Annotated in this window: 65 protein-coding genes and 3 tRNA genes (1 of these 68 only partly in view); 36 read left to right on the top strand and 32 right to left on the bottom strand. The window is 72.8% G+C overall.

Translation table 11 applies throughout. The features are described 5' to 3' along the window. The 3 genes from ABZ881_RS14780 to ABZ881_RS14770 all read left to right on the top strand — a co-directional run. On the top strand, positions 1 to 218 hold the 3' portion of the coding sequence (locus ABZ881_RS14780; protein WP_358484879.1) for a sterol carrier protein. The gene continues 193 nt to the left of window position 1, outside the view; the window shows 218 of its 411 coding nt (coding positions 194-411); the start codon falls outside the window, past its left edge; its stop codon occupies positions 216 to 218. 134 nt (positions 219 to 352) lie between these two features. Continuing rightward, positions 353 to 643: a hypothetical protein gene (locus ABZ881_RS14775; protein ID WP_344028010.1), complete on the top strand. Its 291-nt coding sequence runs from the start codon at positions 353 to 355 to the stop codon at positions 641 to 643. 53 nt (positions 644 to 696) lie between these two features. After that, positions 697 to 1,797 carry a CaiB/BaiF CoA-transferase family protein gene (locus ABZ881_RS14770; protein ID WP_358484877.1) on the top strand — a complete coding sequence of 367 codons (1,101 nt, stop codon included), beginning with the start codon at positions 697 to 699 and terminating at the stop codon, positions 1,795 to 1,797. A gap of 71 nt (positions 1,798 to 1,868) precedes the next feature. Here the strand turns inward: ABZ881_RS14770 and rplA are convergent, their stop codons facing one another. The 14 genes from rplA to rpmG (ABZ881_RS14700) form a co-directional block, all read right to left on the bottom strand. Continuing rightward, positions 1,869 to 2,594, bottom strand: a complete 726-nt coding sequence (gene rplA, locus ABZ881_RS14765; RefSeq protein ID WP_358484875.1) for a 50S ribosomal protein L1 — start codon at positions 2,592 to 2,594, stop codon at positions 1,869 to 1,871. A 120-nt stretch (positions 2,595 to 2,714) separates the two neighbouring features. Further along, positions 2,715 to 3,149 (bottom strand): 50S ribosomal protein L11, encoded by a 435-nt coding sequence (rplK, locus tag ABZ881_RS14760; protein ID WP_344028001.1) that lies wholly within the window; start codon positions 3,147 to 3,149, stop codon positions 2,715 to 2,717. A 71-nt stretch (positions 3,150 to 3,220) separates the two neighbouring features. After that, positions 3,221 to 4,153, bottom strand: coding sequence for a transcription termination/antitermination protein NusG (nusG, locus tag ABZ881_RS14755; protein ID WP_358484872.1), 933 nt, complete (start codon positions 4,151 to 4,153; stop codon positions 3,221 to 3,223). Positions 4,154 to 4,213: 60 nt separating this feature from the next. Beyond that, positions 4,214 to 4,585 carry a preprotein translocase subunit SecE gene (secE, locus tag ABZ881_RS14750; RefSeq protein WP_344027997.1) on the bottom strand — a complete coding sequence of 124 codons (372 nt, stop codon included), beginning with the start codon at positions 4,583 to 4,585 and terminating at the stop codon, positions 4,214 to 4,216. A 201-nt stretch (positions 4,586 to 4,786) separates the two neighbouring features. Then, positions 4,787 to 4,862, bottom strand: a tRNA-Trp gene (locus ABZ881_RS14745). A gap of 109 nt (positions 4,863 to 4,971) precedes the next feature. Then, positions 4,972 to 5,421, bottom strand: coding sequence for a MaoC/PaaZ C-terminal domain-containing protein (locus ABZ881_RS14740; protein ID WP_358484869.1), 450 nt, complete (start codon positions 5,419 to 5,421; stop codon positions 4,972 to 4,974). Beyond that, a complete protein-coding gene (locus tag ABZ881_RS14735) occupies positions 5,418 to 5,867 on the bottom strand; it encodes a MaoC family dehydratase N-terminal domain-containing protein (RefSeq protein ID WP_358484868.1) in 450 nt (149 codons plus the stop codon). Before ABZ881_RS14735 ends, ABZ881_RS14740 begins: the two co-directional genes overlap by 4 nt. A 5-nt stretch (positions 5,868 to 5,872) precedes the next feature. Beyond that, a complete protein-coding gene (gene rpmG / locus ABZ881_RS14730; protein ID WP_020623293.1) occupies positions 5,873 to 6,040 on the bottom strand; it encodes a 50S ribosomal protein L33 in 168 nt (55 codons plus the stop codon). Between the two features lie 69 nt (positions 6,041 to 6,109). Then, a tRNA-Met gene (locus ABZ881_RS14725) sits at positions 6,110 to 6,182 on the bottom strand. Between the two features lie 41 nt (positions 6,183 to 6,223). Continuing rightward, positions 6,224 to 6,296: transfer RNA gene (locus ABZ881_RS14720), tRNA-Thr, on the bottom strand. 124 nt (positions 6,297 to 6,420) lie between these two features. Further along, the gene (gene rpsN, locus ABZ881_RS14715; RefSeq protein ID WP_358484865.1) at positions 6,421 to 6,726 is read right to left on the bottom strand and encodes a 30S ribosomal protein S14; all 306 of its coding nucleotides are present in this window, start codon (positions 6,724 to 6,726) and stop codon (positions 6,421 to 6,423) included. Beyond that, a complete protein-coding gene (rpmB, locus tag ABZ881_RS14710) occupies positions 6,726 to 6,962 on the bottom strand; it encodes a 50S ribosomal protein L28 (protein WP_358484863.1) in 237 nt (78 codons plus the stop codon). Before rpmB ends, rpsN begins: the two co-directional genes overlap by 1 nt. Before the next feature lie 4 nt (positions 6,963 to 6,966). Continuing rightward, on the bottom strand, positions 6,967 to 7,188 hold the full coding sequence (gene rpsR, locus ABZ881_RS14705; RefSeq protein ID WP_344028071.1) for a 30S ribosomal protein S18: 222 nt from the start codon (positions 7,186 to 7,188) through the stop codon (positions 6,967 to 6,969). A gap of 51 nt (positions 7,189 to 7,239) precedes the next feature. Then, positions 7,240 to 7,407: a 50S ribosomal protein L33 gene (rpmG, locus tag ABZ881_RS14700; RefSeq protein WP_344027981.1), complete on the bottom strand. Its 168-nt coding sequence runs from the start codon at positions 7,405 to 7,407 to the stop codon at positions 7,240 to 7,242. 81 nt (positions 7,408 to 7,488) lie between these two features. Between rpmG (ABZ881_RS14700) and ABZ881_RS14695 the strand changes: the two genes are divergently transcribed. From ABZ881_RS14695 to ABZ881_RS14675, 5 genes are all read left to right on the top strand, one after another. Beyond that, positions 7,489 to 8,727 (top strand): GTP-binding protein, encoded by a 1,239-nt coding sequence (locus ABZ881_RS14695; protein ID WP_358484861.1) that lies wholly within the window; start codon positions 7,489 to 7,491, stop codon positions 8,725 to 8,727. Then, positions 8,727 to 8,897 carry a 50S ribosomal protein L32 gene (rpmF, locus tag ABZ881_RS14690; protein ID WP_344027975.1) on the top strand — a complete coding sequence of 57 codons (171 nt, stop codon included), beginning with the start codon at positions 8,727 to 8,729 and terminating at the stop codon, positions 8,895 to 8,897. Before ABZ881_RS14695 ends, rpmF begins: the two co-directional genes overlap by 1 nt. Positions 8,898 to 8,991: 94 nt before the next feature. Further along, positions 8,992 to 9,225, top strand: a complete 234-nt coding sequence (locus ABZ881_RS14685) for a hypothetical protein (RefSeq protein WP_358484859.1) — start codon at positions 8,992 to 8,994, stop codon at positions 9,223 to 9,225. A 4-nt stretch (positions 9,226 to 9,229) separates the two neighbouring features. After that, positions 9,230 to 12,319 carry an AAA family ATPase gene (locus ABZ881_RS14680; RefSeq protein WP_358484856.1) on the top strand — a complete coding sequence of 1,030 codons (3,090 nt, stop codon included), beginning with the start codon at positions 9,230 to 9,232 and terminating at the stop codon, positions 12,317 to 12,319. A 210-nt stretch (positions 12,320 to 12,529) separates the two neighbouring features. Beyond that, the gene (locus tag ABZ881_RS14675; protein ID WP_358484855.1) at positions 12,530 to 13,156 is read left to right on the top strand and encodes a hypothetical protein; all 627 of its coding nucleotides are present in this window, start codon (positions 12,530 to 12,532) and stop codon (positions 13,154 to 13,156) included. A 24-nt stretch (positions 13,157 to 13,180) separates the two neighbouring features. Here the strand turns inward: ABZ881_RS14675 and ABZ881_RS14670 are convergent, their stop codons facing one another. Further along, positions 13,181 to 13,402, bottom strand: a complete 222-nt coding sequence (locus tag ABZ881_RS14670) for a hypothetical protein (RefSeq protein WP_232021269.1) — start codon at positions 13,400 to 13,402, stop codon at positions 13,181 to 13,183. Positions 13,403 to 13,651: 249 nt separating this feature from the next. Between ABZ881_RS14670 and tenA the strand changes: the two genes are divergently transcribed. Further along, a complete protein-coding gene (gene tenA, locus ABZ881_RS14665; protein ID WP_358484854.1) occupies positions 13,652 to 14,320 on the top strand; it encodes a thiaminase II in 669 nt (222 codons plus the stop codon). 39 nt (positions 14,321 to 14,359) lie between these two features. On the opposite strand, the gene ABZ881_RS14660 is transcribed toward tenA, so the two are convergent. The 3 genes from ABZ881_RS14660 to ABZ881_RS14650 form a co-directional block, all read right to left on the bottom strand. Next, positions 14,360 to 14,764: a phage holin family protein gene (locus ABZ881_RS14660; RefSeq protein WP_358484853.1), complete on the bottom strand. Its 405-nt coding sequence runs from the start codon at positions 14,762 to 14,764 to the stop codon at positions 14,360 to 14,362. Further along, positions 14,764 to 16,002 (bottom strand): serine hydrolase domain-containing protein, encoded by a 1,239-nt coding sequence (locus ABZ881_RS14655; protein ID WP_358484851.1) that lies wholly within the window; start codon positions 16,000 to 16,002, stop codon positions 14,764 to 14,766. Before ABZ881_RS14655 ends, ABZ881_RS14660 begins: the two co-directional genes overlap by 1 nt. A 201-nt stretch (positions 16,003 to 16,203) precedes the next feature. Then, positions 16,204 to 17,007 carry a class I SAM-dependent methyltransferase gene (locus ABZ881_RS14650; protein ID WP_358484849.1) on the bottom strand — a complete coding sequence of 268 codons (804 nt, stop codon included), beginning with the start codon at positions 17,005 to 17,007 and terminating at the stop codon, positions 16,204 to 16,206. 152 nt (positions 17,008 to 17,159) lie between these two features. Here ABZ881_RS14650 and ABZ881_RS14645 point away from each other — a divergent pair, with 152 nt between their 5' ends. Beyond that, on the top strand, positions 17,160 to 18,134 hold the full coding sequence (locus ABZ881_RS14645; RefSeq protein WP_358484846.1) for a patatin-like phospholipase family protein: 975 nt from the start codon (positions 17,160 to 17,162) through the stop codon (positions 18,132 to 18,134). Between the two features lie 75 nt (positions 18,135 to 18,209). Beyond that, positions 18,210 to 18,467: a hypothetical protein gene (locus ABZ881_RS14640; protein WP_344027945.1), complete on the top strand. Its 258-nt coding sequence runs from the start codon at positions 18,210 to 18,212 to the stop codon at positions 18,465 to 18,467. A gap of 26 nt (positions 18,468 to 18,493) precedes the next feature. Here the strand turns inward: ABZ881_RS14640 and ABZ881_RS14635 are convergent, their stop codons facing one another. Both ABZ881_RS14635 and ABZ881_RS14630 read right to left on the bottom strand, forming a co-directional pair. Further along, the gene (locus tag ABZ881_RS14635; protein ID WP_358484844.1) at positions 18,494 to 18,712 is read right to left on the bottom strand and encodes a hypothetical protein; all 219 of its coding nucleotides are present in this window, start codon (positions 18,710 to 18,712) and stop codon (positions 18,494 to 18,496) included. 56 nt (positions 18,713 to 18,768) lie between these two features. Next, a complete protein-coding gene (locus ABZ881_RS14630; RefSeq protein WP_358484843.1) occupies positions 18,769 to 19,923 on the bottom strand; it encodes a GNAT family N-acetyltransferase in 1,155 nt (384 codons plus the stop codon). 98 nt (positions 19,924 to 20,021) lie between these two features. On the opposite strand from ABZ881_RS14630, the gene ABZ881_RS14625 reads away from it, so the two are divergent. Next, entirely contained in the window at positions 20,022 to 21,677 is a 1,656-nt protein-coding gene (locus ABZ881_RS14625) for a CocE/NonD family hydrolase (RefSeq protein WP_358484841.1), read from the top strand. Between the two features lie 18 nt (positions 21,678 to 21,695). Continuing rightward, positions 21,696 to 22,367: a response regulator transcription factor gene (locus ABZ881_RS14620; protein ID WP_358484838.1), complete on the top strand. Its 672-nt coding sequence runs from the start codon at positions 21,696 to 21,698 to the stop codon at positions 22,365 to 22,367. On the opposite strand, the gene ABZ881_RS14615 is transcribed toward ABZ881_RS14620, so the two are convergent. Next, positions 22,343 to 24,388, bottom strand: coding sequence for an ATP-binding protein (locus ABZ881_RS14615; RefSeq protein WP_358484836.1), 2,046 nt, complete (start codon positions 24,386 to 24,388; stop codon positions 22,343 to 22,345). The two genes, ABZ881_RS14620 and ABZ881_RS14615, sit on opposite strands and share 25 nt — an antisense overlap. Before the next feature lie 170 nt (positions 24,389 to 24,558). Here ABZ881_RS14615 and ABZ881_RS14610 point away from each other — a divergent pair, with 170 nt between their 5' ends. After that, positions 24,559 to 25,167, top strand: a complete 609-nt coding sequence (locus tag ABZ881_RS14610; protein ID WP_358484835.1) for a hypothetical protein — start codon at positions 24,559 to 24,561, stop codon at positions 25,165 to 25,167. A 155-nt stretch (positions 25,168 to 25,322) separates the two neighbouring features. Here the strand turns inward: ABZ881_RS14610 and ABZ881_RS14605 are convergent, their stop codons facing one another. Further along, the gene (locus ABZ881_RS14605) at positions 25,323 to 25,688 is read right to left on the bottom strand and encodes a hypothetical protein (protein ID WP_358484833.1); all 366 of its coding nucleotides are present in this window, start codon (positions 25,686 to 25,688) and stop codon (positions 25,323 to 25,325) included. A 495-nt stretch (positions 25,689 to 26,183) separates the two neighbouring features. Between ABZ881_RS14605 and ABZ881_RS14600 the strand changes: the two genes are divergently transcribed. From ABZ881_RS14600 to eutC, 3 genes are read left to right on the top strand one after another with little or no spacing between them, the layout of a single operon-like run. Next, positions 26,184 to 26,348 carry a hypothetical protein gene (locus ABZ881_RS14600; RefSeq protein WP_358484831.1) on the top strand — a complete coding sequence of 55 codons (165 nt, stop codon included), beginning with the start codon at positions 26,184 to 26,186 and terminating at the stop codon, positions 26,346 to 26,348. Beyond that, on the top strand, positions 26,345 to 27,721 hold the full coding sequence (locus tag ABZ881_RS14595; protein ID WP_358484830.1) for an ethanolamine ammonia-lyase subunit EutB: 1,377 nt from the start codon (positions 26,345 to 26,347) through the stop codon (positions 27,719 to 27,721). Before ABZ881_RS14600 ends, ABZ881_RS14595 begins: the two co-directional genes overlap by 4 nt. Then, entirely contained in the window at positions 27,718 to 28,443 is a 726-nt protein-coding gene (gene eutC / locus ABZ881_RS14590) for an ethanolamine ammonia-lyase subunit EutC (protein ID WP_358484828.1), read from the top strand. The genes ABZ881_RS14595 and eutC overlap by 4 nt, the downstream gene beginning before the upstream one ends. On the opposite strand, the gene ABZ881_RS14585 is transcribed toward eutC, so the two are convergent. After that, positions 28,429 to 29,070, bottom strand: coding sequence for a GyrI-like domain-containing protein (locus tag ABZ881_RS14585; protein ID WP_358484826.1), 642 nt, complete (start codon positions 29,068 to 29,070; stop codon positions 28,429 to 28,431). The genes eutC and ABZ881_RS14585 overlap by 15 nt on opposite strands. A 92-nt stretch (positions 29,071 to 29,162) precedes the next feature. On the opposite strand from ABZ881_RS14585, the gene ABZ881_RS14580 reads away from it, so the two are divergent. The 6 genes from ABZ881_RS14580 to ABZ881_RS14555 all read left to right on the top strand — a co-directional run bounded on the left by ABZ881_RS14580 (position 29,163) and on the right by ABZ881_RS14555 (position 36,259). Then, positions 29,163 to 30,692, top strand: a complete 1,530-nt coding sequence (locus ABZ881_RS14580) for an AbgT family transporter (protein WP_358484824.1) — start codon at positions 29,163 to 29,165, stop codon at positions 30,690 to 30,692. 56 nt (positions 30,693 to 30,748) lie between these two features. After that, a complete protein-coding gene (locus ABZ881_RS14575; RefSeq protein ID WP_358485065.1) occupies positions 30,749 to 31,252 on the top strand; it encodes a putative immunity protein in 504 nt (167 codons plus the stop codon). Between the two features lie 417 nt (positions 31,253 to 31,669). Then, positions 31,670 to 32,653, top strand: coding sequence for a hypothetical protein (locus ABZ881_RS14570; protein ID WP_358484822.1), 984 nt, complete (start codon positions 31,670 to 31,672; stop codon positions 32,651 to 32,653). Beyond that, positions 32,650 to 33,354, top strand: a complete 705-nt coding sequence (locus ABZ881_RS14565) for an ATP-binding protein (protein ID WP_358484820.1) — start codon at positions 32,650 to 32,652, stop codon at positions 33,352 to 33,354. The genes ABZ881_RS14570 and ABZ881_RS14565 overlap by 4 nt, the downstream gene beginning before the upstream one ends. Next, a complete protein-coding gene (locus ABZ881_RS14560) occupies positions 33,351 to 34,886 on the top strand; it encodes an ASCH domain-containing protein (protein WP_358484818.1) in 1,536 nt (511 codons plus the stop codon). The genes ABZ881_RS14565 and ABZ881_RS14560 overlap by 4 nt, the downstream gene beginning before the upstream one ends. Positions 34,887 to 35,077: 191 nt before the next feature. Beyond that, a complete protein-coding gene (locus tag ABZ881_RS14555) occupies positions 35,078 to 36,259 on the top strand; it encodes a methyltransferase domain-containing protein (protein ID WP_358484815.1) in 1,182 nt (393 codons plus the stop codon). A gap of 663 nt (positions 36,260 to 36,922) precedes the next feature. Here the strand turns inward: ABZ881_RS14555 and ABZ881_RS14550 are convergent. The 4 genes from ABZ881_RS14550 to ABZ881_RS14535 all read right to left on the bottom strand — a co-directional run bounded on the left by ABZ881_RS14550 (position 36,923) and on the right by ABZ881_RS14535 (position 40,355). Continuing rightward, complete coding sequence (locus tag ABZ881_RS14550) at positions 36,923 to 37,792, bottom strand: helix-turn-helix transcriptional regulator (RefSeq protein ID WP_358484813.1); 870 nt, start codon at positions 37,790 to 37,792, stop codon at positions 36,923 to 36,925. Between the two features lie 6 nt (positions 37,793 to 37,798). Continuing rightward, complete coding sequence (locus ABZ881_RS14545; RefSeq protein WP_358484812.1) at positions 37,799 to 38,359, bottom strand: DUF6879 family protein; 561 nt, start codon at positions 38,357 to 38,359, stop codon at positions 37,799 to 37,801. After that, positions 38,356 to 38,700 carry a hypothetical protein gene (locus ABZ881_RS14540; RefSeq protein ID WP_358484809.1) on the bottom strand — a complete coding sequence of 115 codons (345 nt, stop codon included), beginning with the start codon at positions 38,698 to 38,700 and terminating at the stop codon, positions 38,356 to 38,358. Before ABZ881_RS14540 ends, ABZ881_RS14545 begins: the two co-directional genes overlap by 4 nt. Before the next feature lie 86 nt (positions 38,701 to 38,786). Next, positions 38,787 to 40,355 (bottom strand): argininosuccinate lyase, encoded by a 1,569-nt coding sequence (locus ABZ881_RS14535; RefSeq protein WP_358484807.1) that lies wholly within the window; start codon positions 40,353 to 40,355, stop codon positions 38,787 to 38,789. 272 nt (positions 40,356 to 40,627) lie between these two features. Between ABZ881_RS14535 and ABZ881_RS14530 the strand changes: the two genes are divergently transcribed. The 6 genes from ABZ881_RS14530 (at position 40,628) to ABZ881_RS14505 (ending at position 45,467) form a co-directional block, all read left to right on the top strand. Next, complete coding sequence (locus ABZ881_RS14530; protein ID WP_358484804.1) at positions 40,628 to 41,401, top strand: SDR family oxidoreductase; 774 nt, start codon at positions 40,628 to 40,630, stop codon at positions 41,399 to 41,401. Between the two features lie 224 nt (positions 41,402 to 41,625). Beyond that, on the top strand, positions 41,626 to 41,781 hold the full coding sequence (locus ABZ881_RS14525; RefSeq protein ID WP_358484802.1) for a hypothetical protein: 156 nt from the start codon (positions 41,626 to 41,628) through the stop codon (positions 41,779 to 41,781). Between the two features lie 46 nt (positions 41,782 to 41,827). Beyond that, positions 41,828 to 42,706, top strand: a complete 879-nt coding sequence (locus ABZ881_RS14520; RefSeq protein WP_358484800.1) for an aminoglycoside phosphotransferase family protein — start codon at positions 41,828 to 41,830, stop codon at positions 42,704 to 42,706. Positions 42,707 to 43,646: 940 nt separating this feature from the next. Beyond that, a complete protein-coding gene (locus tag ABZ881_RS14515; protein ID WP_358484798.1) occupies positions 43,647 to 44,270 on the top strand; it encodes a helix-turn-helix domain-containing protein in 624 nt (207 codons plus the stop codon). Positions 44,271 to 44,329: 59 nt separating this feature from the next. Then, positions 44,330 to 44,605, top strand: coding sequence for a hypothetical protein (locus ABZ881_RS14510; protein WP_358484797.1), 276 nt, complete (start codon positions 44,330 to 44,332; stop codon positions 44,603 to 44,605). Between the two features lie 106 nt (positions 44,606 to 44,711). Next, on the top strand, positions 44,712 to 45,467 hold the full coding sequence (locus ABZ881_RS14505) for a glycoside hydrolase family 16 protein (protein ID WP_358484794.1): 756 nt from the start codon (positions 44,712 to 44,714) through the stop codon (positions 45,465 to 45,467). 90 nt (positions 45,468 to 45,557) lie between these two features. Here the strand turns inward: ABZ881_RS14505 and ABZ881_RS14500 are convergent, their stop codons facing one another. After that, positions 45,558 to 45,974, bottom strand: a complete 417-nt coding sequence (locus ABZ881_RS14500) for a class I SAM-dependent methyltransferase (protein ID WP_358484792.1) — start codon at positions 45,972 to 45,974, stop codon at positions 45,558 to 45,560. Between the two features lie 136 nt (positions 45,975 to 46,110). On the opposite strand from ABZ881_RS14500, the gene ABZ881_RS14495 reads away from it, so the two are divergent. The 3 genes from ABZ881_RS14495 to ABZ881_RS14485 all read left to right on the top strand — a co-directional run bounded on the left by ABZ881_RS14495 (position 46,111) and on the right by ABZ881_RS14485 (position 47,591). Continuing rightward, complete coding sequence (locus ABZ881_RS14495; RefSeq protein WP_358484790.1) at positions 46,111 to 46,392, top strand: GNAT family N-acetyltransferase; 282 nt, start codon at positions 46,111 to 46,113, stop codon at positions 46,390 to 46,392. Between the two features lie 15 nt (positions 46,393 to 46,407). After that, entirely contained in the window at positions 46,408 to 46,611 is a 204-nt protein-coding gene (locus ABZ881_RS14490) for a GNAT family protein (protein WP_358484788.1), read from the top strand. A 98-nt stretch (positions 46,612 to 46,709) separates the two neighbouring features. Beyond that, positions 46,710 to 47,591: an aldo/keto reductase gene (locus tag ABZ881_RS14485; RefSeq protein WP_358484786.1), complete on the top strand. Its 882-nt coding sequence runs from the start codon at positions 46,710 to 46,712 to the stop codon at positions 47,589 to 47,591. Positions 47,592 to 47,637: 46 nt separating this feature from the next. Here the strand turns inward: ABZ881_RS14485 and ABZ881_RS14480 are convergent, their stop codons facing one another. The 3 genes from ABZ881_RS14480 to ABZ881_RS14470 all read right to left on the bottom strand — a co-directional run bounded on the left by ABZ881_RS14480 (position 47,638) and on the right by ABZ881_RS14470 (position 49,322). Beyond that, positions 47,638 to 48,171 (bottom strand): barstar family protein, encoded by a 534-nt coding sequence (locus ABZ881_RS14480; RefSeq protein ID WP_358484784.1) that lies wholly within the window; start codon positions 48,169 to 48,171, stop codon positions 47,638 to 47,640. 132 nt (positions 48,172 to 48,303) lie between these two features. Continuing rightward, on the bottom strand, positions 48,304 to 48,738 hold the full coding sequence (locus ABZ881_RS14475; protein ID WP_358484782.1) for a GNAT family N-acetyltransferase: 435 nt from the start codon (positions 48,736 to 48,738) through the stop codon (positions 48,304 to 48,306). Between the two features lie 149 nt (positions 48,739 to 48,887). Then, entirely contained in the window at positions 48,888 to 49,322 is a 435-nt protein-coding gene (locus tag ABZ881_RS14470; RefSeq protein WP_358484779.1) for a GNAT family N-acetyltransferase, read from the bottom strand. Positions 49,323 to 50,091: 769 nt separating this feature from the next. Between ABZ881_RS14470 and ABZ881_RS14465 the strand changes: the two genes are divergently transcribed. The 4 genes from ABZ881_RS14465 (at position 50,092) to ABZ881_RS14450 (ending at position 52,959) form a co-directional block, all read left to right on the top strand. Next, on the top strand, positions 50,092 to 50,583 hold the full coding sequence (locus ABZ881_RS14465) for a hypothetical protein (protein WP_358484777.1): 492 nt from the start codon (positions 50,092 to 50,094) through the stop codon (positions 50,581 to 50,583). An 83-nt stretch (positions 50,584 to 50,666) separates the two neighbouring features. Further along, a complete protein-coding gene (locus ABZ881_RS14460) occupies positions 50,667 to 51,056 on the top strand; it encodes a hypothetical protein (protein WP_358484775.1) in 390 nt (129 codons plus the stop codon). Positions 51,057 to 51,532: 476 nt separating this feature from the next. Then, complete coding sequence (locus ABZ881_RS14455; protein WP_358484772.1) at positions 51,533 to 51,994, top strand: hypothetical protein; 462 nt, start codon at positions 51,533 to 51,535, stop codon at positions 51,992 to 51,994. A gap of 641 nt (positions 51,995 to 52,635) precedes the next feature. After that, positions 52,636 to 52,959 (top strand): hypothetical protein, encoded by a 324-nt coding sequence (locus ABZ881_RS14450; protein ID WP_358484770.1) that lies wholly within the window; start codon positions 52,636 to 52,638, stop codon positions 52,957 to 52,959. 601 nt (positions 52,960 to 53,560) lie between these two features. On the opposite strand, the gene ABZ881_RS14445 is transcribed toward ABZ881_RS14450, so the two are convergent. Beyond that, positions 53,561 to 53,814: integrase core domain-containing protein (locus ABZ881_RS14445; RefSeq protein ID WP_358484768.1), on the bottom strand; the 254-nt coding region annotated here is incomplete at its 5' end.

Below are 53,814 nucleotides of genomic sequence, written 5' to 3'. Positions count from 1 at the left end.
GCCCGGCGCCGAACATCGAGCTGTTCATGTCCGCCGACACCGGCAACCGGTTCTGGCTGGGCAAGGTGGTGCTGCCGGTCGCGATGGCGAAGGGCGAGGTCCGCGCAAAGGGACCGGTGTCGAAGCTGCTCAAGCTGCTGCCCACCGCGAAGCGGCTGTTCGGCCCGTACCGCCAGAAGCTCGAGACGGCCGGCCGGGACGACCTCCTGAAGGCCTGACCATCACCCGATCAGGTGGTCGTCGTACCTCCTGACGGGCTATTCGGGACGCGCTCTCCGATACTGCCGGTCCGGTCACCATGATCGGCGGCCACACCGCCGGCGTGGCCGGAACCCGGTCCCGGAGGTCCCCCATGAGCAGTGCCACCCACGACGGCACCGGCCCGGCGAGCCTCTGGCTGGACGTCCAGATGTGGCAGCCGCTGCGTGGCGTCCTGCACCCGATCACCGAGATCGAGTGCGACGTCCCGGACCCGCTGCCCGAGGGGTTCGACGAGTGGCACGGCTGGGCCGAGGCCTGCCTGCTGGAGGTCGCCCGGCGCGACGGCTGGCAGCACGGCCGCTACACCTACACGATCCAGGAACGGGACGGCACCGACCATCCGGTCCGCGACCTCGGCAAGGACGTCTGGGACTACGAGTAACGGACCCGCGCCGGTTATCGTCCCGGTACACGCAGAGCAACGGGAGGCCGCCGGTGACACGGGGCAGGGGTCCGCTGGCCGGACTGAAGGTGATCGAGCTGGCCGGGATCGGCCCGGGACCGCACGCGGCGATGATCCTCGGCGATCTCGGCGCCGACGTGGTGCGGATCGACCGCCCCTCGGGCGGGTTGCAGATCGGCTCGGACTCGGTGCCCGATCCCACCGTCCGCGGCCGGCGCACGATCACCGCCGACCTGAAGGACCCGGCGGGCCGGGAGACCGTGCTGCGGCTGGTGGAGAAGGCCGACGTGCTCCTGGAGGGCTACCGGCCGGGCGTCACCGAACGGCTCGGCGTCGGCCCCGACGAGTGCCACGCCCGCAATCCCCGCCTGGTCTACGGCCGGATGACCGGGTGGGGCCAGGACGGCCCGATGGCGCCGCGCGCCGGGCACGACATCAACTACATCTCGCTGACCGGCGCGCTGCACGCGATCGGCCGGGCCGGGGAGCGCCCGGTGCCGCCGCTGAACCTGGTCGGCGACTTCGGCGGCGGCTCGATGCTGCTGGTCATCGGCGTGCTGGCCGCGCTCTGGGAGGCCCGTGCCTCCGGCGAGGGCCAGGTCGTCGACGCCGCGATGGTGGACGGCGTGAGCATGCTGAGCCAGATGTTCTGGGGCTTCCTCGCCCAGGGCGCCTGGACCGACGAGCGCGGCGCCAACCTGCTCGACGGGCACGCGCCCTTCTACGACGTCTACGAGTGCGCCGACGGCGGCCACATGGCCGTCGGTGCGCTGGAACCGCAGTTCTACGCCCAGCTGATCGCCGGCCTCGGACTCGACGCCGACGCGTTCGGCCCGCAGTACGACGAGGCGGGCTGGCCCGCGATGCGGGCCCGGTTCACCGAGGTGTTCGCGTCCAAGCCGCGCGACGAGTGGGCCGCCGTGTTCGAGCACACCGACGCCTGCACCACACCGGTGCTGTCGTTCACCGAGGCGGCCGACAACCCGCACCTGGCGGCGCGCAGCACCATCGTCACCGCCGACGGCGTCCGCCAGGCCGCGCCGGCGCCGCGCTTCTCCCGGACCGGCACCGCGACCGCGACCCGCGGGTCCGGCCCGGAGGACGTCGACGCCGTCCTCGCCGACTGGTCCTGACCCCACACACGCCGACGCCCCCGGCTCCGGATCCGGAGTCGGGGGCGTCGGCGTGGTGCGGACGGTGCAGGTCAGTCCTGCTCGTCGGTGTCCGGAGCCAGCAGGTTCCGGGTGCGGTTCGGGTCCACCGGGATGCCCGGGCCGGTCGTCGTCGAGACGGTGATCTTCTTGACGTAGCGGCCCTTGGCGGCGGACGGCTTCAGCCGCAGGATCTCGTCCAGCGCGGCGCCGTAGTTCTCGACCAGCTTCTCGGTATCGAACGACGCCTTGCCGATCACCAGGTGCAGGTTGGCCTGCTTGTCGACCCGGAAGTTGACCTTGCCACCCTTGATCTCGTTGATCGCCTTGGTGACGTCCGGGGTGACGGTGCCGGTCTTCGGGTTCGGCATCAGGCCACGCGGGCCCAGGATGCGGGCGATCCGGCCGACCTTGGCCATCTGGTCCGGGGTGGCGATGGCGGCGTCGAAGTCGAGCCACCCACCCTGGATGCGCTCGATCAGGTCCTCGGAGCCCACCGCGTCCGCACCGGCGGCCTCGGCCTCGGCGGCCTTGTCACCGGTGGCGAACACGATCACCCGGGCGGTCTTGCCGGTACCGTGCGGCAGGTTCACGGTCCCGCGGACCATCTGGTCCGCCTTGCGGGGGTCGACACCCAGCCGCAGCGCGACCTCGACGGTCGAGTCGGTGTTCTTGCTGGACGTCTCCTGGGCCAGGGTCGCCGCGGCGAGCGGCGAGTAGAGGCGGTCCGCGTCGATCTTCGCGGCGGCCTCGCGGTAGGCCTTGCTGCGCTGTGCCATCTGTCCTCTGCTCCTTGTGAGGTCAGGTCGTGGTCCGAGCCGCGCCCGGCTCTCCCACGCGTACGGAAAGTGTGTGGACCGAGCCTCGCTCAGTCCCGATGCTCGCTCGGCGAGCCTCGCTCAGTCCTCGACCGTGATGCCCATCGACCGCGCGGTCCCGGCGATGATCTTCGTCGCCTGGTCCAGGTCGTTGGCGTTCAGGTCCTGGAACTTGGTCTCGGCGATCTCCCGGACCTGGGCCCGGGTGACGGTCGCCACCTTCGTCTTGTGCGGCTCGCCGGAACCCTTGTCGACGCCTGCCGCCTTCAGCAGCAGCCGGGCCGCCGGCGGGGTCTTCAGCTCGAAGGTGAACGAGCGGTCCTCGAACACCGAGATCTCGACCGGCACGACGTTGCCGCGCTGGGCCTCGGTGGCCGCGTTGTAGGCCTTGCAGAACTCCATGATGTTGACGCCGTGCTGACCCAGTGCAGGGCCGACCGGCGGGGCGGGCGTCGCTGCGCCGGCCTGGATCTGGAGCTTGATGATCGCGGAGAGCTTCCGCTTCTTGGGGGGCATGTCCGTTCCTCAGTGATCGATGTACACGCCGCGGCCCTGCCTTGCCGCGGGCGTCTCTCGCAGGTACCCGGTCAGATCTTGGAGACCTGGTTGAACCCGAGCTCGACCGGGGTCTCCCGGCCGAAGATCGAGACGAGCACCTTGAGCTTCTGGGCGTCGACGTTGACCTCGCTGATGCTCGCGGGGAGCGTCGCGAACGGCCCGTCCATGACGGTGACCGACTCGCCGACCTCGAAGTCGACCTCGACGGTCGCGGTCCCGCCGCCCGACGACGAGCCACCGGAGGCGGCGCCGGCCTTGCCGGTCTCTGCCTTCTTCTCCGGGGCCTCGGTCTTGGGCAGCAGGAACTTCACGACCTCGTTGATGGACAGCGGCGACGGCTTGGACGTGGCACCGACGAAGCCGGTCACGCCCGGGGTGTTCCGCACCGCGCCCCAGGACTGGTCGTTGAGCTCCATCCGGACCAGGATGTAGCCGGGCAGCACCTTGCGCTGGACCTTCTTGCGCTGCCCGTTCTTGATCTCGGTGACCTCCTCGGTGGGCACCTCGACCTGGAAGATGTAGTCCTCGACATCCAGGGTCTGCGCCCGGGTCTCGAGGTTCGACTTCACCTTGTTCTCGTAGCCGGCGTAGGAGTGCACGACGTACCAGTCGCCGGGGGCCCGGCGCAGCGCGGCGCGCAGCTCCTCGGCCGGGTCGACGTCCTCGGCCGGCTCGTCGGCGGCGCCGTCAGCACCGTCTGCGCCATCGGCACTGTCAGCGCCGTCAGCCGTCGGCTCGCCGTCGCCCGGCTCGCCGTCGATCGACTCGGCAGCCGCACCGGGGGTCGAGTCGTCGTCGGCGGCGGTGTAGTCGCCGGGGACCGCGTCGTCGCCGTGCGCCGCCTCGGTGTCGGCGTCCTGGACGGACTGCTCGGGCAGCGTCTCGTCGGCCGCCTGCTCGGCGACCGCGTCGAGCACGGCCTCGTCGGCCGTCTCGTCGTGCACGTTGCTGTCGGAGGTCACGTCCTTCTCGCTTCCTTATCGATGTCGGTCGTCACCGGTCGGCCCGGTCCACCGCTCGTGTCAGTCCCTGCCGAACAGGAACGCGACGCCCTCGGCGAACGCCGAGTCGAGCAGGAACACCAGGGCCACCATGAACGACACGAAGATCAGAACGGCGATGGTGTACTTGACCATCTGGGAGCGGTTGGGCCAGATGACCTTGCGGAGCTCGGCGACGACCTCGCGCAGGAACCGGATGACCCGGCCGATCGGCGAGACCTTCTTCTCCTTGGTCGCCGCGGCCGCGGCGCGGGACGGGGTGGCGCGCCCCTTGGCGGGGGTGCCCTCCGCCCCGGAGCCACCGGACGCACCGGAGGCCCGCCGTCCACGACGGTCGGCGGCGTTGCTCGGGCGCTCCCGCTCGGGCCGGCCCGGCTCGTTCTCGTCGGTCACGAACCCTCCTCGCCCACGCTCGCCGGTCGCGTCCGCGCCGCGCCGAGAGGTTCGCCCGCCAGCTCGCTCACGCCTTCGCCCTCCGCACGCGGTGGGCTCCCGCCCGCCGCCGGTCACGTCCTCCGTGTGAGAGAACCTGCTCTGCTTCGTCGTCCGTGCCGTCGGCCGCACCACCGGACGGTCCGGCGATCTGCGGCGTCGTGGCAGGGGTGACAGGACTTGAACCTGCAACCTGCGGTTTTGGAGACCGCTGCTCTGCCAATTGAGCTACACCCCTATGCCCCGAACCACCCCTGGGGGCGGCGGGACGGGCGCGACCGATCATCCGGCGCGCCCGGCTGGTACGAGTGTACGGCACCCCCCGCAGGCGGCCCGCACCCCGGGTCCTACCGCGGCAGGACCACCTCGGCCCGGGCCCGCCCGAGCACGGTCCGGCCGTCGAAGACCGCCTTGAGATCGACCACCGCGGTCCGCACGCCGTCCTCCTCGCGCACCTCGGCGACCGTGCCGCCGAGCTCGACGGTGGCGCCCTCGTCGTCGTCGGGCACCACGACCGGCCGGGTGAACCGGGTGCCGTAGCTGCGTACCGCCGCCGGGTCGCCGGTCCAGGCCGTCAGCACCCGGCCGGCCAGCGCCATCGACAGCATCCCGTGCGCGATCACGCCGGGGAGGCCGGCGACGGTGGCCACCCGGTCGCTCCAGTGGATCGGGTTCAGGTCGCCGGAGGCGCCTGCATAGCGGACCAGATCGCCCCGGGTCAGCCGCACCTCGAAGGTGGGCAGCGCGTCGCCCTTCGCCACCGCGGCGGCGGACTCCGGCGTCAGCGGGGCGCTCACGAGTCGTCCCCGGCCGGGCTGACCAGCATCGAGTGCGTGGTCACGACCGGCTCGCCCGCTCCGTCGGACACCTCGCACCGCAGGGTCAGCATGTGGTTGCCGGCCCGGGTGCGGAGCTCGTCGACGTGCACGACCGTGGTCAGCTCGTCACCGGCGCGGACCGGCCGGTGGAAGGAGATGCGCTGGTCGCCGTGCACCATGCGGGTGTAGTCCCAGCCGAAGGCCGGGTCCTTGAGGAAGGCCTCTATGACCGGCATCGTGAAGCAGACCGGGAACGTCGGCGGGGCGAGCAGATCCGGATGACCGGCTGCGCGGGCGGCATCGACGTCGTGGAACAGCGGATCGCCGTCACCGATGGCGCCGGCGAACTCGCGGATCTTCTCCCGGCCGACCTGGTACGGCCCGACCGGGTCGAGCGTGCGCCCGACCCAGGACTGGTCGACCACCGGTACTAGCGGGTCTCGCGGTGTGCCCGGTGGGTGCCGCAGTTCGGGCAGAACTTCTTGATCTCGAGCCGGTCGGGGTCGTTCCGCCGGTTCTTCTTGGTGATGTAGTTGCGGTGCTTGCACTCCTCGCAGGCCAGAGTGATCTTCGGCCGCACGTCCGTGGCCTTGGCCATCGCGGGTGCCTCCCAGCAGGTGTTCCGTGTCGTGTGCGGACGTGTTCCGCCAGCACTGTGACGATACTGTGACGATGGCCGGACTCGAACCGGCGACACAGCGATTATGAGCCGCTTGCTCTACCGACTGAGCTACACCGTCATGCAAGAAGCCCCGCCGCCGTGCGGCGAGGCCACTTCCAGAGCCCCCTTACGGAATCGAACCGTAGACCTTCTCCTTACCATGGAGACGCTCTGCCGACTGAGCTAAGGGGGCCAACATCGCCGGTCCGCGGAGAAATCCTACGCCCTCCGCTCACCGGCGCGACCAACTTTACACACCGGTTCCGGAGCCCCGCAGCGGGGGCCCCGGATCCGGATCCGTGCAGGTGGGAGCCGGTCTACCAGCTCGACTTGCGGACGCCGGGGAGCGAGCCGTCGTGCGCCAGCTCGCGCAGCCGGACCCGCGAGACCCCGAACTTGCGCAGGTGCCCGCGCGGGCGCCCGTCGACCGAGTCACGGTTGCGCACCCGGGTCGGACTGGCGTCCCGCGGCTGACGCCGGAGCTCGGCCGCGGCGGCGGCCCGCTCCTCCTCGCTCGACGACGGCCGTGCGAGGACGGTCTTCAGCTCGGCCCGGCGCTCGGCGTAGCGCGCGACGATCCGCGTGCGCCGCTCGTTCTTGGCGATCTGCCCGGTGGTGGCCATCAGACACGCACCCCGTTCGCCCGGATCCGGTCGATCGCGGCGTCGACGCCGATCCGGTCGACCGTCTTGATCCCCTTCGCGGAGAGCCGCAGCCGGACCCAGCGGCCGCCCGCCGGGTACCAGTAGCGCTTCTGCTGCACGTTGGGATCGAACCGTCGGCTGGTGCGGCGGTGCGAGTGCGAGACATTCTTGCCGAAGCCGGGCTCGCGCCCGGTCAGGTCACAGCGACGGGACACGCGCTCACCGCCCCGCGTGCGGGTAGGGAAGCAGGGCCATCTCCCGCGCGTTGCGGATCGCGACGGCGACCCGGCGCTGCTGTTGCCCGGTCAGGCCGGTGACCCGGCGGGCCCGGATCTTGCCGCGGTCGGAGATGAACGTGCGCAGCAGCGCCGCGTCCTTCCAGTCCACGTGCTCGATGCCGCGGGCGTGCAGCGGATTGGGCTTGCGCCGCGCCGCGCGCAGCGGCTTGCCGCGACCGGACGCCGGTGCGGTCGGTCGTTTCGCGAGCTTCACTCAGCGCTCCTCCTTGAACTCGACGTGCCTGCGGATCTTCGGGTCGTACTTGCGCAGCACCAGCCGGTCCGGGTCGTTGCGGCGGTTCTTGCGCGTGACGTACGTCGTGCCGGTGCCGGCCGTCGAGCGCAGCTTGACGATCGGCCGTACGTCCGTCGTCTTGGCCATCGGGACCTCCTCTCCAACAATGGGAATCGTTTTCGTTTAGGCTACACCTGACCGCGACCACGTCGACTCCGGGAGGAAGGCATGACCGAGCTGGTGGTGTTGTGCGGCACGTCGCACGACGGGACGGAGCGGACGATCGCGCGGATGCGGGAGCTCGACCCGAGACTGGTGGTGCTGCACCACGACCTGCGGCACCTCGCCCAGGGCCGGGTGCACCGGCGGTTCCGGTCCGGCGGCCGCGACGAGCACACCGTGCTGGAGCTGGCGCACGGCTGCGTGAGCTGCACCATCCGGGAGGACGTGCTGCCCACCCTGGTGCAGCTGGCCGGGACGGTGTCCCGGGTCGTCCTACACCTGGACCCGCGGCTCGAGCCGGAGCCGGTCTGCTGGGCGCTCGGCTCGGTGCTGTACGAGTCCGGCGACGCCGAACCCCGCCTGGTCACCGATCTGGTCGACCTGCGCGGTGTGGTCACGGTGCTCGATCCGGACAGCTGGCTCGACGACGCCACCGGCGACGCGACGCTGCCCGAGCGCGGCCTGAGCACGCTGCCCGACGACGAGCGCACCGTCGCCCAGCTCGCCGTCGGCCAGGCAGAGTTCGCGGACGTGATCGTGACCACCCGGGCGCTGCAGGGCGACGATCCCGCCGACCGGCGCACCGCGGCCGTGCTCGACCGGCTCGCCCCGACCGCCCCGCGGCTGCTCCCCTCCCGCGGCGACCACCGGCTGTTCTGCGACGGCGTCCCCGAGGAGTCCCGCCGCGGCGTTCCCGGCGGGGTGCACGATCCGCTGCTGCGCGGCACGCCGCCGCTGGACGCCGCCGACGGCGTCCGGACTCTGCTGTTCTCGGCCCGCCGGCCGTTCCACCCGGACCGGCTGCACGACGCGATCGACACCCTGCTCGACGGCGTGGTGCGCGCCCGCGGCCGGATCTGGCTCGCCACCCGGCCGGACGCCGTGCTGTGGCTGGAGAGCGCGGGCGGCGGGATGCGGATCGGGCACGCCGGGGACTGGCTGGACGGCGCGGACGAGCAGGCGTGGACCGAGGCGGGCGACCAGCGGCGGGCGATGGCCGCGCTGGCCTGGCACCCGCGCTGGGGGGACCGCGCACAGGATCTCGTCGTGCTCTGCCACGACGCGGATCCGGACGGGATCGACGCCGCGCTGCACGGTGCGCTGCTGTCCGACGCCGAGATCGCGGCGGGCGAGGCCGCCTGGGCCGGACTGCCGGACCCGTTCGGCTGGGCGCACGACGAGCCGTGCGCCGATCCCGTCCGGAACGACCCGACCGTCGGGACCGAACGAGAAGGAGAGAGCTGATGGCAGTCCCCAAGCGCCGGATGTCGCGCGCGAACACCCGGCACCGCCGATCGCAGTGGAAGGCGCAGGCACCGGACCTGGTGCCGGTCACCCTGGAGGGCAGGCGGCACCTGGTCCCGCACCACCTGGTCGCGGCCTACCGCCGCGGACTGCTGGCGCCGCCGTCCTGAGGGCCCCTTACCCCCGGACGGCCGCGCCGGCGGCGATCGGCGGTGCGTGACCGCCCGATGTGCCGGGCCGGGCCTCAGGCCGAGTGTCGTGGCCATGCCCCGTCACCACGCGGACCACGACCGCACCGCCCGCTACCCCACCGACCTGCACGCCGCGCTCGCCCGGCAGCGGCAGGACCAGCTGCGGGCCGAGGCGGACGCCGACCGGCTGGCCCGGTCCGTCCGTCCGGCCCGCCGCCGGTCCCGGCTGCGCCGGCTGCTCCGGATGACACCGGCCCGGCCGGCCGCGGAATCCGGCCGGGATTGTCGGACCCGCGTGCCACGATGACCCGGTGGCCGGGCCGGTGACACTCCCGCCGGGGCCCGGCGACGCACTGCCGGACCCCGGGCCGGTGCTGCTCGGCCGGGCGACCGAGCTCGCCGCGCTGCGCGCCGCACTGGCCGGTGCGGTCGGCGGCCGGGCCGGCGCGGTGCTGCTGTCCGGGGACGCCGGGATCGGTAAGTCCCGGCTGGCCGGCGAGCTGGCGTCCGCCGCGGCCGCGGCCGGCGCGCGGGTCGTCGTCGGCCGGTGCCTGGACACCGGCTCGGCACCGCTGCCCTACCTGCCGTTCTCCGAGGTGCTGGCCGGGTTGCAGGCCACCGACCGGGAGCTGCTCGCCGAACGTCCGGCGCTGCGCGGGCTGCTCCCCGGCGGCACCCCGGCGCCCGAGCGGGCCGCAGCAGACCGGGAGCTGGACCGGCTGGCCGTGTTCGACGGGGTGGCCGGTGCGCTGCGGGCCGGCGCGGCGCAGGCGCCGCTGCTGGTGGTCCTGGAGGACCTGCACTGGGCCGACCGGTCCAGTCGCGAGCTGCTCGGCTACCTGCTGGCCCGGCTCGGCTCGCAGCGGCTGCTGGTGCTGGCCACCTACCGGTCGGACGACCTGCACCGCAGGCATCCGCTCCGGCGCACCCTGGCCGAGCTGGTCCGGTTGCCCGCGGTGCGCCGGCTGGAGCTGGGCCCGCTCCCGGCCGCCGACGTGCTGGAACTGGTCCGGCACCGCGTGTCCTCGACGGGGAGCCCGCTGCCCGAGGAGACCCTGCACCGGATCGCCGACCGCAGCGGCGGCAACGCGTTCTTCGCCGAGGAGATGGTCGCGGCCGGGCGGGCCGAGCTCCCGGAGGCCATCGCCGATGTGCTGCTCACCCGGCTGGACCAGCTCTCCGAACAGGCCCGGGTGGTGCTCCAGGTGGCGTCGCTGGCCGAGCGGCGGATCCCGCACGATCTGCTGTGCGACGCCGCGGGCCTGCCCGCCGACGAGCTGGCCGCCGGGCTGCGCGAGGCCGTCTCGCACCACGTCCTGGTCCCGGCCGGCGCCGCCGGGGACACCTACGCCTTCCGGCACGCGCTGCTTCGCGAGGCGGTGCACGACGACCTGCTCCCCGGCGAGCGGGCCCGCCGGCACGCCCGGCTCGCCGAGCTGCTCGCCGACCGCCTCGACGAGCCGGGCGCAGCCGCGGAGCTGGCCCGGCACGCGGTCGCCGCGCACGACCTGCCGCGCGCCCTCGCCGCGTCGGTGCTCGCCGCCCGCGAGGCGCAGCGCAGGCACGGTCCGGCCGAGGCGCTGCTGCACACCGAGCGGGCACTGGAGCTGTGGCCGGCGGTGCCCGATCCGGTGCAGGTGGCCGGGGTCGCCGAGAGCGTGCTGCTGCGCGACGCGGCCTGGGCCGCGGGGGCCGCCGGGGATCCCGAGCGGGCGACCGCGCTCGGGGCGCTCGCCGTCCGGGTCGCCGACGAGCGGGAGGGACCGCTCGCCGCGGCGGGCACCCGCATCCGGTACGCGATGCGCCTGCTCGACCGGGGGTCCGGGCTGGAGGAGGCGATCGGCGCCGCCGAGGCCGCGATCCAGCTGCTCGCCGACGAGCCGCCCGGGCCCGACCTCGCCTGGGCGCACGCCGTCCTCGCCCGCGCACTGGTCAACGCCGACCGGCCGGAGCCGGCCTGGCCGCAGGCGCGCGCGGCGCTGGCGGTCGTCGACGGCACCGACCGTGCCGCGCTGACCGGCGCCGAGCTCCGGAACCTGACGGCGGCGCACGCCGACGCGCTGATCACACTGGCGTTCTGCGCGCAGACCGAGGGCGATCCGGCGCGCGCCCGGGACCTGCTGGCCGACGCCGCCGAGCTGGCCGCTGCGTCCGGGAGCCGGACCGTCGAGCTGCGGACGGTGTGGAACCGCGGGGTCTCCCTGCTGGAGGAGGGTCGGCTCGACGACGCGGTCACCGAGTTCGACGACGGCAGCCGCCGTGCGGCGGGCTACGGCCTGTCCTGGGTCGGGTACGGGCTGGACTTCCAAGTGGTGCGGGCCCGGGTGGAGTTCCAGCGCGGCGGGTGGGACGCCGCCCTCCGGATCGCGCACGGCATCGACCCGGCCGTGCCGGTGCAGATCACCGGAGTGCCGGCGGCGGCCGGGGCGATGGTCACCGTCGCCCGCGGCGACCTCGCGGCCGCCGAGCGGCTGCTGGAGCTGTTCGCCCCCGAACCGCCGCCGCACGAGCAGGTGCCGATGCTGCTCGGGATGGTCGGGGTGGAGGCCGCCTGGCTGGCCGGCGATCCCGGGCTCGCCGCCCGGCGGGCCCGGGCCGCGATCGACGAGCTGCGCCGCGAGTTCCCGCTGCACCTCGGCCAGATCGCGCTCGGCGCGCTCGGCGCGGGCGCCCAGGCCGATCTCGCCGTCGCCGCCCGCGCCGAGGGCGCACCCGACTCCGCCTTCCGGGCGGCCGCCGCGGAGCTGCTCGGGTTCGCCGAGCACGCCGCCGAGCACGGCATGCCGCGCGGAACCACGATCGGGCCGGAGGGCCGGGCCTGGCTCCTGCGCGCCCGGGCCGAGATCGGCCGGGCCGCCGGCTCGACCGACCCGGACCCGTGGACCGCGGTCGTCGACACGTTTGCGGGTCACGGCGACGGCTACCGGGCCGCGCAGGCCCGGCTGCGGCGGGCGGCCGTCCTGCTGGCCCGCGCCGTCGGTGCGGGCCGCGGTGCCGCCGCGGACCGGCGGGCCGCGGCGGAGGACCTGGCCTCGGCCGCGGACACCGCGCAGCGGCTCGGCGCCCGCCCGCTGGCGTCCGCGGTCGCCGAGCTGGCCGGCCACGCCGGCGGTCCGGGCGGTGGCGGTCCGGGCAGTGGTGGTCCGAGCAGTGGCGACCGGGCGGGGCGGCCGGCGCCGCTGACCCCGCGCGAGCACGCCGTCCTCGAGCAGGTCGCGCGCGGGCTCACCAACCGGGCCATCGGCGCGCGCCTGTTCATCAGCGAGAAGACGGTCAGCGTCCACCTCTCCCGGGTGATGGCGAAGCTCGGCGCCTCCGGGCGGGCCGAGGCGGTCTCGGTGGCGCACTCGCGCGGCCTGATCGGTCGTCCCCCGGACCAGGTGCCCCGCGCAACGGAGTGATGATCGGCGACCCTGTGTGATCCCTCGAATGGCGTACGGGTGTTTCGTTCCATCTGTCGGGTGGAGCAGTCACTCCGACGATTGGCGTAACTCGTCACCGGATAACAGGGTGAGCACCCGACACGACAAGACGGGCAGAAGCAGGAACCGGCGGCGCGCACCGGATCCCGAAGACCCCGTATCGACTCCCCCGAGATCGTGGTGATCGTCATGTCCGCGCCCGTCATCCGCATCCCGACCCCGCGCCGGCCCGTCGGCACCGCCGAGCAGGCGCCGAGGCGCGTCCGGCCCGAGGGGGACGTCCGCCACCTGGACCTCACGCACCGGCCGGGCGTCCCCGCCCCGCGGCCCGGCACGCCCCGCGCGGCCGAGCAGGGCCCGGCGGCGCAGCAGCCCACCACCCGGGACCCGCGCGTCCAGCGGCCGGGCACCGACACCCGCAGGCGCGCGGCGCACCCGGAGCCGCCGTTCCCGACCGGCGGGCGGTCGGGCGGGGAGCGGCGCACCGAACAGCGAGCTGCTGAACAGCGCCCTGCCGAACAGCTGCGACCCACCGCACAGCGACCCACCGCACAGCGACCCGCCGGACTGCGACCGGCCGCCCCGGAGCAGCGCAGTCCGGCGCCCGGCCCGCCGGCGAACAGGGACCGCATCCCGGCCCGGGAGGCCGCCGGGCGCGGCGGTACCGCGGCACGGGTCTTCACGATCGTCGCGCGGCTGGGGAGCCTGACCACGCTGGCCGCGATGGTGGTGCTGGCCGCGGCCGTCGCCGGGCTGGCCGACGGCGACCCGCCGACCGGTCCGGCGGCCGAGGTCTCCGGCAGCACGCTGCGCTGAGCGCGCGCCGCCGGGACCGCAGGATCAGGCCGCGTCGGAGCGCGACGCGGGCTGGGACTTCAGCACGTCGTCGACGAGGTCCATCACCAGGCGGTTCCCGCCGAGGCGGTACCCGAAGTCCTCCCAGGACAGCAGCTCCCGGGAGATCAGCTCGCCGACCGGGCCCGGGTAGACCCGGGTGGCCCGGAACGCGGCGGCCCGCATCCGCATCTTCTCGTGGTGCTCCATGGGCGCCGGTGCGCTCATGCCCTCACCTCCGCGATAGGGGGACTTGACATCGGCGCGCCCTCCGCGCTGAGCCGCCCGCCTCATCCCATGGTGACGGCCCCGCCGCCCATCTCCGCTGCTAAGTGCTCAGCGTCTCACTGTCGTGTCACCGCCCGGTTGACACCGTGTCGACCAGGCATTACGGGGCCGTCACGGTCACTCGCGGTGCAGGTCGCCGCACCGCGCCGGCACCGATGCCCGCCGCGCACCGCCACTACGGTGACGGTCATGGCGCACCGCACACGTGACCTGCTCTGGTCGGACGTCGAACCCATCCACGAGAAGATCCTGGCTCACCCGTTCGTCACCGGGCTGACCGACGGATCGCTGGCGCACGACGCGTTCCGGCACTACATCATCCAGGACGCGCACTACCTGCGCGGCTACGCGAAGGCCCTGACCGTGTGCGCGGCGAAGGCCCCGGACGACGACGACACCGTCATGTTCGCCGAGCACGCGGCCGGCGCGATCGCCGCCGAGCGCGAGCTGCACACCGACCTGCTCGGCGGCCTCGGCCTCACCTCCGAGGAGGCCAGGGCGACCCCGGTCGCGCCGGCCACCAGCGCCTACGTCAGCTACATCCTCGCGGCGGCGCACGGCGGCTCGTACGCCGAGGGCGTCGCGGCCGTGCTGCCCTGCTACTGGATCTACGCGAAGGTCGGCGAGCACCTGGTCGGCACCGGCTCGCCGGACCCGCTCTACCAGCGCTGGATCGACATGTACGCGGGCGAGGAGTTCCGGGCCGTCGTCGACGCCGTGCTGGACGCGACCGACCGGATCGGCGGCACCGTCTCGGACACCGAGCTGGACCGGATGCGGGCGCACTTCGCCACGACGTCGCGCTACGAGTGGATGTTCTGGGACGGCGCGTACCGCCAGGAGACCTGGCCGGTCTGACCCGCACCGGGGCGGGCGCCGGCGCCCGCCCCCGCCGGGTCAGCTCCGGTCGAAGCGGTCCGGGACCACCAGGTTCAGGAAGAACGACACGATCGCGACGATGATGGCGCCCCAGAAGGCCGCCCAGAACCCGTCGACCACGAACGGCAGGTTCAGCACCCCGGACAGCCAGCCGGTCAGCATGAACATCAGTGCGTTCACGACCAGGCCGAACAGGCCCAGGGTGAGGATGTAGAGCGGGCAGCCGATCGTCGCCACGATCGGCTTGACCACGGCGTTCACCACGCCGAACAGCAGCGCGACGCCGAGCAGCGTCCCGATCCGGGCGCCGGTCGTCCCGGCGGCCAGGTCGATCCCGCTGACCAGCACGGTCGCGACCCAGAGCGAGGCCGCGACGACCACCGTCTGGATGGCGAAGGCGAGCGCGGGGGAAGCCGGTTTCATCAGTCGATCACCGCCTGCTGAACCAGCGTCTGGAGCTGGGAACGGATCGGGTAGGTGCTGGACGGGACCAGCTGGGTGAAGAACAGCGCCACGACGTCGTCGACCGGATCCACCCAGAACGCGGTCGAGGCGAGCCCGCCCCAGGCGAACGTGCCCTCGTTGGCGAGCTGCTTGCCGGCCGGGCCGTCGATCACGACCGAGAAGCCGAGGCCGAACCCGACGCCGGTGAACGCCGACTCGGAGAAGATCGGCCGCCCGACCGTCTCCAGGTCGCCGCCGCCGGGCAGGTGGTTGCGGGTGGCGCGGGCCAGCGTCCGCGGGCCGAGGATCCGGACGCCGTCGAGCTCACCGCCGCGGGCGAGCATCCGGGCGAACCGCAGGTAGTCGCCCGCCGTGGACAGCAGCCCGCCGCCGCCGGACAGGTAGGTCGGTTCGCGGGTGGCCGCGCGCGCGAGCACCTTGTTGACGACCAGCCCGCCGCCGGGTCGGGCGTTGTAGAGGGTGGCCAGCCGCTCGGCCTCCGGCGAGCCGGGCGCGACCGAGAACGTGGTCTCGGTCATCCCGAGCGGATCGAGGATCTCGGTGCGCAGGAACTCGTCGAGCCGCTGCCCGGAGGCGACCTCGACGACCCGGCCGAGCACGTCGGTCGCGACCGAGTAGTTCCATTCGGTGCCGGGCTGGAACAGCAGCGGGAACGACGCGAACTGGTCGGCCGCCGTCGCCAGGTCGACGCCCTCGGGGGCGCCGAACTCGTAGCCCTTGGACCGGTACATCTCGTCCACCGGGTGCGCGTGGTGGAAGCCGTAGGTGAGCCCGGCGGTGTGGGTCAGCAGGTGGTGCACCCGGACCGGCTCCAGGGCGGCCTCGGTGCCCGGGTTCAGCGCGGAGCCGCCGCGGTAGACCCGCTGCTCGGCGAACGCCGGGATGTAGCGGGACACCGGATCGGTGAGCTCGAGCGCCCCTCGCTCCCAGAGCATCAGGGCGGCCACCGAGGTGATCGGCTTGGTCATCGAGTAGATGCGCCAGATCGTGTCGTCGGTGACCGGGAGCCCGGCCTCCACGTCGCGCCGGCCGTGGTGCGACAGGTGCACCAGCCGGTCGCCCCTGGCCACCGCGATCGTCCAGCCGGGGAGCCTGCCGTCGTCGACGTAGCGGCGGAAGTGCGTGTCGATCCGGGCGAGCCGGGCCGCGTCCAGCCCGACCTCCGCCGGATCCGCCTCGATCTTCGGAACGGTCACGGTGCCGAGCCTACCCACGGGGCCCGCTCCCCACTTCTGATGATCCGGCCGCGCGTGCCGTCACCGGAGGCGCTCCGGCTCGTCGTACCGGTCGTGCCCGGCGCAGCGCGCCGGGGTGGGCGGCCCCGGGGGGTCGCCGTCACGTCGTGGCCGGTCCGACTGGGGAGCCGGGTCCGGCCACGACGGGCCCCGGCGATCCGGTCAGCCGGGCCGGATCCGGTAGTGGGCGAGCCGGTGCCCGCGCAGCGCCGGGGTGGCACGCAGCGCGGCGGCGAGCGCCCGGGTGGTCCGCGGCAGCCGCCCGGCGACGGCGGCGGGCGGGTCACCCACCCCGCAGGCGTCGAGCAGGTGCAGTCCCCACGGCTCCAGCTCGCGCGGGTCCTCGCAGGTCCAGTCGACCTCCAGCGCGCGCAGCGGGCCGGTGCCCAGCCGCCCGGCGGCGGCCCGGGACAGCACGTCGGTGACCAGCTCCGCGCCGGGCAGCATCCGGGCCGCGGTGAACACGATCCGCTGCACGCCCTGCTCCGGGAGCAGTGACAGCACCTGGTCGGACACCACCAGGTACGGGCCGGGCAGCTCACCTGCCAGCTCCAGCCAGTCCTCGTCGAGCGCCGACCCGGCCACCAGGTGCGCGGGCGAGGGCAGCAGCTCGCGGCGCAGGTCGGCGACCTCGGGCAGCTCGACGTCGACCCAGTGCGCCGGACCGGCGGTGCCGAGCCGGCCCGCCCGCGAGTCCAGGCCCGGGCCGAGCTCGACCACCGTCCCCGCCGGGTTCCGGCCCACGAACTCCCGGACCCAGTGGTCGAGCACGGCGGCGCGCAGCAGCGTGCACAGCGCGTCGGCGCGGCCCGGCGCGGCCCCCAGGTCGAGATCCTCGGCCAGGCCTGCGGCCGCCGGGTCCGCCGCCACCGGACGGCGCCGGCGGGCGTCGCGGGCCCTGGCGTGCGCAGCCGGAAGCGACGTCGACTCGATCGCCCCCAACTGCGGCTGGCGTCGTTGCGTCACGATGTACCCCCTGGTCGCGCGAACCTACTAGGGCCCCGCCCCGGCCCCTCCACGGGGCGGTGGGCGGTGGGCGGGCCGCGACCGGTGGCACGTGAACGGTCCCGGCCCGGCCCGGGCGACCCGCCGCTGCGGCGGGGACGAGGATGGCCGCCATGAGCCACTCCCCCGTCTCCCCCGGGGCCCACGGCGACACCGAGGTGCTGCGGCTGCTCGCGGCCCGCCTGACGGCCGGGCGCGGCCCCGGGCTGCACGACGACGGGCACCGGCTGGCCCTGGTCGTCGGCGGCGGCGGCATGCGCGGCGCCTACGCGGGCGGCATGGTGCACGCGCTGGCCGATCTCGGCGCCGCCGGCCTGTTCGACGAGGTGTGGGGCAGCTCGGCGGGTGCGTTCGTCGGGACCGCGCTGGTGCTCGGCCACGGCGCCGACGCCGCCCGGATCTTCGGCGACGACATGGCGTGCCGGGAGTTCATCGACCCGCGCCGGTTCGGCACCCGGCGGCCGATGGTGTCGCTGGACCACCTGCTCGACCACATCCTGGTGGAGTCCCGGCCCACCGACTGGTCGTCGCTGGTGACCAGCCCGGTGCCGTTGCGGGTGCTGGTCACCCGGGCAGGCGACCTGACCCCGCACGTGCTCACCGACCTGCCCGACGGCGCCGGCTGGAAGGCCGCGATGCGGGCCACCGCGACGATCCCCCTGCTCGCCGGGCCGCCCGTCCGGATCGGCGACGACGAGTGGATCGACGGCTCGGTCGGCGATCCGCTGCCGGTGGCCAGGGCGCTGCGCGGCGGCGCCACCCACGTGCTCGCCCTGATGACCCGCACCGCCGACGAGCTGACCGCACCACCCGCCGACGCCCGCGTCCCGCTGTGGGCCCGGTCGCTGGACCGGCTCGCCCCCGGGCTCGGCCGGATGGCGCAGGACTCCGCCCGGCACGGCGAGTGCCTGTCGCTGCTGACCGACGCGGCACATCCGGACCGGCGCGGCGCGCACCTGCTGACGCTGACCCCGCACCGCTCGACCGGCGTCCGCGGGCTGACCACCGACCGGGCGAAGGTCACCGCCGCCGCCCGGGTCGGCTACCGGACGGTGAGCGAGGTGCTGGCGCCCCCGATCGCGGCCTGAGCACGGCCGGACCGATGACTTCCGGCGGTCCGGCCGGTCTCCCCCGATGGTGCCGACGGCGGAAGGGGCTGGGCCATGCCGGGTTCGCCGTCGTTCCGCACCCGGACCGTGCGGCTGCCGCCGGGTGGCTCCCGCCCGCACCACGAGGACGAGTGGCGGGGCGCCCTGGTCGTGGTGGACGCCGGGGTGATCGAGCTGCGCTGCGCGGCGGGCGGCAGCAGGCGGTTCGGCGCCGGATCGGTGCTCTGGTTCACCGGCCTCGACCTGGTACTGGTGTGCAATCCCGGCGAGCAGGACGCGGTGTTCCGCGGGATCACCCGCGCGACCGGCTGAGCCGGGGCCGCCCGGCGGGATCCCGCTCAGCCGGCCGCGTCGAGCGGCCGCAGCCAGATCCCGTTGCGGGTGGCGATCAGCCCGAGCTCGCCGGGATCGGCGACGCAGACGCCGCGCGGGCGGTGGGAGTCCCACAGATCCGCGTCGTCGAACACGGCACCGCAGCCGCCGAAACGGCCGCAGCAGTGGGCCCGGTCCGCCCCGACCCACTCCCGGTCACAACACGTCATCCGCAGCACCTGCACCCGGCGGAGGCTACGCGGGACCACCGACGGTCCCGGGCGCGCCGGGGACGTGTCGATCACCGGTCGGCCGCGAGGAGCTCGTACCAGACGCCGTCGGAGACGATCCCGCCGTCGAGGCCGCACACGCCGTCCGCGCGGAACGCCGCGGCCTGCCGGAAACCGGCCCGCTCGGCCACCCGCCGGCTCGCGCCGTTCTCGGCGGCGGTGCCCAGCGCCAGCCGGTTCCGGCCGAGCCCGCCGTCGGCGACCGGGGTGAAGGCGTGCCGGGTGACCCGCCGCAGCGCCGCCGCGACGTGGCCGCGGCCGCGGGTGTCCGGATGGGCGCGGTAGCCGATCTCGCCGCCGGCCGGGGCGTAGGGCCGGTCCATCCCGGACACGGTGATCGTGCCGAGGTAGCGGTCGTCGTCGCGGTCGGCGATCACCCAGGTCACCGCCGCGCCGAGGGACCGGGCCAGCTCGGTGTCGTGCAGCAGCCACCGGTGGGCGTCGGCGGCGTCGGCCTCGTGCGAGCGCGTGCCGTCCCACCAGCGGCTCTCCGGGTCGTTGTAGGTCGTCAGGTGCCGGTCCACATCGGATCCCGACGGCGGGCGCAGCCGGATCCGTCCGCACCCCAGGACCGGGACCGGCCACCAGGTGGTGCGCGGCTCCCGGGACGCCGACGGGACCGCCGGGTCCGGCAGCAGCACGGCCGTCCAGGCGTCGACCAGCCCGCCGGGGCCGGGCAGCGCGCGGGTGCGGACGCCGTCGAAGGCGAACCCGCAGGCGTGCGCCACCCGCCAGGACGCGACGTGCCCGGCCCGGCACGCCCAGTGCAGCACCTCGAACCCGGCCCCGGTGAACCCCCAGCCGGCGGCCAGCCGCAGCGCCCGGCTCATCCGGCCGGCGCCGCGCGCCCACGGCGCGAGCAGGAAGCCGACGCTCGGCGGCGGGCCGGGGCGCAGGTCGATCTGCCCGGCGTAGCGGGGGCGGCCGTCCGGCCCGGCCGCCTCGACCGCCCAGCCGAAGCCGTCGCCGGTCGCCCAGTTCGCCGCGACCAGCTCCGTCCAGGCCCGGGCGTCGGCGGTGCAGAGGTGCGCCCCGAGCGTGGTCCGGCGCCGGATCTCGGGGTCCCGGTAGACGGCGGCGATCTCGGCCACATCGGACTCGACGAACCCGCGCAGGGTCACCACGCCGTCGGTGAGCACCGGCGGGACGGCCTGCGGAACTGCCATCCGCCGTGGATACCGGCCGCCGACCTGAGCCGGCAACCGGGTTCTCCTACGATCGGCCGGGGCCCCGCAGCCACGCGGGCCCGAGGGGGGAGGTGGCGATGGCCGCGCTCGCGGAGCGTCTGATCGACCGGCGACTGGGCTTCACCGGCCCGCCGGTGCCCTACGTGCGGGAGCGGGACCTGCGCGTCCCGCTGTCCGACGGGGTCGTGCTGCTGGCCGACCGCTACCGCCGCCCCGGCCCGGCCGGGCCGCGCCCGGTCGTGCTGATGCGCACCCCCTACGGCCGCGACGGCCTCGGCTCGCTGATCGGGTCGCTGCTGGCCCGCCGCGGGTTCCAGGTGCTGGTGCAGAGCACCCGCGGCACCTTCGGCTCCGGCGGCCAGTTCCGGCCGTTCCTGCACGAGAGCGCGGACGGGCTGGACACACTGGACTGGGTCCGCGGGCAGCCGTGGTGCGACGGCCGGGTCTCCATGGTCGGCCCCAGCTACGTCGGGCACACCCAGTGGGCGGTCGCGCCCTACGCCGATCCGGGCCTGTGCTCGATGAACGCCGACATCACCGCGTCCGAGTTCACCAGCACGTTCTACCCGGGCGGCGCCCCCGGGCTGCTGAACCTGGCCGGCTGGGTGAACCAGATCGGCCGCCAGGAGCGGATCGGCGCGGTCACCGGCTTCCTGGCCACCCCGGTGTTCAGCAGGCGCAAGCGGCGCGCCGTCACGTCGCTGCCGCTGCAAGCCGCCGACGTCGCGCTGGCCGGCGCGCCGGTGATGTTCTGGCGGGACTTCGTCGAGCACGCCGAGCGGCCGCGCGAGTTCTGGGCGCCCGCCGAGCACGACGGCTTCGACGCCGCCGCGATGCCCCCGGTCTGCATGGTCACCGGCTGGTGGGACCTGTTCGTCGACCGTCAGCTGGTCGACTTCACCGCGCTGCAGCGGGGCGGCGCGACCGCCCGGATCACGATCGGCCCGTGGAACCACGGCGACGCCGGGTCGGTGTCCACGATCGCGCACGAGATGGTGCACTGGCTCGGCGTGCACCTGCACGACGGGCCGCACGACGGCCGGGCCCCGGTGCGCGCCTACGTCCAGCACGCCGACCGGTGGACCGACCTGCCGTGCTGGCCGCCGCCGGACGCCCAGCCCAGCGAGTGGTACCTGGCGTCGGGCGGGCACCTGCTGCCCGAGTCGCCGTCGGCCGGGGCGGCGGCCGACTCGTTCGTCTACGACCCGGCGGACCCGACGCCGACGGTCGGCGGGCCGATGCTGCAGCCCCCGTCCAAGCAGCACGACAACCGCGACGTCGAGGCCCGCGACGACGTGCTCGTCTACACCGGACCGCCGCAGGAGACCGATCTCGACCTGCTCGGCCAGGTGTCGGCGGTGGTGTACGTGCGGACCGCGGCCGAGGGCACCGACTCGGCCGAGGGCGACGTGTTCGTGCGGGTCTGCGACGTCGCCCCGGACGGGACGTCGCTGAACGTCACCGACGCGATGCACCGGCTCGTCCCCGGCCGGGAGGCGACGGCGCCGGACGGCACCACGGTCGTCCGGCTGGCACTGAGCCCGACCGGGTACCGGGTGCGGGCCGGGCACCGGATCCGGGTGCAGATCGCCGGGGCCGCGTTCCCGCGGTTCGCCCGCAACCACGGCACCGGCGAGCGGATGGCGACCGCGGTGACCGGCCGCCGGATCCGCTACGAGGTGCTGCACGGCCCGGACCACCCGTCGCACGTGGTGCTCCCGCACCATCCCTGATCCCGCTAGGTTCCGGGCATGGCCCTGCGGGTGGTCGCCGCCGAGGACAGCTACCTCATCCGGGAGGGGCTGGCCGCGCTGCTGCACGCCGATCCCGATCTCGACCTGGTGGCCCGCGTCCCGACGCTGCCCGAGCTGCAGCGGGCGGTCGCCGAGCACCGGCCGGACGTGGTGGTGACCGACGTCCGGATGCCGCCCGGGCTGCGCGACGAGGGCATCCGGGCGGCCGAGGAGCTCGCCGCCGGGAACCCGTCGACCGGGGTGGTCGTGCTCTCCCAGTACGTGGAGCCGGACTGGGCGCTGCGGCTGTTCACCCCGGGCGCCGCCGGGCGGGCGTACCTGCTGAAGGAACGGATCGGTGACCTGGACACGCTGCGGCACGCGATCGGCACGGTCGCCGCGGGCGGCACCGTGCTGGACCCGCAGGTGGTGGAGGCGCTGGTGGCGGCCCGGTCCGGGCGGGCCGCGTCGCCGCTGGCCGGGCTGACCGGGCGGGAACGGGAGGTGCTGGGGCTGGTCGCGGAGGGACTGTCGAACGGCGCGGTCGCCGATCGGCTGCGGCTCGGCGACCGCGCCGTGGAGAAGCACATCACCAGCGTGTTCACCAAGCTCGGCCTCGATCCCGACGACGACGCCGTGCACCGCCGGGTGCGGGCCGTGCTGGTCTATCTCTCCGCGACCTCCGGCTGATCGGGCAGGGTGCCCTCGACCCGGGTGCCCGCGCCGGCGCCGCCGTCGATCCGGACCCGGCCGCCGAGCGCGGCGACCCGGTCGGCGATGTTGGTCAGCCCGGTCCCCGGTCCGGCCGGACCGGGGCCGAACCCGCCGCCGTCGTCGGTGACGGTGAAGGCGGGCCCGTCCGGCCCGCCGGTCAGCTCGATCCCGATCCGCGTCGGCGCCCCGTGCCGCACCGCGTTGTGCACGGCCTCCAGGCAGCTGAAGTAGACCGCCGTCTCCACCGCCCGGGCCCGGCGGCCGAAGCCGGTGCCGCCGACGGTGACCGGCACCGGCAGGGTCCGGGTCGCGGCGCGCAGCGCGGCGGCGACGCCGAGCTCGTCGAGCAGCGGCGGGTGCAGGCCGCGGGCGAGATCACGCAGGCTGCGCACCACCGCGTCGACTTCCGATCCCAGCTCGGCCAGCCGCGGATCGCCGGTCCCGGCGTGCAGTGCACCGATCCGCATCCGCAGTGCGACCAGCCGGGCCTGCGCACCGTCGTGCAGGTCGCGCTCGATCCCGCGGCGGGCCGCGTCGTGCGCCTCCACCAGGCGCCGGCGCGACTCGGCGAGCTCGGTGAGCCGTTCCTGCAACTCGTCGGCCAGCCGCGCGGTGCGCACCACCGGGCCGAGTGCGCGGGCGACGTCGTCGAGCAGTGACGGGGCGTCGCGCACCAGGTCGGCGCGGGCGACGGCGAGCAGCCGCAGCTCGCCCAGCAGCTCGTCACCGGCCTCGATCGGCACCCGCAGCTCGGCGTGCCGGGCCGGTGCGGTGCCCGATCCGGCGACCCGCGCGGCGTCCAGCCACACCTCCGCGCGGGCGGCCCCGGTGCTGCGCACCAGCAGGTTCGCGACGTCGTGCAGCACCTCCGGCAGGCTCGCCGTCCCGGACGCCCTGGCCGCCAGCCGGGACATCACACCGAGCCGGTCGGTGTCGCGCCGGTACAGCAGCCGGTCGGTCACCCGCCGGGTGTACCGGCGGACCGGCTCGACCAGCAGGGCGACCAGCGCCGCCCCGGCCAGCACCGGCAGCGCCCCGTCCGGCGCGGCGCCGCCGAGCCGGCCGAGCAGCCCGCCGCCCCCTACCACGACGGCCAGGTAGACCACCGCGACCAGCGCGGACAGCGCCACCGCGACGGCGGTACGGCCGAGCACCGGTTCCATTTCGTGCAGCCGGTAGCGGGCCGCGGCCACCCCGTAGCAGACGACCAGCAGGTTGATCAGCACCAGCATCGCCGGGATCCACAGTGCCCGCCACGGATGGGTCAGGACCCCCACCAGCGCGAACAGCACCAGCACGACGCCGATCACCCGGTACGGGCCGCGCTCGGCCGGATCCGCCCGCCGCCACCGCCCGGCCAGACCGGCCAGCGCCGCGGCGGCACCGACCAGCACCGCGGCGCCGCCGAGCGCCATGAGCAGGCCGATCCCGGCGGGCCGGTCCGCCACCGCCCAGGTCGCGGTGGGCCAGGCGTCCCAGGCGGACGCGGCGACCAGCAGCCCGGCACCGAGCGTCCCGGCCACCGCGGCCACCCGGCCGGTCCGGCCGGCGAGCCTGCCGTCCGGGAACAGTGCCGGCAGCGCGACCGCGGTGAGCACCGCGGCGGGCACCCAGAACCAGTTCATCGCGTTCAGCGGCACGGTGGCGGACAGCGGCAGGGTCACCGCCAGGATGCCGTCGGTCAGGGCCACCGTCAGCGGCTCGCTCAGCCCGGCCCGGACCAGCGCGGCGTCCGCGACCGCGGCGAGCACCGTGTGCACCGCGTGGATCCACCCGATCGTCATCAGCACCACGCCGGAGCCGTGCCCGGGGCGCCTGCTCAGCACGAACCGTCCGGTCCAGAGCAGCACGACCGCGGACGGGCCGTTGTGCCAGAAGAACAGCCCGTAGAGCACCTCGGCGCCACGGCCCCGGGCCAGCAGCGTGGCGAGGGCGACGAGCACCACGACCGTCCCGGTGACCGCGAGCACGGTCGGCAGCCGCCGGTGCGGGGTCATCGGCCGAGTATCGCCGCGCCCGGCCGCGCGCGGACAGGGGGTGGACCGGCCGGCCGCGGTGCGGCCGTCCGCACCCCTGCCGGTCGGGCCGCACGCTGGGCCGGCGTCCCGGACGGGTCGAGTGTGGACGGCGGTCCCGGGGCGGGTGCCCCGGGAGGGAGGAGACCGTCGTGACCGACACGACCACGCACACCGTCCCGACGACGGCGGACCGGATCGCCGGCACGGCCGCCGTGCTGGGCCCGCTGCTGCTGCTGGCCAGCAGCCTGCTGTTCCTGTTCGTGGAGAACGGCATCAACGACGGCGTGCTCGGCGGCACCGTCGGGATGTGGTCCTGCTTCGCGCTGGCGGTTGCGGTGCCCGGCGTGCTGCGCGCGCTGGAGCCGGTCGCACCGCGAGCCGCCCCCCGGGTGGCACTGGTCGCCACGATCGGGTTCGTCGCCGGGGCGGCGTTCAACATCCAGGCGATGTACGGCGCGGCGACCGGGACCTTCCTGCTGGACCGGGTCGGCGACGGCGTGCCGCTGCTCGCACTGCTGGCGTTCCTGCCCTGGGGCTGGTTCGCCCCGCTCGGCCTGGCGCTCACCGGATGGCTACTGCTGCGGGCCGGCGCCCGGCTGCCGGGCGGGCTGCTCGTCGCCGCCGGGATCCTGTTCGTGATCGGGCGTCCGGGCACGATCGGCCCGCTCGTGCTCGCCTCGGACGTGGCGCTGATCGCGGCGCTGGTGCCGCTCGGGGCCGGACTCGCGACCGGCCGGTCCCCGATCCGGCGACCGTAATTCGTGGTCGTTTCCGACCGGGTGACCGCAAGAATGCCGAATTCCCCGCTCCGGTTCGCAGGAGCGGGGAATTCGGACGGCCGGCCCGGGCCACGCCGGTTCCGCGGGAGACGGCCCGCGGAATCGGCGTGGACGGTTCGGACCTCAGGCGCAGATCAGTCCTGGACGTTGGTCTGCGAGGTCGAGCCCGGGGAGCACTCGGAGATGCTCGGCGCGTCGGCACCGTTGGTGGCCTGGCCACCGAGGATGCCCAGGACGCTGGCGGCGATGTCGGCGCTGTTCAGCGAGCAGGACAGCACGTTGGCGTTGTTCAGGGCGTTCACGTCGCCGACGTTGACCAGGCCGCGCTGCGCGGAGTTGCGGTTCTGGTCGATGTTGTTCACCTGGTCGGCGTTGACGACGGTCTTGTCGCCGTGCTTGTGGCCGTGGTCCCAACCACCGTCGCCGGCGAACGCCAGCGGCGAGACGGCGAGCAGCCCAGCGGTGACGCCGGCGGTGACGATTCCAGCCTTCTTCAGCACAGTTAGTTCTCCGTTGTGTACGGGGTCCGTTTCGGACCGGCGTGTTCGGCGTGGGTTCGGGAGCCCTGCCGATGCACAGAACGCTATCCGGTCGCCCCTCGTTCCAACGAATTCCTTACCACTATCGGACGACAGGCATTACTTTCCGCGAGGATACTGCTCTCTTCCGGCAGCCCGCGGCGCGCGATTCCGTCGCTTCCGGCGGCATTCCGCGACGCACCGTCACCGGCCAGAACCCGAACGGACGCGTACCCTTTTCCCGGAACACGCACCGTGATCGGGGTCCGGCACGACCGGGCCGCCGGGCCACTCCGTCGCGTGGACACCGGGTCCCGCCGGCGCCGCTGCGGGACGCAACAGATCGTCACATCGACGTATCCCGCACGACCGGGGGTCACACCTACGATCCGCTCACCTCGAGGAGCGGAACGTGGCGGCGGCTACACGTTCGCCCGCCGTCACCACCGGGTCGCGCTGGTCATCGCGGTGCTGGCGGTGATCGCCACGTTCCTGGTCGATCCGGTCGCGGCCGGCGCGACCCTGGGCGCCTTCGCCCTGTTCGTGCTGTACTTCGGCCTCTACTCGCGGCACCACCTGGCGGCGGCCGCACCGGACGAGGAGTTCGCGGCGCTGGCGAAGGTGGAGGAAGAACTGACATGACGCGGCGCAGGGCCACGCTCGGCGGACACACCTACGAGTTCGGGGACCTGGCGGCCCTGCTCGCCGCGGCGACACCGGAACGGTCCGGGGACGTGCTGGCCGGCGTCGCGGCGTCGTCGGAGCAGGAGCGGGTCGCCGCCCAGGGCGTCCTCGCCGACCTGCCGCTGTCGACCTTCCTGACCGAGCACGTCGTCCCCTACGAGGACGACGACGTCACCCGGCTGATCGTCGACACCCATTCGGCGGAGGCGTTCGCGCCGGTCTCGTCGATGACCGTCGGCGGGCTCCGGGAGCACCTGCTCGCGCCGTCGACCGACATCACGCCGCTGGCGCCGGGCCTGACCCCGGAGATGGTCGCGGCCACCGCGAAGCTGATGCGGCTGCAGGACCTGATCGCGGTCGGCCGCCGCACCCCGGTGGAGACCGCGTTCCGGTCCACCGTCGGCCGCCCGGGGACGATGGCGACCCGGCTGCAGCCCAACCACCCCACCGACGACCCGGCCGGGGTGACCGCCTCCATCGTCGACGGCCTGCTGCTCGGCTGCGGCGACGCGGTGATCGGGATCAACCCGGCCACCGACTCGCCGCAGCGCACCACCGAGCTGCTGCACCTGATCGACGACGTCCGCAGCCGCTACGCGATCCCGACCCAGTCCTGCGTGCTCGCGCACGTCACGACGTCGATCGAGATCATGGGGCGCGGCGCCCCGGTGGACCTGGTGTTCCAGTCGATCGCCGGGACGCAGGCCGCCAACGAGGGGTTCGGCGTCACCCTGGACCTGCTGACGGAGGCGCACCAGGCGGCGCTGTCGCTGAACCGCGGCACCGTCGGCACGAACTGCATGTACTTCGAGACCGGCCAGGGCAGCGCGCTGTCCGCGGACGCCCATCACGGCGTCGACCAGCAGACCCTGGAGACCCGCGCCTATGCGGTCGCGCGGGCGTTCGATCCGCTGCTGGTGAACACCGTCGTCGGGTTCATCGGACCGGAGTACCTGCGGGACGGCAAGCAGATCACCCGGGCCGGGCTGGAGGACCACGTCTGCGGGAAGCTGCTGGGCGTCCCGATGGGCGTCGACGTCTGCTACACCAACCACGCCGAGGCCGACGCCGACGACACCGACGCGCTGCTCACCCTGCTCGGCGCCGCCGGCTGCTCGTTCGTGATCTGCGTGCCCGGCGGCGACGACGTGATGCTGCACTACCAGTCGCTGTCGTTCCACGACGCGCTCTACGCCCGCCAGGTGCTCGGGCTGCGCCCGGCGCCGGAGTTCGAGGAATGGCTGACCACGATGGACATGCTCGCCCCGGACGGCCGGGTGCGGGAGCTGCCCGGATCGGCCATCCGCACGCTGACCGCGGGCGTCCGGTGACCGGCACCGATCCGCTGGACGTGCTGCGCGCCTCCACCCGGGCCCGGGTCGCGCTCGGCCGGGCGGGGGACGCGCTGCCCACCGCCCGGTTGCTGGAGCTGCGGGCCGCGCACGCCGCCGCCCGGGACGCGGTGCACTCGCCGCTGGACGTGGACGCGCTGGTCGGCGCCGTCGCCGCGCTCGGGGTGGACACGCTGCGCGCGGCGGGCGCCCCGCGGGACCGCGCCGAGTACCTGACCCGGCCCGATCTCGGCCGGCTGCTCGCCGCGGGCACCGAGCTGCCGGCCGGTGGGCACGACGTCGTGCTGGTCGTCGCCGACGGGCTCTCGCCGCGCGCGGTGCAGGAGCACGCGCCCGGCATGCTCGCCGAGATCCTGGACCGGCTGGACGGCTGGCGGGTCGCGCCGGTGGTCGTCGCCACCCAGGCCCGGGTGGCGCTGGGCGACGAGATCGCGGCCGCGGTCGGCGCGCGCAGCACGGTGGTGCTGATCGGCGAGCGGCCCGGGATGAGCTCGGTCGACTCGCTCGGCGTCTACTTCACCTACGACGCCCGGCGCGGCCGGCGGGACTCCGAACGCAACTGCCTGTCGAACATCCGGCCGCCGCACGGCACCGGTTACGCGGCCGCGGCGACGACGCTGGCGATGCTGATGAGTGAGGCGAAGCGGCTGAAGCTGTCCGGGGTCGGGCTGAAGGCCGACCCGGCGCTACCGGCCGGCTGACGGACCGGGACCGGCGGGCGCGACCGGCTGCCGCAGGATGGTCCGTAGCTTCTCCGGGGCGACCCGCCGCGGGTCGCTCAGGTAGATCTCGTGGTGCCGGCCGGTCATCGCCAGGCCGTGGCCGGGGATGAACTCCTCGTGCATCCGGCGCAGCAAACCGGCCTCGTCGTCGTAGGAGCCGATGTGCAGGGCCTGCACGCAGCGGCCCTCGGACAGCGTCGCGAACCGGACGTCGCCGAGCCGGGCGGGTGCCGAGCGGACCCGGACCCGGTCGACCGCCGCCGCGAACAGGTCGTCGCCGAGCCAGTCCGGGACCAGGATCATCAGGGTCCAGCTCCACCGGCTCTTGTCCCGGGCCGAGGTGAACGACTCCATGTCGTCGGCCCACCAGAGCGCCTCCAGCGGCATCACCACGTGATCGCGCCCCAGTTGCGCCCGGCCGGCGAACTTCAGCGCGTACGCGAGCGGGTAGAGCGTGCCGACCGCCTCGGCGTAGACATCGGTGTTCGGGTCGCCGTGCCCGTCGATCATCAGGTACCGCAGGTCGGGGACGTCGATCAGGCGCGGGGTGTCGCGCTCGGCGGTGTAGCAGGGCAGCTCCCGCTTCAGGTCGACCTTCGCGGCCACGACACCCGCCTCCCCCGATACGGCCCGGCAGTGCCCGGCATCGTGCCAGGATCCACGCCGGAGCGAGTACGGATTTCCGGGGGGGAGCGCCGATGCCCGCAGCGCCGGGGACCGGTGGGCGGCTGCCCACCGTGGTCCGCGCGCTCGACGTGGTCGAGCGGCTCGGCAACCGGTTGCCGCACCCGTTCTGGCTGTTCTGGCTGCTGTCGGCGCTGCTCGGGGTGCTGAGCCTGGGGCTGGCGGCGGCCGGGGCCGGGGCCGTCGATCCGGGCGGCGACGGCTGGGTGCCGGTCCGGAACCTGCTCAGCGGCGACGGCCTGGCGTTCGCGGTGAGCGCGGCGCTCGACTCCTACCGCAGCTTCCCGCCGCTGGTCACGATCATGGTGGTGATCATGGGCGTGGCGCTGGCCGAGCGGACCGGGCTGCTCGCGGCGGCGCTGCGCGCGTCGATCGCGAACGTGCCGGCGTCGCTGGTCGTGTTCGTCCTGGCCTTCCTGGGGACGGTGTCGACGGTGGCGTCGGCGGCCGCCTACGTCATCCTCGTCCCGCTCGGCGGGATCGCGTTCCGGGCCGTCGGACGCTCGCCGATCCTGGGCGTGGTCGTCGCCTACACCTCCATCGCGTCCGGCTACGACGCCAACCCGGTCCCGGCGCCCAACGACGTGGTCTTCGCCGGCATCACCACCGCGGCGGCGCGGATCGTCGATCCCGGCGCCGTCGTGACCCCGCTGGGCAACTGGTACTTCAACATCGCCTCGTCGCTGCTGCTCGCCGGGGTGATCACGCTGGTCACCGAGCTGCTGCTGACCCGGCGCGACGGGCTCGAACCGGACCGGGGCACCGGCGGCGACGACCCGGGCCTGGAGCTGTCCGCCGCCGAGCGGTCCGGCCTGCGCCGGGCGTTCCTCGCAGTGCTCACCCTGCTGACCGTCACGCTGCTGCTGACCGCGCCGGCCGGGGCGCCGCTGCGCGGGGACGGCGGGCCCGCCGGGTCACCGTTGCTGGCCGGGGTGGCGTTCCTGATCGCCCTCGTGTTCGGGACCGGCGGCATCGCGTACGGCGTCCGGACCGGCGCGATCCGGACCTTCGACGACGTGCCCGCGATCATGGCGAAGGGCGTCGTCACGGTGGCCCCGGTGCTGGTGTTCTTCTTCGCGATCTCCCAGTTCCTGGCCTACTTCAGCTGGACGAACGTCGGCACGCTGATCTCGGTGGGCACCTCGGACCTGCTGCGCGGGATCGGCGCGCCGACCTGGCTGGTGCTGCTGACCGTGCTCGCGTTCCTGCTGGTGCTGAACGTGGTGATCACCAGCGGGGCGGCGATGTGGGCGATCACCGCACCGGTCGTCGTCCCGATGCTGATGCTGCTCGACGTGCCACCGGAGACCGCCCAGACGGTGTTCCGGATCGCCGACTCCGGGTCCACCTCGATCAGCCCGATGAGCCCGTACTTCCTGCTGGCGCTGGGCTTCCTGCAGCGCTACCGGGCGGACGCCGGGATCGGCACGCTGGTGTCGTTCACGCTGCCGCTGGCGTTCGCCATGACGACGGCGTGGACCGCGCTGTTCTTCGTGTGGTGGGGCCTGGGGATCCCGCTGGGTCCCGGCGCACCGGTGCGCTGACCGCGGCGGATACTCGGCCGGTGGCACGGATCGGGCCGGGTGACGTCGCGCTGACCATGGACGACCTGCGGGTGGTCGCCCGCTACGCCCTGGGGAGCGCCGAGGAGGTGCTCGCGCTGTTCGAGGACGCCGAGCCCGACGATCCGCGCCCGCGCGCCGCCGCCGGGGCGGCCCGGGTCTTCGTCGACGGCGCCGAGCGGTCCCGGCTGCAGCGGGTCACCGCGCTGGACGCGCACCGTGCCGCGAAGGACGCAGGCCCCGGGCCCGCCCGGCACGCCGCACACGCCGCGGGGGACGCGGCCGCCGCGGCCTATCTGCACCCGATCGCCCGGGCGACCCAGGTCGGGCACATCCTGCGGGCCGCCGCGCACGCCGCCCGGGCGGTGGAGCTCGCCGCGGGCGACGATCCGGCGGTGGGTGACCGGCACGTCGAGCGAGCCCGGCGGCGGGCGCCCGCGGCGCTCGTCGACGTGCTGCGGCGCTACCCGCCCGCCCCGGCCGGGCGGAGCCGGGTCGCGCGGCTGATGACGGTCCTGGACGACGGGTTGCGATCCGGCTGAGATCCGCGGCGCGTGCCTCCCGCCGGCCGACAGGACGTCGCCTCCGCCGATGCCGGGACGACGCGGCATGACCACATCTGATCACCGACGAATGGCTGAGCACCACGCCCAGGTCGCGGTCTCCGAGATCGAGGACATCCTCGCCCACGTCTGGGTCACCGGCCCAGGAGCCACCGAACCCGGCACCCTGATCACCAGCGCCACCGCCCCGATGACCCGCGACCAGGCCCAGGCCCTGGCGATCGACCTCACCCGCGCCAGCACTCCCACCCAGGGCGGGACCGGCGCATCGCCGATCTCGAAGCGAAGCTGCTGCCCTCCCCGACCGACGTCACGCGCTGAGCGCCATCACAATCCCGACTGGGCCTTTTCTGGGCATTCTGGTTCACTGTCGCCATGCCCAGAAAAAGCCCACACGTGGGCGAGCTGGCCGACGGGCTGGCGCGAGTGCTGCGTCGGGGGTTGCCCGTCTCGCCTGCTGCGGTGGATCCGGCGCTGCTGGCGCTGCGCGGGGTCAGCGCCCGGGCCATTGATCCAGGCGAGACCGCCAGCCGCACCGCGGCGCTGGACGGGATCCTGCGCGGGCTGCTGGCACGGCTGCCCGACGCCCGCTACGCGCCCGCGGCGCGGGCGTTGTTCGGGCTTGCCCCGGCGCAGCCGGGCAGCAATCTGACCGCGCGGCGCGCGGTCGCGGCTGCCGCAGCCGGCCACGAGGTGCATCACTTCCGCAAGCGGGTCGAGCCACGCCTGCTCGACGAGCTGGCCGCCGCGCTGATCGCCGATGCTGACCGGTTCACCCGTGCGCAGCTCGCCGCGCCTCGGCTGGCCCCTGCCCTCGGGCGGGAACCGGTCGGGGCGGATCCGTTCGCCTGGGAGGTCGCCGAGCAGGAAGAAGCCCTGACCCGGGTCTGGTCAGCGATCTACGCCCTGCGCGCGGAGCTGCTCGCCGTCGAGCGCCTGATCAGCCTCGATCTCGGCGATCAGCAGGTCATGGCCCATGCGGTCACCGCAGCCTGGAGATGGGCCCGGGCCAGCAACGCCGCCCGCTCCTACACCTCCGCGTTCGGCCCCGGCCCCGGCACTGCGGAGGGGGTGAGCAGCGATCGCGCCGCGGACGAGTTGGTCGCGCTCGCCGGTTGGACTCCCGCCCTGACCACCCCTGATCGGGCCGCGCCTGCGTTGACCTCCGTATTGACCCTCGAGCAGCTGCATCGCCTGCGCGACGCAGCTGCCGGAGAGGCAACACGGGCCCAGTTCGTCGCCGCGCTGCACGACGAGGTCGAGCTCGTCGACGCCTGGATCACCCCGTTCCTCGATCCGACCACCCAGATCAGCACCCCAACCAGCAGCTCGCTCTGCACCCCAGCGCGGAGCGCGCCGCACACGCAGGAGGCCTCATGAACACCGCCGGGACACCGGGCAGTTCGCCGGGCACCGATCCGCTGCGACCCGACCGCGAATCCGGCAGCACATCCGAGTACGCGACCGAGAACGCCCCTGAGCTGCACACCCCGCTTGCGACCGCCTTGGCCGCGGCCGCCGAGCAGGATGCCCGCCGCTACGTGATCACCGGCGGCCCGTCCTCGGGCAAGGACGAGTTGATCGAGGCGATCCTGGCTGCGGGGATTTCCTGCATGGAGGCCGAACCAGGGCGACAGATCTACCGCAAGCACCGCGAGCGGCTGGGCCGGCACCTGCGCCGCGAGGACCGCCACGAGTACTCGCTGGAAGTCCTGCAGGCGTTCATCTCCGAATTCACCGCACACAAGACCGGGATCAGGTTCTACAACCGCGGCATCCCCGACGGCTACGGCTGGGACAGCTTCTTCGGCCTCGGCCCGACCCCGCAACTGGAGGAGGCGTCGCGGCTGTTCCGCTACGACGCGATCTTCGTGCTCGACCCGCTGGACACCTTCGAAGATCCCGACGACATCGTCTGGGCCAAGGACCGCGAGATCCGCCGAGTCCACGAGCTGATCGTGCAGGGCTACTACGACGCCGGCTACGAACCGGTATTCGTCGCCCCCGACGCGGCCGCCGGCCGGCTCGACTTCATCTGCGCCAACCTCCGCCTGCCCAAACCCAGCCGGGAGCGACGATGACCGCCACCACACGGGTCAGCAGCGACGCGTCCACGGCCGCCACGTCCTCGGGGGCCGCGCCGGCCTTGCTGACCTCACCGAACAGCGTGCTGGCCAACGCGCTGCTGCGCTCGATCGACGTGCTGCGCCCGCGGATCCACGCTGCTCGCCCCGAGCGGATCGAGTTCGTCGTCGGCACCCAGATCAACGGCGCCCCGCACCTGGGCACCAACCTGGTCCAGACCGCAGCGTTCCTGCTGGCCAAGATCGCCCGCCGCGAGTTCTCCATCGACACCCGCGTCCGGTTCGGCGCCCTGGACAACGCCCCGCACGAGGTCGTGCTCGACCCGGAAACCCATACCGCCTACCAGCAGACCTACTACCACGCGCTGGGCGCCGACGGGATCACCGCGCTGATCCAGCGCTACTACCGGGCGTTCTTCGACTCGCTGTCCGAAGCCACCGGCACCGACTACCTCGTCGAGACCTACACCGCGCAACAGGCCGGCCCCGGGTTCCGCGCGGAGTTCCTGCGCAGCCTGGAACGGCTCGAGGAGATCCGCTGGTGGATGGCGCCCTCCCACGGCGTCGTCCACATCCGACTGCCCTGCCCCGACTGCGGCTGGGCCGAGAAACGCGGTGACCGCACCCGGCTGGTCTCCCTCGACGAGGACGGCGCCACCTTCACCGCGGTCTGCCTCGACCACGGCCGCTACGCCGTCCACGTCGATCCCGCCGCCCCGGACCCCTACCTCGACCTGGCCACGCTCTATCGGAACCTGGTCAAAGAACGCGCGCTGGGCCGCGACACCACCACGCTGCACGTGATGATGAAAGGCGGGGACTGGGCGTTCGGGTCCCAACTCGTCGACGGCGCGCTCGGCGCCCTGCACACCCCACCCGCGCAGATGCCGGTGCGCATATTCACCCCGCAAGTCCTCGCCCACACCGGCGCGAAGCTGTCCAAATCGCTGCTGCGCGAACACGGCCGCGGGGTCCTACCCGCCGACGTCGAGCCCTGGATGCTCGACACCACCACCTGGACCGGCAACACCGACAACTACGTCGACGCGCTGCTCTGGCTCGTCGGAGAACTGCTCGCCGACCCCAAGCACTTCTTCCGCTCCTTCACCGTCAAGGAACTCGGCCGCCTCATGACCGCCCGCCCCGCAGACCTCGCCGACCGCCCCCGCGCCCACGACATGGGCATCTACAAGCGCTACTACGACCTCATCGCCGCCGGCACCAAGACCACCGAGATCCGCGTCAACGACTCCAGCCGCGCCAAGCTCACCGTCGGCAGCCTCATCCGGTTCCGCTGCCGCGACGACGAAGTCCTCACCCGCGTCACCCGCCTGAACCGCTATCCCGACTTCGACACCATGTTCGACCACGAATCCCCGACCAGCGTCAACCCCACCGCCACCCGCGAAGAGCAGCTCGCGAACATCCGACAGATCTACCCACCCGAGCGCGAAGCTCTCGGTGTCGTCGCGATCGGCATCGAACTCGTCGACCCGCCTGCCTCTCGGCCCAGCTTCGGAACCGTCTGACATCTCTTATGCCACGTACGGGCACGCGACGTGAAACCGCAGATCAGAGGCATTGCGGACGCGGCGACGATCGGAGAACCCGAGGCCAACACGTGTGACCAGTACGGATGGATCGAGCACGAGACCGGGCTCCCGATCGCCGACGCCCTGGCGCAGGAGTTGACCCATGGACCGGAGAGGAGTCCCATCGGATGATCGACTGGGAACAGCGAGCGGCCCGGCTGGTCGAGGTCCTGACCGACGGCGGGACGCTGACCGATCCACACTGGGCCGACGTCATGCAGGCCGTCCCGCGGCACGCGTTCGTCCCACGGTTCTACGAGCAGAGCCCGGACCAGAGCGGGTGGGAGATCGTCTCCGAGCAGACCGCTCCTGAACGGTGGGCGGAGGCGATCTACTCGGATCGCAGCCTGGCCACCGAGTTGCTGTCGACGCCGGACGTCCTCGACGGCTACCCGATCCCGATCTCGTCGTCGACGATGCCGTCACTCATGGCTCGGATGCTGGAACTGCTCGACGTCGGCGACGGGCACCGTGTGCTGGAGATCGGTACCGGCACCGGCTACAACGCCGCCCTGCTCTCGCAGCGGGTCGGCGCGCAGCAGGTGACGACCGTCGAGCTGCATCCGGGGGTCGCTGCAGCGGCCCGGGACCGGCTGGCCGACCTCGGACAGCACCCGGTGGTGGTCGTGGGCGACGGCACCGCCGGTGCCACGCACACTGCCCCGTTCGATCGGATCATCGCGACCTGCGGTGCCGATCAGGTGCCCGGGGCGTGGGTCTCCCAGCTCGGCGAGGGCGGCCGGATCGTGGTCGACCTGCGCAGCGAGTCCAGCAGCGGGCTCGTCGTGCTCGACAAGATCGACCCCGAGCACGTGTCGGGGAGGTTCGTCGGCCACCCGGGCCACTTCATGTGGATGCGCCCCGATCCCCGGCATTCCGCGCTCGAACCGGGTACACGGCAACGGCCACCGGCCCGCGGCGGGCCGAGCACCGTCCGCAGGGTTGTCATCGGTGCGGACGATCTGGGTCGGCCCGGCCTGCGGACCCTGCTGGGGATCGACATGCCCGACGTGGAGATCCCGGCCGCCGGGGCCCGGTCCCTGCGCGCTGGTGACGGCTCGTGGGCGACGCTGGACGCCTCGGATGTCACCGTCACCCAGGGCGGGCCCCACCGGTTGTGGGACCGCGTCGAGACACTGGCCGGCATCTGGCAGCAGCTCGGCTCACCCGACACCGACCGGTACGGGGTCACGGTCTCGGCCGAGGGTCAGCACGAGTACTGGATCGACACCCCCTCGACGGCCCTGCCCGACGCCGTCCAGCCACGAACGAAGCGACGCCACAGCCCGGAAGTGGGATCGCTCCGGTGAGGTGACGCATCCGGCCTGTGAGACCTCCGTGCTCGTCGGAGATCACGATTCGGTGGCCGGCCGCTCGCGCGGCGGCGACGAGGCGCTGCTGCTGCCCGCCGGAGAGCGACAGTGGGTGCCGTGCACTCCATGGTGCCCTCCGGGCCCGCCTCCCGCCGGCCGACGGGACGTCGCCTCCGCCGATGCCGGGACGACGCGGCATGACCGTCAACCGCGTCCCGGTCCGGGCCGGCCTGCACGTCGCACACCCGGCACGGCGGCCCCGCCGGAACCGTCAGCGACACCGGGCCGATCACCGTCCCGCACAGCGTGTGGAACCGGCCGACCGCGGTACCGGCCCGCCAGTTCTCCGCGCCCACCCGATGCTCCAAGCCGTCCTCGACGGCCGTCACGAGGACCGCGTCTCCCGCGCGCACCGGCGGTCACCGGTCATCGACACGGCCGGAGCACGCGGTGGGCAACGGCCAGCCGGGGCCGGGGATGATCCGCGTTCCGGACATGCGCAGCGCTCCTCGGGATCGACGATCGGGAGCACCTGAGACTAGTCCCCGACTAATCTGATGGATAGTCGGGACAGCATGCTGCCGCGCCGGACCGATCGCCGTCGCACAGCGGGACGGGTTCACGCCCGGCAGGAACGCGGCCCGGCAGGACACCCGCGGACTAGCGCGGGCCGGGAAGCTGCCGCAGCTCCTCGCGGACGGAGTCCAGCAGCTCGACGAGTTCGGCTCCGTGCGCGGCGAGCGCCTGCTGCTCGACCAGGAACTGCTCGTAGCGGGCCACGTCGGCCGGATCGGTGAGCTGCTGCTCGGCGGTCAGCGTCTCGATCTCGACGACCGCGGGGGAATCGACATGGCGGAGCAGCACGAACGAGTGCAGGGGCCGCGCCTCGCGGCGTTCCTGCCGCTCCCGGGAGATGACCCCGATCCGGACGTTCGGAAGGGCGGCCAGCGCCTCGATCCGGTCGAGCTGGGCGAGCGTCACCGAGACCGACCCCGGCCGCCATCGCAGCGCCGTCTCGGTGATGACGAGATCGAACTGCGTGGTCTCGTCGAACAGGACGGTCTGGCGGTTCATCCGGGCCAGCACCGCGGCCGGGATCTCATCGCGGGACATCAGGCTGTGCACCTCGAGCAGGCGCCGGGCGTACTCGGGGGTCTGCAGCAGGCCGGGCACGACCTCGGACTGGTAGACCGCGATACCGACGGCCGCGGCGTCGCGTCGGCCGCGGGCCTCCTGGTCCGCGGCGCCGGGACGGTCCGCGTGGCGCCACGGCCGCACCCGGATACCGGCCTCGCGGGCCAGCCCGACGACCTCGTCGCGCGTCTCGTCGTCGGCACCGACGGCGTCGAGCCACCGTTCCACGTCGGCCACGACCAGCGCGGTCCGGCCGTTCTCCATCTTGGAGACCTTGCTCTGTGACCACCCGGACGCCTGCCCCACGGCCGCGGCCGACAACCCGGCGGCCTGACGGAGCTCCTTGAGGTGAGCCGCCAGGCGCCGGTGCTGGTGGTGGGTCTCAGCGTCGGTCACAGGTGATCAGGTCGCAGCACGCTCGGAGGTCGGGGTGTCCGGGAGGGACGCCGAGGTCAGGTCGTACCGGTCGAACGGTACCGACAGCTCGACCGCGCGACGGCGGATGGCCACGTACGGCGCGGGATCCGGCGCCGCGGAGACCCCGAGGAACCGGCCCTCGTCGTCGAAGTGCTGCAACACGACGATCTGTTCGTCGAACATCCAGAAGTCCTGACGGGTCCAGTCGTCGTCGCCGGCCGGGAGCCGGCGCCGGTCGAGGATCCGGACCTCCTCCCCCGCGGGGATGTTCTCCCGCGGGTAGCAGTGCAGTTGGAATCGGGTGTAGTCGGTGACCGGGTGTCCCAGCAGCCTGACCCGGCCGAAGTACTTCCCGCTGCACACCTGGGCATGGACGCCTGCCAGCCAGTCGTCGTCGTCGACCGTGCGGGCGGGGAAGGAGGCGCCGGCGAGGAAGGCGTCGAAGTCCGGATCCTCCCCCGGGATGGCGTAGACGTCGCGGCACTCCAGCCGGAAGGCCGACTCGCGGTAGCTCCGGTACAGCGCGTCCAGGTCCTCCGGCGTCACACCGCTCCCCTCGCCGACGCGATCGCGGCCTCGTGCACCGCGGACACCGGAACCTCGTGGGCGCGTTCGCCCGCCGGGCAGGACAGCGACGTCGGGGTGCCGCCGACGTCGATCCACTCCCCCCGGATCCGCAACCCGCCGGCACCCGGCACGGTCACCGCGCAGCGCCCGGCGCCCTGCACCTCGAGTTCCCGGGCGGCGCGGTCGACGATGTCGCGCGGGACCCGCACGACATCGTCGGACACGATGTAGCCCTGGACGACCACCGTTCCCTGCGCAGTCAGCCACGCGGTCGGGCAGTTGCCGTTGCGACAGTCCGTCGTCCCGGCGAGCAGCTTCATCCTCGGTTCCGCCTTCCGGGCGTCCTCGACAGCGAGCTCCCCAGACTAGTCGTGACTAGTCCGAGCGACAACGGCGAGTCGCCCGGTCAGCCGCGGAGCTCGGCGAAGTCCTCGTCGAGCTCGGCGAGCGCGGCGGCGACGTGCTCGCGGCGCTGGGTGATCCACTCGTCCTGCGCGGTCAGCCGCTCCCGCGCCTCGCCGATCATCCGCTCCACCTCGGCGGGCTGCGACCCGCCGGACGTCGTCCGGTTGTTCACGATCGCGACCGGATCGAGCGCCGCCCGGAACTCGGCCTCGGTCAGCGGGAGCTCCGGCGGGCTGTCCGTCCCGGCGACCGCCTCGGCGTAGATGCGCTGGGCGTCGACGTAGGGGAACTCCAGCGGGCCGATGTTCTTGGACCGCGCGAAGGTGACGATCTCCGACGCGACGTGGTGCCCCTCGCGGAACGGCAGCCCGTGGTCGCGCATCAGGATGTCGGCGATCTCCTGGGACGCCGTCCAGTCACTGTTGATCTCTTCGAGGGCCCGCTCCGGGTTGACGACGAGTGCCTTCAGGACCTCGTCGAGACCGGCGAGTGCCGCGATTCCGGCGTCGACCACCTCGGTGTTGTTGTCGACCTCCTTCGGGTCGGGCATGCCGGGGGTGATGTTGTGGGTCTGGAAGACCGGGCCCTGGGCGAGCGCGACGGCCTGCGAGGCGTCGCTGCGGGTGTCGTTGAGCAGGCCGGGATTGCGCTTCTGCGGCATCGCCGAGGAGACGAACGTGTTGCCCTCGCCCTCCTCGAGCAGGATCCACGGCCGGGTCTGCGCGTACTGGGTGAGGACGTCCTCGACGAAGTTCCCGCTGTGCAGCGCCACCGCGGTGACGATCGAGCCGACCTCCACCGGGTGCTCCATCGAGGAGATCTGCGAGGCGTCGTAGGCGTTGTCGACGAGCGCGCCGAACCCGAGGTAGTCGGCCATCCGCTGCCGGTCCAGCGGCCAGCCGGTGCCGTTGAGGACGGTGGTGCCCATCGCGGAGCGGTCGACGCGGGCGTAGGCCTCCCGGAGCCGCTGGGCGTCCCGGTCGAAGCCGGCGGCGTGGCCGAGCAGCTGGTGCGCGTAGCTGTTCGGCTGGGCGGCGACGCCGTTGGTGTAGTTCGGCACGATCGTCGCGGTGTGGGCCGCGGCCAGCTCCACCAGCGTGCGCGACGTCGTGTTCAGCTGCTCGGCGAGTTCCAGCAGCTTCTCCCGCAGGATCGCCGCGCGGTAGGTCGCGTGCATGTCCTGACTGGACCGGCCGGCGTGCAGCAGCGTCACGTCGGTGGACCCGGCCTCGATGAGCAGCGGCTCGAAGGCGACGACGGTCGACGGGCGCTCGGCACCGGGTGCGGCACCGTCGTCGATCACCTTCTGCAGGGCGGCCGCGATGCCCGGCACCATCGCCGGGTCCAGCAGCCCGTCCTCGCTGTTGATGACGGTGGTCGCCTTGTTGATCTCGGCGAGCCAGAAGAACTCGTCCCGGACCGGCTCGTCCTGTTCCCGCTGGGCGACCAGCCCGACGGGACGGTGATCGTGGTCCGGCGCGGAGGCGGCGGCGGTGGAGAACAGGATCAGGCTCGCTGCCGCGGGTACGACGAACGATCGCGTTCGAACCCATGCGGAACTGGTGGACATCCTCGTCACTGAAGATCCCTCTCGTCGTGTCGGCGGAGACGGGGCCGGTTACCGGCGCCGGGCGCGATCGGCGGAGGAGGAGGTCGGGCACGCGTTCCGCGGAACGCGATACGCCGGTCCCGTCGATCCCGTCGGTCCCGTCGGTCCAGTCGGTCCAGTGCCCATGATTCGTTCCCCCCGGAGTCACGACCCTGCTGGGAGAATCCCGGTGGCCGATGGTCCGCTCCATCGGACGGCGGAATTCTTGGGACTCGCTTGGGATTGGGGCGTGCATGGCCTGTTCGCACGTCGTGACCGGTGCCGGGCGCGGGATCGGGCGCGCCGTCGCCGAGAAGCTGCTCGTCGGCGGTGACGCCGTCGTCGTGCTGGAACGCGACCCGGCTGCGCTCGGGTGGGTCGGCAGCCATCCCGCCGGATCCCGGATCGCCGCTGTCACCGGGGACGCCGACGATCCGGCCGTCGCCGGGCGCGCCGCCGATCTCGCCCAGGACATGGGGCCGCTGGCGGGCTGGGTGAACAACGCCGCCGTCTTCCGCGACGCCGCGCTGCACAGCGCACCCCCGGCCGAGATCGTCGCGCTGATCACCGCGAACCTCGCCCCGGCCGTCGTCGGCACCGCCGTCGCGGTGCGTCGCTTCCGCGCCCAGGGCACGCCCGGCTCGATCGTGAACGTGTCCAGCCACCAGGCCGGACGCGCCGTCCGCGGCGCGCTCCCGTACGCGACCGCCAAGGCGGCGGTCGAGGGCCTGACCCGGGCCGCCGCGGTGGACCACGGCCCGGACGGCATCCGGGTCAACGCGGTCGCGCTGGGCTCGGTCACCACCGATCGCTACCAGGCGTTCCTCGGCGACCGGGGCGCCGAGGCCGCGGCCAGGACCCGGCGGGAGATGGCCGAGATCCACCCGCTGGGCCGGGTCGGGCGGCCGGAGGAGGTGGCGGACACGATCGCCTACCTGCTGTCCGACGCGGCCGGATTCGTCACCGGGGTGGTGCTGCCGGTGGACGGTGGCCGGGCCGCGCGCGGCCAGGATCCCGAGTCGCGGTGACGACCCGGCGCCGATGAGTCCGGCGCGGTGGCCCGGTCCGCCCTGCCGTGAGCACGTCGGACCGGCGGGATCAGGACCGATCGCCGAGGAGGCCGTGCCGATGTCGCGCTCGATGCGGCGGGCCGGGTCACGGCTGCACCGCGTCGGCGGGGGTCACGCCCCCGGGGGCGGCGTTAGCATCGTCGGATGCCGGCCTCCTCCGGCCTCGACGGTCAGCGGCGGACATGCCGGAGCTGAGGCTGCTGCACACCGGTGACGCCGAGGCGGTCCTGGCGTTCGAGCTCGCGAACCGCGGCTACTTCGCCGCCACGGTCCCCGACCGCGGTGACGACTACTTCGCCCGGTTCAGCACCCGGTACGCCGCCTTGCTAGCGGAGTAGCGGAACACGGTCGTGGGCCACGCCCGGAACGGGCAGGGTGGGCCGGATGCAGCGTGCCGACATCGACACCGCCCTGGCCGCCCGCCTGGTCACGGAGCAGTTCCCGAGGTGGGCGCACCTGCCGGTGACCGAGGTGGCCCAGGGCGGCTGGGACAACCGCACGTTCCGGCTGGGCACCGAGCTGAGCGTCCGCCTCCCCAGCGCCGAGGCGTACGCGGCTGCGGTGGCGAAGGAGCTGACCTGGTTGCCGAGGCTCGCCCCCGGCCTGCCGGTCCCGATCCCGGCGCCGGTCGCCGAGGGCAGGCCGTCCGGGCTCTATCCGTGGCCGTGGTCGGTCCGCCGGTGGCTGCCGGGCCGGACGGTGTCGCGCGCCGCGGTGGGCACCGATCCCCGGTTCGCCGGGGATCTCGCCCGGTTCCTCGTGGCGTTGCAGCGCATCGACGCAGCCGACGGGCCGGCCGCCGGGCCGCAGAGCTTCCACCGCGGATCCGACCTCTCCGTCTACGACGAGCAGACCCGCCGCTCGATCGACCTGCTCGGCGACCGGATCCCGGCCGACGCCGTCGCCGTGTGGGAGGCCGCCCGCGGATCGCGGTGGGCCGGGGAGCCGGTCTGGTTCCACGGGGACGTCGCGGCCGGGAACCTGCTCAGCGACGCCGGACGGCTCTCGGCGGTCATCGACTTCGGCACCTGCGGGGTGGGCGACCCGGCCTGCGACCTGGTGCCCGCGTGGACGCTGTTCGAGGGCGCCGCCCGGGAGGAGTTCCGGGCCGGGGTGGACGCCCCCGGGGACACCTGGGCCCGGGCCCGCGGCTGGGGGCTCTGGAAGGCGCTGATCACGGCCGCCACCGGCCGGGAGGTCGGCGAGTCACTCCGGACGGTCTCGGCGGTGATCGACGAGCACCGCGGTCACCCACGCGGGTAGCCGGTCCGGACCGCGGGGACCGGCGGCGGGACAGGACGGCACCCCGCCCCGGCTGGCTACGCTCACGAATTTCGTCGGGATCGCTGTCGTCGGGGGCGGGAGGCAGGCGATGACGGAGCCGGCACCCCCGGTGTCACGGGTCGAGCTCAGGACCACGGACCCGGATCTGGCGCACGAGGCGCTGCGGGAGACCATGCCGACTTCACCGTCGACGTGTTCGGGAACGCCGAGGACTTCGCTTTCCGGCAGACCGGCATGATGGCTCCGGGCGTCGCGTTCGCCGGGCTCCGCTACAGCATGGGGGTCCGGTCCACTGTCGAGGCGAACCCGGACCTGTTCATGGTGGCCACCTGCCGGAGCGGGCCGATCGACTTCGTGTCCGGCCGCGACGTGGTGCGTCCGGAGATCGGGCAGCCGGTTCTGACCACCCTGCAGGACGCCGCCTGGTCCTGCGTGATGGCGGACCTGACGATCGAGACCGTCGCGGTGGATCCGGTGGTGCTCGCCCGTGCCGCCACCGCGGTGTTCGGGATCGGGCCGGACGAGCTGTCGTTCACCTCGATGACGCCGGTCTCGAGCTCGGCGGCCCGCTACTGGCACGCCGTGACGACGCACGTCCGGCAGGACATGCTGTCACACGCCGAGATCGCCGGTTCGCCGCTGGTCCTGGCCGAGGCGCTCCGATCGGTGGCGACGGCCGCGCTGGTGACGTTCCCGAACACCGGGCTGACCCGGTGGGACCGGAGCGGGTCCCCGGGCCGGGTGGAACCGGCCGCGCTGCGACGCGCGCTGGCCCATGTCGACGAGCACGCCGGCGAGGACATCGGCGTCGAGGAGATCGCCGCTGCGGCCCGGGTCAGTGTGCGGGGCCTGCAGCTGCTGTTCCGCCGCCACCGGGACAGCACCCCGACGGAGCACCTGCGGCTGGTGCGGCTGGACCGTGACCCTGACCCAGCTGCACTGGCCCGACGTCGACGCCTACGCGACAGCCATGACCGGCCTGCGGCCCGGCGGGCTCACCTTCCACAGCCTCACCCCCATCACGGCGGGCCGGGCCCGGCACTGGCTCCGTACCGTGGGCCACGTCCGCGCCGTCCTCGCCGACCCGTGGACGGCCGACAGCCCGATCGTCCTCGACCAGGCGTCCTGGTCTCTCGCGGCGGCCCTGCTGTCGACGTTCCCGAGCACCGCGACCGACCACGCCACCGATTCGGAGGCCCCTTCGGTGCGCGGCGACGCGTCCGCGGCGACCCTGCGCGAGGTCGCCGGGTTCATCGACGCCCACGCCGACCGGCCGATCGGCCCCACCGACATCACCGGGCTCGCCGGGATGCCGGTCGCCGAGATCATCGAGGGCTTCCGACGCCGGCACGACCGCCATCCCGCCGTGCTGCTCTGGCGAGCCCGGCTGCGCGGGGTGCGCCGGAGCCTCCTCGACGCGGACCCGGCGGTGACCGTGCTCGCCGCGGCGGCCGCACGCTGGGGGTTCACCCGGCTCGGCCGGTTCCGGGTCGCCTACGTCCAGGCGTTCGGCGAGACCCCGGATCAGACGCTGCGCCGCTGACCGTCCGCGCACCGCCGAATCCCGTTGCCGCGGGTCCGCTCCGTCGGCAGCCTGAACCGGTGAAGGTCTTCGGAGTCGACCCGCGCGATCAGCGGTGGGAGTGCGACACGCCCACGTACCGCGTCCACTTCCACGCGGGCACGACGTCCGACGAGTACGAGGTCCGTGGGGCGGACGACGTCCACGAGATGATCAGGTGGGCCGGGAGCGACCCCGCCGGGCGTCCGTACGTGCTCTACGTGCGCGTCGACCAGGACGGTCTCGGACTGGTGCGGCTGGCGGGCAGCGACCCGAACGAGAACCGTCGTACCCGGCGTCGTGGTTCCGGTCGGTGACGTACCACCGCTCCGCGGGGGAGGACGCCGGCTCGTCCGAGCCCGCGCCCGGGCCCTCGCCATACGCTCCCGGCATGCTTCTCACCACGGTCGCCACGGGCCCGTCGTGACCGGCTTCCGTGACACGTTCCCGGGCCCCCGGCTGGACCTGTCCGTGTGGACGCCCGCGTACCTGCCCGCGTGGAGCTCCCGGGTGGCCGCTGCGGCGACCTACCGCCTGGTCGGCGACGGACTCGTCCTGACGATCCCCGAGGAGCACCCGGTGTGGTGCCCGGAGCTGCACGAACCGCCGCTGAGGGTCTCCGCGGTCCAGTCGGGCAACCGGTCCGGCCCGGTCGCCAGCACGGCCGGCCAGCAGCCGTTCCTCGACGGTCAGACTGTACGCGAGCAGCAACCCGAGTCGCGGGGTTTCGTCCCGCTGCGGGGCCGGATCGAGGTCGAGTGCCGCGCGACCCTCGGGCCCCGGTCGATGTTCTCCGCATGGATGATCGGCATGGAGGACCGGCCGGAACGCTGTGGCGAGATCTGCCTGGTGGAGGTCTTCGGTGACGCCGTCGACGGGGACACCGCCGCCGTGGGCAACGGCCTGCACGCCTTCCGCGACCCGAACCTGCACGAGGAGTTCTCCGCCGACCGCCGGACGATCGACGTCGCGGCCCTGCACCGCTACGCGGTCGACTGGCGTCCGGACGGCGTCGACTTCCTGATCGACGACGAGATCGTCCGGCGGTCCGCGCAGTCCCCGGCCTATCCGATGCTGCTCATCCTCGGCGTGTTCGACTTCCCCGACCGGGCCGTGCCCGGCGTGCCCGATCCGGTCCCCGAACTCGTCGTCCGCAGTGTCACCGGGACACCGCGGTGACGGCCGGCTCCGGGCAGCCGAGCCACGGCGGCGCGAGCACCGACCGCCCCGGCTCGCTCGGGCTCCACCGGCCGGGTGGGTCCCCGCCTGCTACACCGGGTCGGAACCCGGACCTGGGACGGTGACCTGTCCGGTCCAGCCCGCAGGCTCCGATCTCCTTCTGAGGTGGTAGAGCGGCCCCAGGAGAAGTACGGCGTCGTAGGAGTGATCGGGTTCCGCCAATTCGACGGCGTCTCCGAGTGCAGCGGTGAAGGTGCCCGCCGAACGTGCCTGCTCGACATGCTCGGGCACCGCATCGACGAGGTGCACCGAGTGACCGAGTTCCGCGAGCCGGGCCGCGTGGACGCCGGCGCCTCTCCCGACGTCCAGGATGCGGCTGGGCGCTGCGGGCAGTGCACGTCGCAGGAGCAGTTGGGTCCGCAGTCGTTCCAGCGACGTACCGCCCGTCAGACGGCCCTGCTCGTCCGCGGTCGCGTAGTGCTCGACGAGTTCACCGCGATCCACCATGCGCCGCACGGTAGGGGCAGTACCGCGTGCAGGCTCGCCCTTTCCGTGGGGATCAGGCAGGGCGGATCGGCCGGCGACCCTCGTCCGAGCGTGCGGAGGCCGGGGGCCGTGCACCGGGCGTCGCTACGGTGGGCCCATGGCCGGGTACTCGCCGATGAGGATGTCGATCACGACCTCTCGTCTGGCGCTGCGCCCGTGGACTCCTGCCGACGCAGCCGACTATCAAGCGTTGGTCACCGAGCGAGGCAACGGTGTCCCGGCCCTCGACGAGATCCGCAGCACCATCGCGCGGCAACGTGCGGGGGCGGAGGAGAACGGCATCGCCCTGCTCGTGGTGACCCGCCTCGACGAGGACTTCATCGGCTACTGCGGTCTCGTCGTCGGCAGGACCACGCTGGACGAGCCGGAGATCGCCTAGGAGCTCCGGAGCCGGGTGCACAACCGCGGGTACGCGACGGAGGCGGCCGAGGCCGTCGTCCACGCCGCGACCGACACCGGGCGCCAACGGTTGTGGGCGACCGTCGGGACAGGGAACGCGCCGTCGCTCCGGGTGCTCGCCAAGCTCGGGTTCCAGCACGATCACGTCTCCGCCGAGCCCGTGGGTGACGTGGCCTGGCTGACCCGCCGCCTGGCGTGAGTCCCGCTCGCGCGGACGCTCTCCGGCGGAGGACGAGCCGGAACCGGCACCACCTTCGGCCTGGACCTCGAGTCCGGTCGAGCTCCTAGCCTCCCGGCATGGGACACGACGATCCAGCAGGCCGACCGGCTCTCGGCCACCAGGATTTCGGCGCGATGCGGCTGCGCGAGAACGCGACCGGCGACATCGACCGGGGTCCCGTCACGGTGGTCGGGGCGGTCCTCGACGCAGGTGTGTCGATGGTCGACACGGCGGACATGTACGGGAACGAGGACCTGGTCGGACGCGCGATCGCGGAACGACGCGACGAGGTCCTGCTCGCCGGCAAGTTCGGAGTCGTCTGGGACGACTCGACGCCGGACGGCTACGAGATCCGGGCCGACCCGTCGTACGTACGAGAGGCCTGCGAAGCCAGCCTTCGACGCCTCCGGACCGATCACATCGAGCTGTACTACCTCCACCACCGCTGCGTGACGACGCCCATCGAGGAGACCGTGGGAGCGATGGCGGAGCTGATCGAGGAGGGCAAGGTCGGAGCACTCGGCCTGTCCAACGTCACCGCCGACGACCTGCGGCGCGCGCACGCGGTCCACCCCATCACCGCCCTGCAGGAGCACTGGTCGCTGACCGAACGCACGGTGGAGCGCGAGCTCGTACCGACGGCCGCACGACTCGGGGTCACCGTCGTCGCGCACTCCCCCACCTCGCACGGGGCGCTCCACGACGGCGGCAGGGACGAGCCCGGCACCGACCGCCATCGGCTGCTGCGGGAGATCGCCGCGGCGCACGAGATCTCCGTCGGCCAGGTCGCGATCGCATGGGTGCACAGCAGGGGTGGTGCGCACGGCCTCCGCGTCGTCCCGCTGCCCGGGACGACGAGCGTCGGGCACGCCCGGGCGAACATCGCTGCCGGAGCAGTCGTCCTGACCCCGGCCGAGGTCGACCGGCTGACGGACGCGTGGGCTCCGGCGCCGCGCTGACGGACGGGAGAGTGCGCCGCCGGGTGTGGGCGGAGCCCGCAATCCCTCACTCCTCCGGAGGCACGCCCTCCCGCCGGACATGAATGCCTCCGACGGAGCCGAGGTCAGCGTCGGATCTGAGCAGCACCAGGAAGGGATGCCCGACGACAGCTGCGTACCGGGCCGCTCTGCAGAAGACGTCCGCAACGGTGGTGGCGAGCCACGGGCTGAGGTTGTGGACCTGGTCGTAGTTGTCGACGAGCACAGCGGTCCCCGACGACGCCGGATCACTGCCGTAGGTGAACTCGGCGACATCGCCGAGCATGTCGTCGAGTGCGTCCAGGTTGCGGCCGTAGTAGCCGGGGAAGGACAGCTCCGCGGCCAGCGCATCGTGCAGTCCGCCTTCGTCCTGCCAGCCGCCACCGTCGAGTTCGTGCACGACGTACCCCAGCCTGTCCAGGATTCGTCCGGCGCGGGCGAGACTCTCCGAGTCCGCGACCTGATGGACGAAGCCACGCAACAGCAGCTGGAAGTCGAACCGTTGCCGCTGAGCAGTGAACGCGGCCCGGTCGGCCGGGTCGAGCAGCACCTTCCGAGTCATGCCGCGCATCGTCGCGGACGAGAGCGCCACTGAGCGACGGTGTCGGGGCCGTGGCGGGCTCGGGAGGAGATCACCACGTGCTGCACCCCTGATCTCGAAGCGGTGTCGGGGGTGTGGGCGGAGCCCACGGTCTCAGAGGATCTTCCTGTAGTAGGTGGCGCTCTCCTGGTAGCCGAGGGCCGAGTAGAAGTCGGACGCTCGTCGTGTCGCCAGGGCAACGACGAGGGCCCCCGTTGTGAGCGCACGGCGCTCGAACTCGTCCATCAGCGTCGCGCCGATGTGCTGGCGCCGTAGCTTCGGTGCAACGACGATCTCCTCGACCCACGCAACATGTCCGTTGGCGTAGAAGGCCGGGTGGGTGAAGCCGAGGACGTACCCACTGATGGCACTGTCGGTCTCCGCGACGAGTAGCACGGCAGTCTCGGAGGCCAGGACATCGACGAGACTGCGCTGGAAGCTCTCGCGTTCGACGACGAAGCTGGTGGCCATCCCCGCTGCGAGCGTGTGAATCGCGGCCTCGTCCTCGGGGACAGCGGCCCTGACGTTGGTGGTCGGTCGCCCCGTCACGCCCGATGACGATAGCCCGATTGAGGTCAGCGCTCGTCCCGGATGCTCGGGCCGGCCCCGCGCCGCCGGAGGCGGCGCCTTGATCCTCACGAGGCGGAATCGGCAGCACGCGGACGTGAGCCGTCGCTCGATCCGCCCCGCCCTGCTGGTCAGCCCGCGAGCCGGGGGGCCGGGAAGACGTAGACCAGAGCAGGTCCAGTACGCCCGTCGCCCAAGCGGTGGGTGACCTCGGCGATCTGCTCGGCGCCGGAGCGGTCGTAGAGGTGGACGGCCGCGGCGTCCGTGGCCATGACGTCGAAGACCACGGTCCGGCCGATGAGCTGCGCGTGGTGGCGCAGGGCGAGGACGAGGAACCCCGCGAGACCGACACCCCGGTGGCCGGGATCGAGGAACAGGCGGGCCATGACGGCGATGTCGGCGACGGAGCCACCCGTGCGCTCGATCCACGCGCGCGCTGCGTCGTCCTCCGGCTGCGCCTCGGTGAGCGTGACCTGCCCGACCCGAACGCGGTCGACGAGGGCGGTCCAGCTCCGGATTTCGTGCGGGTGCTCCAGCCACGCCCGGGGATCGGCGATCCCCTCCACCGGGTACCCGGGTGACCGAGGTCAGCACGGTGTTCGAGGCCCCGGCGGGCTGAGCCGGCCGTTCCGCGGCGCCCGGGGTGGCCGCTGCCGGAGAGCGCGGTGTCCCCGCCCCGCACGTCGCGTCGCCGTCGCGTGGAGGACGCCCTCCGCGACCGAGATCAGTCCGTGCATGGTCCGTGAACACCCGTCACGAGCCGTCCGGAGCCGGACACACCCGGACAACGAAAAAGACCCCCTGCTCCAGCGTTTCCGCTGATCGGGGGTCTCTTTCACCTGCTGTGGCTGGTCCAGGATTCGAACCTGGGAAGGCTACGCCGACGGATTTACAGAGAGCTGCCAAACCCGCTCTGACCTGCGGTGCGACTGCCGACCACCCGCTTGCGTCCGCGTATCGTCCGTGTCCCGCACCGGCGGGCACTTCTCACCCACATTCCCGGCCCTGCTGGTGATCTCCTCGCGGCGCGGGCTCGTCCCTGCCGGGCCGCCGTGAGGAGATCATCAGCCCGCGCTTCCCTGATCTCCGAAGTGGTGTCGGGTTCGGGCGGAGCCCGAGGGGTGTTCGGAAGGTACTGTGACATGCACTCGCTCAGTGGGAGTAGATGTGGACCAACCGTCTTCGCCGTCGGACGCGAAAGTCCAGCCGGCCAGTGGTGGAGTCATCCTCGCCGGTCCGCCTGCAAGCGGGAAGCGAACGGTCGCGTTTGCCCTCTCCTCTCTGCGACGAAGCTACGCACACGTTCCGGCGCTTACGGCGGCAACGCACCCGGCCATGGGCGCGGAGCAAACCTCGCAGAAGCACCTTGATGAGCTGCGTTCGTGGGCCCAACTCTTCTATGAGTTCACCGTGGAGCGGGCTCGGTACGGCTATGACCGGGAGCGGCTAAACACTCTCCGGGGCCAGGGGCACATCCCCGTTGTCTGCGTCGAGAACATCGACGCCCTGTCCGCATTCCAACGCGAGTCCGACGACTGGCTCACGGTCCTGCTCCGCTGCCCCCGCGACCACGCTCAGGATCGGCTCACACGGGGACGCTCAGCCACTGAACGAGCGGCGATCATCACCCGTTCCTGGAGACGCCGGTGGGACCGGTCGGTCAAGGCGCTCGAACAGGGCGCACAACGATTCACCATGACGCTGCGTTCGGACCGGCTGGACGCGGTGGAGATCGCGCGAATCGTTCACCTTGCCGCGCAGGCCAGTGTCCGGGCGGACGGGAGCCCATCGACAGTCGAAGCGCGGTCGGCGTCGCGCTCACGGTGACGCCCGGACCGCGCCTCTGCCGTCCTTGATGCCGACCGCACCGAGAGGGATACTGACGCGCATGACGACATCCCGAAAGGACGATGGGCCGTAAGCGCCCATCTCGGGGCCGACAGTTCTACCGCCCGCCCACGACGATCCCCGGCGTCCCGCAGCGCACTTGCGACGCCCTCGACCGCCTCGACGAGTTCGAGCTGAGCGCAGCCTCGGTGAAGGAAGCCCTCGACCGATGGTACTGCTATACCCGTATTCCCACCGGCCAGCGCCGCTTGGAGAAGGACCCCTCCGACGAGGACGCTGGAGAACGCGCCCGGACGACACTCGACGCGGCCGTGGCGGCACTCGAAGAGCGCGAGGCCCGGCCACTGCGACGTCTGATCGCTGCCATGGACGAGCGCTTCCTAGCGACGACCGTTCCCGACCCATCCGTGCCTGCGACGCGACCGTGGTGGCAGCGCCGCGACTGGTTCTGACGAACGCCCCGTGAGATCAGTGCGCCTCCTCGGCTCGTCGGGCCGGGTAGCCGGCCACGGCGCCGCGAACGGGCCGGAGGTGTAGTGAGCGAGCGACGGGGCCGGCGTGGCCGGCCCCCGCGCCGCCGGAGGCGGCGCCTTGATCCTCAAGAGGCGGATTCGGCAGTACGCGGGCAAGAGAGAAGTTCGGACCCGGCCGGCAGAAAGTCGTTGCAGCGCATCAAGATGCATCTCGATACGGCTCCTCCGCACTCTGCACACGACCGCCCGCGGCAAGTACCGGTATAGCCCATATGGACGAATCTGCTAGTCCTTACGGGCCACATTTCACCTAGCCATGTTGCACCGATGACGGAGACCTGACCAGGTTCAACCAGCAACGACATCACTCCCCGCCGGGAGTCGGGCTCCTGAAGGTCCAACCGTAGGCAGGGGCCCATCCTGGAGCAGCGATCTTGGCCGAAGGATTGGTAACGATGCGCAATCATACGGGAATTCTGCTGACGCTGGCCGTTTTGATGGTCCTGGGTTTCTCGCTGCCGGCCGAGGCAGATGAATCAGAGCCGCCCAGTGAACAGGTAGAGCTGACCAAACCGGACGGGACAAAGTTCACCGCCACACCACATGGGAACCGGTATCTCGTGGACAAGTCAGTCGATCCTGACGGCTTCATCATGAATCGAGATGCATCAGGCAAGCCAGCTCGAACGGAACAAGCCGCTCCTCCCGCGTGCGTCGATGTATCCCTCGACGAACCTGGGATCGTGACCCAGACGGTTCGAGCCACCAACAATTGCGCGGTCACCCAGCGCGTCAAGTTCCTGATTGCTTTCGCACCCGATAGCGAGTGCCTAATTGCCGCGCCCGGGCAGCAGGTTTCACACGCCTTCCCCATTCAGGGAACTCCAGGCCGTTTCGACGGCGTTGAATCCTGCTAGCGTAGATCGCTCCTCAACGAAAGTCGCCCGCCCGATCACCGCAACGACGCCATCGACCTGGAGGGTTGCCATGAAGAGAGCGAGCTGAGGAACAAGCTGTCCATATCGCTAGCGGCAGCTGTACTCATGGTATCCGGCCTGCTTGCGAGTGCGCCGAATGCCATGGCAGCAGCCAATGACGCCGTTGTCGCTTGCGGCGCAACCAATGTGGTTCCAGGACAGGGGGCTGCCGTCCCTTCAGATGCGCAAGGCAAGTTCTTCCAGTACGTCCCGGCACAGCGAGACCCCGCGCCGATTCTATGCGGAAATGGAACAACGACCGGTGCAGTGCACATCGAAGTAAAGCACAACGTTCCCAACTGGGCAGAGGCCGTTACGGCGATATCGAAGGCGATCGACCGCGGTGTACCGAACCCACGACCTGAGGGGACGCGCTACTCGTGGACTTTCCGGCCGGGTAAGACCATCGAAGTTGTGGTTGGCGATGCCAGCGTTATCACAGCTTTTCCCGTGGACGGATTGGCGGACACGTGGACCGAGGCCTCGGTCGCTTAACGAAACAGGTCACGTTTATGCAGCATGAGAGCGCGGTTAGCGGCACGGCGACGCGCGCACGAAGGTCCGAGGGATATGATGCAGCCATGACCGAGAATCACGTATTGAATGCGGGCCAGTTGGTCAAGTACACACCTCCGCGCGACCTAGATGTTCCCTTGTACCCAGATCACCCTGGGAAGATCGAGGATGTGATGCCCAACTACTATTGGATCTCATGGGTGGGGCGGGAGCGGACGGACGCCAATCAAAGCGTGTACGAGTACGGATTCGTGACGAAGGTTGACGAAGAGGAGTATGCGACGCTCGCGAACATGGTGCGCGAACTCGACGCCACACACGGTCAGCCTAAGCCCTCTGAAGAACAGATTGAGTGGGCGCGCCGGCGTCAGGACTGGAAGAATATCTAGTACTGCCCCTTTGGGGATAGCGCGCTGATGACAGAGGGCGGACCTGCACTCGTGAAAGCGTGCGGTGTCACAGTGTGCACTATCTAACCCAATTGCAGAATGCACTATAGCAGGGCCGGGATCGGACGATATGTCAAGCGCGCGACTCACCAGCCGGGTCCTGCACCTCTCCGCGAATCCAGGCGTAGTGAACCCAGTTTTCTCGTCCTCTACATACTTCATTGCCGATTGGGTCCATCGCGAACGCGGAGTTCCGTAGTATGCGGTTTATGAGGCGGAAGACCTGACCGTCACCGACAAGATTGAGTACCGAAAATCGAGCGAGAAGATCCGACAGTTCGACGCGGAACTCGGCGCCCACCCCCTTAGCCGCAGCACCCGAGGAATCGGGGTCTCAGGCTATACAGGACCGGATCCGAACAGCGAAGAGATCCAGGCGCGGGGCCTTGGTCGCGGGATTTGCTGAGGGAACGTGACAGTTCGAAGATGGACCCGGCGGCGCTATCAGCCCTGACAGAACGGCGACTCGCCGCACGTGGTGAGTTCGCCGGAGGCGGGAACCTGAGCTTGGCCCCCTGCGCCGGACACTGACGGTGTGGGTTCAGTGATCTTGGTGTGGCGGGGTCTGGGCTGCTTCGTAGTCGACCGGGCTGAGCATTCCGATGCTGGAGTGGCGCCTGATCGGGTTGTACCAGCACTCTATCCACTCGAATATCGCGTTGGCAAGATCGGCGCGGGTTTTCCAGGTTCTCGAGTCGAGCAGTTCCAGCTGCAGCGTCCCCCAGAAGGACTCGACCATCGAGTTATCGTAACAATCGCCGACCGAGCCCATGGAGCCGACGAGTCCGGCATCTA

Source organism: Pseudonocardia sp. NPDC046786 (genome assembly GCF_040645415.1).
Lineage (GTDB): Bacteria > Actinomycetota > Actinomycetes > Mycobacteriales > Pseudonocardiaceae > Pseudonocardia > Pseudonocardia kongjuensis.
This window is presented reverse-complemented; position numbering and strand designations above follow the sequence as displayed.

Excerpts from the sequence above, each read along its gene's own strand:
- ABZ881_RS14775 (WP_344028010.1), top strand. The coding sequence starts at position 353 with ATGAGCAGTGCCACCCACGACGGCACCGGCCCGGCGAGCCTCTGGCTG.
- rplA (WP_358484875.1), bottom strand. The coding sequence starts at position 2,594 with ATGGCACAGCGCAGCAAGGCCTACCGCGAGGCCGCCGCGAAGATCGAC.
- rplK (WP_344028001.1), bottom strand. The coding sequence starts at position 3,149 with ATGCCCCCCAAGAAGCGGAAGCTCTCCGCGATCATCAAGCTCCAGATC.
- rpmG (WP_020623293.1), bottom strand. The coding sequence starts at position 6,040 with ATGGCCAAGGCCACGGACGTGCGGCCGAAGATCACTCTGGCCTGCGAG.
- rpsN (WP_358484865.1), bottom strand. The coding sequence starts at position 6,726 with ATGGCCACCACCGGGCAGATCGCCAAGAACGAGCGGCGCACGCGGATC.
- rpmG (WP_344027981.1), bottom strand. The coding sequence starts at position 7,407 with ATGGCCAAGACGACGGACGTACGGCCGATCGTCAAGCTGCGCTCGACG.
- ABZ881_RS14695 (WP_358484861.1), top strand. The coding sequence starts at position 7,489 with ATGACCGAGCTGGTGGTGTTGTGCGGCACGTCGCACGACGGGACGGAG.
- rpmF (WP_344027975.1), top strand. The coding sequence starts at position 8,727 with ATGGCAGTCCCCAAGCGCCGGATGTCGCGCGCGAACACCCGGCACCGC.
- ABZ881_RS14685 (WP_358484859.1), top strand. The coding sequence starts at position 8,992 with ATGCCCCGTCACCACGCGGACCACGACCGCACCGCCCGCTACCCCACC.
- ABZ881_RS14675 (WP_358484855.1), top strand. The coding sequence starts at position 12,530 with ATGTCCGCGCCCGTCATCCGCATCCCGACCCCGCGCCGGCCCGTCGGC.
- ABZ881_RS14670 (WP_232021269.1), bottom strand. The coding sequence starts at position 13,402 with ATGAGCGCACCGGCGCCCATGGAGCACCACGAGAAGATGCGGATGCGG.
- tenA (WP_358484854.1), top strand. The coding sequence starts at position 13,652 with ATGGCGCACCGCACACGTGACCTGCTCTGGTCGGACGTCGAACCCATC.
- ABZ881_RS14660 (WP_358484853.1), bottom strand. The coding sequence starts at position 14,764 with ATGAAACCGGCTTCCCCCGCGCTCGCCTTCGCCATCCAGACGGTGGTC.
- ABZ881_RS14645 (WP_358484846.1), top strand. The coding sequence starts at position 17,160 with ATGAGCCACTCCCCCGTCTCCCCCGGGGCCCACGGCGACACCGAGGTG.
- ABZ881_RS14640 (WP_344027945.1), top strand. The coding sequence starts at position 18,210 with ATGCCGGGTTCGCCGTCGTTCCGCACCCGGACCGTGCGGCTGCCGCCG.
- ABZ881_RS14630 (WP_358484843.1), bottom strand. The coding sequence starts at position 19,923 with ATGGCAGTTCCGCAGGCCGTCCCGCCGGTGCTCACCGACGGCGTGGTG.
- ABZ881_RS14625 (WP_358484841.1), top strand. The coding sequence starts at position 20,022 with ATGGCCGCGCTCGCGGAGCGTCTGATCGACCGGCGACTGGGCTTCACC.
- ABZ881_RS14620 (WP_358484838.1), top strand. The coding sequence starts at position 21,696 with ATGGCCCTGCGGGTGGTCGCCGCCGAGGACAGCTACCTCATCCGGGAG.
- ABZ881_RS14615 (WP_358484836.1), bottom strand. The coding sequence starts at position 24,388 with ATGACCCCGCACCGGCGGCTGCCGACCGTGCTCGCGGTCACCGGGACG.
- ABZ881_RS14595 (WP_358484830.1), top strand. The coding sequence starts at position 26,345 with ATGACGCGGCGCAGGGCCACGCTCGGCGGACACACCTACGAGTTCGGG.
- ABZ881_RS14580 (WP_358484824.1), top strand. The coding sequence starts at position 29,163 with ATGCCCGCAGCGCCGGGGACCGGTGGGCGGCTGCCCACCGTGGTCCGC.
- ABZ881_RS14575 (WP_358485065.1), top strand. The coding sequence starts at position 30,749 with ATGGACGACCTGCGGGTGGTCGCCCGCTACGCCCTGGGGAGCGCCGAG.
- ABZ881_RS14565 (WP_358484820.1), top strand. The coding sequence starts at position 32,650 with ATGAACACCGCCGGGACACCGGGCAGTTCGCCGGGCACCGATCCGCTG.
- ABZ881_RS14560 (WP_358484818.1), top strand. The coding sequence starts at position 33,351 with ATGACCGCCACCACACGGGTCAGCAGCGACGCGTCCACGGCCGCCACG.
- ABZ881_RS14555 (WP_358484815.1), top strand. The coding sequence starts at position 35,078 with ATGATCGACTGGGAACAGCGAGCGGCCCGGCTGGTCGAGGTCCTGACC.
- ABZ881_RS14540 (WP_358484809.1), bottom strand. The coding sequence starts at position 38,700 with ATGAAGCTGCTCGCCGGGACGACGGACTGTCGCAACGGCAACTGCCCG.
- ABZ881_RS14535 (WP_358484807.1), bottom strand. The coding sequence starts at position 40,355 with ATGTCCACCAGTTCCGCATGGGTTCGAACGCGATCGTTCGTCGTACCC.
- ABZ881_RS14530 (WP_358484804.1), top strand. The coding sequence starts at position 40,628 with ATGGCCTGTTCGCACGTCGTGACCGGTGCCGGGCGCGGGATCGGGCGC.
- ABZ881_RS14525 (WP_358484802.1), top strand. The coding sequence starts at position 41,626 with ATGCCGGAGCTGAGGCTGCTGCACACCGGTGACGCCGAGGCGGTCCTG.
- ABZ881_RS14520 (WP_358484800.1), top strand. The coding sequence starts at position 41,828 with ATGCAGCGTGCCGACATCGACACCGCCCTGGCCGCCCGCCTGGTCACG.
- ABZ881_RS14500 (WP_358484792.1), bottom strand. The coding sequence starts at position 45,974 with ATGGTGGATCGCGGTGAACTCGTCGAGCACTACGCGACCGCGGACGAG.
- ABZ881_RS14495 (WP_358484790.1), top strand. The coding sequence starts at position 46,111 with ATGGCCGGGTACTCGCCGATGAGGATGTCGATCACGACCTCTCGTCTG.
- ABZ881_RS14485 (WP_358484786.1), top strand. The coding sequence starts at position 46,710 with ATGGGACACGACGATCCAGCAGGCCGACCGGCTCTCGGCCACCAGGAT.
- ABZ881_RS14480 (WP_358484784.1), bottom strand. The coding sequence starts at position 48,171 with ATGACTCGGAAGGTGCTGCTCGACCCGGCCGACCGGGCCGCGTTCACT.
- ABZ881_RS14465 (WP_358484777.1), top strand. The coding sequence starts at position 50,092 with ATGGGCGCGGAGCAAACCTCGCAGAAGCACCTTGATGAGCTGCGTTCG.
- ABZ881_RS14460 (WP_358484775.1), top strand. The coding sequence starts at position 50,667 with ATGGGCCGTAAGCGCCCATCTCGGGGCCGACAGTTCTACCGCCCGCCC.
- ABZ881_RS14455 (WP_358484772.1), top strand. The coding sequence starts at position 51,533 with ATGCGCAATCATACGGGAATTCTGCTGACGCTGGCCGTTTTGATGGTC.
- ABZ881_RS14450 (WP_358484770.1), top strand. The coding sequence starts at position 52,636 with ATGACCGAGAATCACGTATTGAATGCGGGCCAGTTGGTCAAGTACACA.